The 57,671-nt window shown below is 61.1% G+C and carries 46 protein-coding genes and 1 CRISPR repeat array (2 of these 47 cut by a window edge); of the genes, 33 read left to right on the top strand and 13 right to left on the bottom strand.

What is annotated here, in order from left to right:
* From HPY64_08295 to HPY64_08250, 10 genes are all read left to right on the top strand, one after another.
* A protein-coding gene (locus HPY64_08295) for a carbohydrate ABC transporter permease (GenBank protein NPV67130.1) crosses the window boundary here: on the top strand, positions 1-651 show its 3' portion. 180 nt of this gene lie to the left of the window's left edge; the window shows 651 of its 831 coding nt (coding positions 181-831); its start codon lies beyond the left edge, outside the window; its stop codon occupies positions 649-651.
* A 185-nt stretch (positions 652-836) separates the two neighbouring features.
* On the top strand, positions 837-1,892 hold the full coding sequence (locus tag HPY64_08290) for a LacI family DNA-binding transcriptional regulator (GenBank protein NPV67129.1): 1,056 nt from the start codon (positions 837-839) through the stop codon (positions 1,890-1,892).
* 538 nt (positions 1,893-2,430) lie between these two features.
* Positions 2,431-4,752: a glycoside hydrolase family 65 protein gene (locus HPY64_08285; protein NPV67128.1), complete on the top strand. Its 2,322-nt coding sequence runs from the start codon at positions 2,431-2,433 to the stop codon at positions 4,750-4,752.
* 57 nt (positions 4,753-4,809) lie between these two features.
* A complete protein-coding gene (locus HPY64_08280) occupies positions 4,810-6,105 on the top strand; it encodes a sugar ABC transporter substrate-binding protein (GenBank protein ID NPV67127.1) in 1,296 nt (431 codons plus the stop codon).
* Between the two features lie 73 nt (positions 6,106-6,178).
* Positions 6,179-7,108 (top strand): sugar ABC transporter permease, encoded by a 930-nt coding sequence (locus HPY64_08275; GenBank protein ID NPV67126.1) that lies wholly within the window; start codon positions 6,179-6,181, stop codon positions 7,106-7,108.
* 12 nt (positions 7,109-7,120) lie between these two features.
* Positions 7,121-8,008: a carbohydrate ABC transporter permease gene (locus HPY64_08270; GenBank protein ID NPV67125.1), complete on the top strand. Its 888-nt coding sequence runs from the start codon at positions 7,121-7,123 to the stop codon at positions 8,006-8,008.
* A 6-nt stretch (positions 8,009-8,014) separates the two neighbouring features.
* Positions 8,015-10,099, top strand: a complete 2,085-nt coding sequence (locus tag HPY64_08265; GenBank protein ID NPV67124.1) for a hypothetical protein — start codon at positions 8,015-8,017, stop codon at positions 10,097-10,099.
* Positions 10,087-12,402, top strand: a complete 2,316-nt coding sequence (locus HPY64_08260; GenBank protein NPV67123.1) for a hypothetical protein — start codon at positions 10,087-10,089, stop codon at positions 12,400-12,402. The genes HPY64_08265 and HPY64_08260 overlap by 13 nt, the downstream gene beginning before the upstream one ends.
* Positions 12,402-13,586, top strand: a complete 1,185-nt coding sequence (locus HPY64_08255; GenBank protein NPV67122.1) for a hypothetical protein — start codon at positions 12,402-12,404, stop codon at positions 13,584-13,586. The genes HPY64_08260 and HPY64_08255 overlap by 1 nt, the downstream gene beginning before the upstream one ends.
* Before the next feature lie 2 nt (positions 13,587-13,588).
* Positions 13,589-14,215 (top strand): YesL family protein, encoded by a 627-nt coding sequence (locus HPY64_08250; protein NPV67121.1) that lies wholly within the window; start codon positions 13,589-13,591, stop codon positions 14,213-14,215.
* 18 nt (positions 14,216-14,233) lie between these two features.
* On the opposite strand, the gene HPY64_08245 is transcribed toward HPY64_08250, so the two are convergent.
* The 8 genes from HPY64_08245 to HPY64_08210 form a co-directional block, all read right to left on the bottom strand.
* Positions 14,234-15,208: an ROK family protein gene (locus HPY64_08245; GenBank protein NPV67120.1), complete on the bottom strand. Its 975-nt coding sequence runs from the start codon at positions 15,206-15,208 to the stop codon at positions 14,234-14,236.
* A gap of 9 nt (positions 15,209-15,217) precedes the next feature.
* On the bottom strand, positions 15,218-15,961 hold the full coding sequence (locus tag HPY64_08240; protein ID NPV67119.1) for an SIS domain-containing protein: 744 nt from the start codon (positions 15,959-15,961) through the stop codon (positions 15,218-15,220).
* Between the two features lie 23 nt (positions 15,962-15,984).
* Positions 15,985-17,157: an N-acetylglucosamine-6-phosphate deacetylase gene (gene nagA, locus HPY64_08235; GenBank protein ID NPV67118.1), complete on the bottom strand. Its 1,173-nt coding sequence runs from the start codon at positions 17,155-17,157 to the stop codon at positions 15,985-15,987.
* A 43-nt stretch (positions 17,158-17,200) separates the two neighbouring features.
* Positions 17,201-18,088 (bottom strand): carbohydrate ABC transporter permease, encoded by an 888-nt coding sequence (locus HPY64_08230; GenBank protein ID NPV67117.1) that lies wholly within the window; start codon positions 18,086-18,088, stop codon positions 17,201-17,203.
* Between the two features lie 23 nt (positions 18,089-18,111).
* Positions 18,112-18,999 carry a sugar ABC transporter permease gene (locus HPY64_08225; protein NPV67116.1) on the bottom strand — a complete coding sequence of 296 codons (888 nt, stop codon included), beginning with the start codon at positions 18,997-18,999 and terminating at the stop codon, positions 18,112-18,114.
* Positions 19,000-19,105: 106 nt separating this feature from the next.
* Entirely contained in the window at positions 19,106-20,404 is a 1,299-nt protein-coding gene (locus tag HPY64_08220) for a carbohydrate ABC transporter substrate-binding protein (GenBank protein ID NPV67115.1), read from the bottom strand.
* A gap of 149 nt (positions 20,405-20,553) precedes the next feature.
* Positions 20,554-21,612: an SIS domain-containing protein gene (locus HPY64_08215; protein NPV67114.1), complete on the bottom strand. Its 1,059-nt coding sequence runs from the start codon at positions 21,610-21,612 to the stop codon at positions 20,554-20,556.
* Between the two features lie 112 nt (positions 21,613-21,724).
* The gene (locus HPY64_08210; protein ID NPV67113.1) at positions 21,725-22,951 is read right to left on the bottom strand and encodes a hypothetical protein; all 1,227 of its coding nucleotides are present in this window, start codon (positions 22,949-22,951) and stop codon (positions 21,725-21,727) included.
* A 184-nt stretch (positions 22,952-23,135) separates the two neighbouring features.
* On the opposite strand from HPY64_08210, the gene HPY64_08205 reads away from it, so the two are divergent.
* The 12 genes from HPY64_08205 to HPY64_08150 all read left to right on the top strand — a co-directional run bounded on the left by HPY64_08205 (position 23,136) and on the right by HPY64_08150 (position 36,129).
* A complete protein-coding gene (locus tag HPY64_08205; GenBank protein NPV67112.1) occupies positions 23,136-24,101 on the top strand; it encodes a tagatose 1,6-diphosphate aldolase in 966 nt (321 codons plus the stop codon).
* 87 nt (positions 24,102-24,188) lie between these two features.
* A complete protein-coding gene (locus tag HPY64_08200) occupies positions 24,189-24,953 on the top strand; it encodes a DeoR/GlpR transcriptional regulator (GenBank protein NPV67111.1) in 765 nt (254 codons plus the stop codon).
* Between the two features lie 35 nt (positions 24,954-24,988).
* Positions 24,989-26,029, top strand: coding sequence for an SIS domain-containing protein (locus HPY64_08195; GenBank protein NPV67110.1), 1,041 nt, complete (start codon positions 24,989-24,991; stop codon positions 26,027-26,029).
* Between the two features lie 24 nt (positions 26,030-26,053).
* Entirely contained in the window at positions 26,054-27,013 is a 960-nt protein-coding gene (locus HPY64_08190) for an ROK family protein (GenBank protein NPV67109.1), read from the top strand.
* A gap of 329 nt (positions 27,014-27,342) precedes the next feature.
* A CRISPR array of direct repeats spans positions 27,343-30,292; the repeat unit is 38 nt; unit sequence GACGTACGTCCTTCAATTGCCCTTCGGGGCACTGAAAC.
* Positions 30,293-30,671: 379 nt separating this feature from the next.
* On the top strand, positions 30,672-30,962 hold the full coding sequence (locus HPY64_08185) for a zinc ribbon domain-containing protein (GenBank protein ID NPV67108.1): 291 nt from the start codon (positions 30,672-30,674) through the stop codon (positions 30,960-30,962).
* A gap of 339 nt (positions 30,963-31,301) precedes the next feature.
* Positions 31,302-31,706 carry a hypothetical protein gene (locus HPY64_08180; protein NPV67107.1) on the top strand — a complete coding sequence of 135 codons (405 nt, stop codon included), beginning with the start codon at positions 31,302-31,304 and terminating at the stop codon, positions 31,704-31,706.
* Between the two features lie 25 nt (positions 31,707-31,731).
* Complete coding sequence (locus HPY64_08175; protein ID NPV67106.1) at positions 31,732-31,956, top strand: hypothetical protein; 225 nt, start codon at positions 31,732-31,734, stop codon at positions 31,954-31,956.
* An 18-nt stretch (positions 31,957-31,974) separates the two neighbouring features.
* Positions 31,975-32,655 carry a hypothetical protein gene (locus HPY64_08170; GenBank protein ID NPV67105.1) on the top strand — a complete coding sequence of 227 codons (681 nt, stop codon included), beginning with the start codon at positions 31,975-31,977 and terminating at the stop codon, positions 32,653-32,655.
* Between the two features lie 357 nt (positions 32,656-33,012).
* Entirely contained in the window at positions 33,013-33,303 is a 291-nt protein-coding gene (locus HPY64_08165; GenBank protein ID NPV67104.1) for a zinc ribbon domain-containing protein, read from the top strand.
* Between the two features lie 408 nt (positions 33,304-33,711).
* Positions 33,712-34,527, top strand: a complete 816-nt coding sequence (locus tag HPY64_08160) for a hypothetical protein (protein ID NPV67103.1) — start codon at positions 33,712-33,714, stop codon at positions 34,525-34,527.
* A gap of 33 nt (positions 34,528-34,560) precedes the next feature.
* A complete protein-coding gene (locus HPY64_08155) occupies positions 34,561-35,745 on the top strand; it encodes a putative CRISPR-associated protein (GenBank protein ID NPV67102.1) in 1,185 nt (394 codons plus the stop codon).
* Positions 35,746-35,748: 3 nt separating this feature from the next.
* Complete coding sequence (locus tag HPY64_08150; protein NPV67101.1) at positions 35,749-36,129, top strand: hypothetical protein; 381 nt, start codon at positions 35,749-35,751, stop codon at positions 36,127-36,129.
* A 123-nt stretch (positions 36,130-36,252) separates the two neighbouring features.
* Here HPY64_08150 and HPY64_08145 read toward each other — a convergent pair whose 3' ends face one another.
* The 4 genes from HPY64_08145 to HPY64_08130 all read right to left on the bottom strand — a co-directional run bounded on the left by HPY64_08145 (position 36,253) and on the right by HPY64_08130 (position 40,556).
* Positions 36,253-37,119 carry a carbohydrate ABC transporter permease gene (locus tag HPY64_08145; protein ID NPV67100.1) on the bottom strand — a complete coding sequence of 289 codons (867 nt, stop codon included), beginning with the start codon at positions 37,117-37,119 and terminating at the stop codon, positions 36,253-36,255.
* A 13-nt stretch (positions 37,120-37,132) separates the two neighbouring features.
* A complete protein-coding gene (locus HPY64_08140) occupies positions 37,133-38,062 on the bottom strand; it encodes a sugar ABC transporter permease (protein ID NPV67099.1) in 930 nt (309 codons plus the stop codon).
* 123 nt (positions 38,063-38,185) lie between these two features.
* The gene (locus HPY64_08135) at positions 38,186-39,538 is read right to left on the bottom strand and encodes an extracellular solute-binding protein (GenBank protein NPV67098.1); all 1,353 of its coding nucleotides are present in this window, start codon (positions 39,536-39,538) and stop codon (positions 38,186-38,188) included.
* A gap of 76 nt (positions 39,539-39,614) precedes the next feature.
* A complete protein-coding gene (locus tag HPY64_08130; protein ID NPV67097.1) occupies positions 39,615-40,556 on the bottom strand; it encodes an ArsR family transcriptional regulator in 942 nt (313 codons plus the stop codon).
* A gap of 384 nt (positions 40,557-40,940) precedes the next feature.
* On the opposite strand from HPY64_08130, the gene HPY64_08125 reads away from it, so the two are divergent.
* Together HPY64_08125 and HPY64_08120 are read left to right on the top strand one after the other, a co-directional pair.
* Positions 40,941-42,746, top strand: coding sequence for a beta-galactosidase (locus HPY64_08125; protein ID NPV67096.1), 1,806 nt, complete (start codon positions 40,941-40,943; stop codon positions 42,744-42,746).
* A 147-nt stretch (positions 42,747-42,893) separates the two neighbouring features.
* On the top strand, positions 42,894-43,826 hold the full coding sequence (locus tag HPY64_08120) for a nucleoside hydrolase (GenBank protein NPV67095.1): 933 nt from the start codon (positions 42,894-42,896) through the stop codon (positions 43,824-43,826).
* Between the two features lie 50 nt (positions 43,827-43,876).
* On the opposite strand, the gene HPY64_08115 is transcribed toward HPY64_08120, so the two are convergent.
* The gene (locus HPY64_08115) at positions 43,877-45,121 is read right to left on the bottom strand and encodes an FAD-dependent oxidoreductase (protein ID NPV67094.1); all 1,245 of its coding nucleotides are present in this window, start codon (positions 45,119-45,121) and stop codon (positions 43,877-43,879) included.
* A 161-nt stretch (positions 45,122-45,282) separates the two neighbouring features.
* On the opposite strand from HPY64_08115, the gene HPY64_08110 reads away from it, so the two are divergent.
* The 9 genes from HPY64_08110 to HPY64_08070 form a co-directional block, all read left to right on the top strand.
* Entirely contained in the window at positions 45,283-46,305 is a 1,023-nt protein-coding gene (locus HPY64_08110) for a LacI family DNA-binding transcriptional regulator (protein NPV67093.1), read from the top strand.
* A gap of 149 nt (positions 46,306-46,454) precedes the next feature.
* Complete coding sequence (locus HPY64_08105) at positions 46,455-47,807, top strand: extracellular solute-binding protein (GenBank protein ID NPV67092.1); 1,353 nt, start codon at positions 46,455-46,457, stop codon at positions 47,805-47,807.
* A gap of 72 nt (positions 47,808-47,879) precedes the next feature.
* Positions 47,880-48,752, top strand: a complete 873-nt coding sequence (locus HPY64_08100) for a sugar ABC transporter permease (GenBank protein NPV67091.1) — start codon at positions 47,880-47,882, stop codon at positions 48,750-48,752.
* Between the two features lie 2 nt (positions 48,753-48,754).
* Positions 48,755-49,657, top strand: coding sequence for a carbohydrate ABC transporter permease (locus tag HPY64_08095; GenBank protein ID NPV67090.1), 903 nt, complete (start codon positions 48,755-48,757; stop codon positions 49,655-49,657).
* A gap of 183 nt (positions 49,658-49,840) precedes the next feature.
* The gene (locus HPY64_08090; protein ID NPV67089.1) at positions 49,841-51,562 is read left to right on the top strand and encodes a hypothetical protein; all 1,722 of its coding nucleotides are present in this window, start codon (positions 49,841-49,843) and stop codon (positions 51,560-51,562) included.
* Complete coding sequence (locus tag HPY64_08085; GenBank protein ID NPV67088.1) at positions 51,562-53,625, top strand: hypothetical protein; 2,064 nt, start codon at positions 51,562-51,564, stop codon at positions 53,623-53,625. The genes HPY64_08090 and HPY64_08085 overlap by 1 nt, the downstream gene beginning before the upstream one ends.
* Before the next feature lie 161 nt (positions 53,626-53,786).
* Positions 53,787-55,100, top strand: a complete 1,314-nt coding sequence (locus HPY64_08080) for a glycogen debranching protein (GenBank protein NPV67087.1) — start codon at positions 53,787-53,789, stop codon at positions 55,098-55,100.
* A gap of 5 nt (positions 55,101-55,105) precedes the next feature.
* The gene (locus tag HPY64_08075; GenBank protein NPV67086.1) at positions 55,106-56,239 is read left to right on the top strand and encodes a hypothetical protein; all 1,134 of its coding nucleotides are present in this window, start codon (positions 55,106-55,108) and stop codon (positions 56,237-56,239) included.
* A gap of 16 nt (positions 56,240-56,255) precedes the next feature.
* Positions 56,256-57,671: the 5' portion of an MBL fold metallo-hydrolase gene (locus HPY64_08070; GenBank protein NPV67085.1), read on the top strand. The gene runs 387 nt beyond the window's last position; only the first 1,416 of its 1,803 coding nucleotides appear in the window; it begins with the start codon at positions 56,256-56,258; its stop codon lies off the right edge, out of view.

Here is a 57,671-nt window from a genome sequence, read left to right as displayed (position 1 = left end):
TGGGTCAACGGCAACGTGCGCACCTACGCACTCAACTCCTTCCTGGTGACCATCCCGGCGACTGTGCTCTCCATCGCCCTCGGTGTGCTGCTGGGATATGTCTTCAGCCAGCTTCCCTTCCGCGGCAGCGAGGCGCTGTTCATCCTGATCGTCGCCGGGATGTTCTTCCCGCCCCAGATTGTCCTGGTGCCCCTGTTCCGGTTGTTCAACACCGTTGGCCTGTACAACACCCTGTGGCCGATGATCATCGTCCACGTGGCCTTCGGGCTGCCGATCTGCACCCTGATCACGCGCAACTTCTTCGCCACTGTGCCTTCTGCGCTGCGGGAAGCGGCGATCATCGATGGCGCTAACGAGGGCCAGATTCTGGTCAGGGTCATGTTGCCGATCAGCCTGCCTGCGCTGGCAGTGCTGGCCACCCTGCAATTCACCTGGATCTGGAACGACTTTCTGTGGCCGCTGATCTTCACCCAGTCGGATAGCAGCCGGACGATCATGGTGGGTCTGATCTCGCTCAAAGGGCAATACTCGGTGGCCTGGGGCGTCCAGGGGGCGATGTCCGTCATTGCCAGCATCCCTACCCTGTTCATCTTCATCTTCTTCCAGCGCTACTTCATCAGCGGCCTGACCCTCGGCGCGGTCAAAGGGTAAAGCGGCTACCCTGCACCAGTCCGGTGATCAGCCAAGCAGGCCGATCATGGCGGCTCCAGGCGGGCCGCGTTTCTGCTTTAGCTGCGCCATCGATTCCTTCCAACCTACTTGACAAGTGCACAGATTCAGTTATACGATGAATCCAGGCGAACGTTCGCCTGTGTGGCAAGTGGGGGGAAAGTCCGATGTCCAGCAAAGCTACCCTCAAAGACGTCGCCCGGCGCGCGGGGGTCAGCTACCAGACAGTCTCCAAAGTCCTCCGCAACCAGATGCGGGTCTCACCCGAAGTGCGTGAACGCATCTATGCAGCTGTTGAAGAGCTGGGCTATCGCCCCAACGTCATCGCCCGTAATCTTCGGGCCAAGTCTAGCCATCTGATCGGCTACTCCTGGCAACCAGATCGCCAGGGCTATTTCAACCCGATCCTGGAAGAATTCGAGCAGAGCATCGTCTGTGCAGCCGAAGAATACGGCTACCACATTTTGCTCTTTCCTCAGGGCGAAGGGGCCGAGCAGGAAGAAACTTACCGCGATCTGGTTATCACCGGCCGCGTCGATGGGTTCATTCTCTCCGGCATCGAATACAACGATCCCCGCATCCCTATCCTGCAGAAGCTTCAGGTGCCGCTCGTGGCTTTTGGCCGTACCCAGAGCGAACCTCCCAGTGCCTACGTCGATGTTGATGGCGGTATTGGCGTCCAACAGGCTGTCGAGCATCTGCTCGCCCAGGGCCACAGGCGCATCGCCGCCCTGGCCTGGCCAGAGTATTCCCGCGTCGGGAATGAGCGTCTGGCCGGGTACTTCCAGGCCATGGCAACCGCCGGCCTACCGGTTGACCCGGCGTGGATCGTGCGCGGTGAGAGCGATTACAACTTTGGCTACATGGCGATGCAGCAATTCCTGGCCCTGCCCCCCGCCCAGCGCCCTACCGCTGTCGTCACCATGCTGGACCTGATCGCCATCGGGGCCATGCGTGCCATCGAAGAACGCGGCATGACGGTTGGCCGGGATATCGCCGTGATCGGGTTTGATGACACGCCAGTGGCCCGTTACCTGAAGCCTGCCCTGACATCGATCAGCCAGCCGGCCTGGGAGGTCGGCCAGCATGTTGTGCGGCTGCTGGTCAGCCAGCTGAGCGGCGAAACGACCGGCTGCCAGCAACTTCTATTGCCCTCAAAACTCGTGATCCGGGAATCCAGCCTGGGCTACCAGCCCGCCGAGCAGGAAAGAGCGCATGTCTGAAGCGATCAAAGCCGTCATCTTTGACCTTGATGGCGTCATCACCGATACCGCCGAATACCACTTTCAGGCCTGGAAGCGTCTTGCTGAAGAGGAGGGTCTACCCTTCACCCGCCAGGACAATGAGGCGCTGCGCGGCGTCCCACGCCGGGAATCGTTGCTGCGCCTGCTGAAAGGCAAGCCCGTTACTGAGGAACAGATGCAGGCCATGATGGCCCGCAAGAACGCTTACTACCAGGACCTGCTGACCCGGATCACGCCAGATGATCTGCTGCCGGGCGTGCCGCAACTGCTGGATCAACTGGACGCCGCCGGTATCCCTTACGCCATCGCCTCCGCCAGCCGCAACGCCCGCACCGTGATTGAGCGGCTGGGTATTCTGGAGCGCCTGAGCGCCCTGGCTGACGGCAACAGCGTGACCCGCCAGAAGCCGCATCCTGACCTGTTCCGTTGCGCAGCGGCCATGCTCGACCGCCATCCCTCGCAGTGTCTGGTCGTCGAGGACGCTGCGGCGGGGGTCGAGGCGGCGCTGGTAGCCGGGATGCCCTGCCTGGCGCTCGGCCCTGAGGAACGTTTCGCCGAGTTGCAGCGCCGGTTCGGGCTGATCGCCCGGCGCGATGACCTGCGGGATGTTCGCCTTGCCGAACTGGAGGCCGCCGCCCGCCCGGACAGCACATGGGCCGTCGTCCAGGCGAGCTTTGAGCCGGAACGCCAGCACCACATGGAAACTGTCTTCACCAACGGCAACGGCTACTTTTGCAGTCGCGGCAGCTTCGAGGAGGGCTATCCGGGCGACCACCCGCTCACGCTGGCCCATGGCATCTTTGACGATATGCCGATCTCCTTCACTGAACTGGCCAGCCTGCCAAACTGGCTTGATCTCACGCTGATCGTCGATGGCGAACCGTTCCGCCTGGATCAGGGGCAGCTGCTGCACTTCCGGCGCCTGCTCGATCTGCGCAGGGGGATGCTGCGACGCGAGGTGCGCTGGCAGTCGCCGGGCGGTGTCGTGCTTGACCTGACTTTCGAGCGTTTTGCCAGTTACGCCCATGAGCACGTCGGCGCGTTGCGCGTGCTGGTCACTGCCGTCAACCGACCCTGCCAGATCGGAGTCCAGGCAGGCATCAACGGCCATGTCGCCAATGGCGACCTCTTGCACTGGCGGCATCTTGACCAGGGCCAGACAGCCGATGGCGCGGTCTGGATGCACAGTTGTACCCGGCACAGCGGTCTTCATCTGGGAACTGCAGCACTAATCACGGCGTCCGGAAATGGGACGCCGGAACCGCGCCAGTGCCCCGGCCACCCCGGCGTCGTCCTCGAAAGCCCGCTGGATAGGCATCAGACCCTGCAGATCGATAAGTTGGTGAGCTACACCGCCAGCTGCGATCCGGTTGAACAGGCTGCCGATGTGGTTGGCCGCGCTCTGGCGGCGCTGCAGGGCCTGGACTACGACATGCTGCGGGCGACACAGGTTGCCGCCTGGGACGCGCTGTGGACAGATTGCGATGTGATTATCGAAGGTGATGACCAGGCGCAACTGGCGATCCGCTTCTACCTGTACCAGTTACTCATCGCCGCCCCTCAGCATAATGACCGGGTCAGCATCGGCGCCAAGACGCTCAGCGGGTTGGGTTACCGGGGCCATGTCTTCTGGGATACTGAGATCTTTATCCTGCCATTTTTCATCCACACACGGCCCGCGCTGGCACGCAATATGCTGATGTACCGCTACCATACCCTGCCCGGCGCCCGGCGGAAGGCCGCCGCTAATGGATTCAGCGGGGCGCAATACGCCTGGGAGAGCGCGGCCACCGGCGACGAAGTCACCCCAACCTGGGTCCCCAGTTTTGACGGCAAGGAGCTGGTGCGCATCTGGACGGGCGATATTGAAATCCACATCACTGCTGATGTTGCTTACGCGATTCTGCAGTACTGGTCGGCCACCGGCGATGACGCCTTCATGCGCGACTATGGCGCGGAGATTGTGCTGGATACGGCGCGCTTCTGGGGCGACCGTGCCGAACCGGAGGAGGAAAATGGCCGCCGGCGCTATGCGCTCCGTAATGTCATCGGCCCCGACGAATACCACGACCACGTGGACAACAACGTCTACACCAACCGGATGGCCCAGTGGCATCTGCAAACGGCGCTGAAAGTACTGGCCTGGCTGGAGGCCCACTACCCTGACCGGGCGCGGGTACTGCGCGAGCAACTTGACCTGACCGAAACGCGTCTGGCGCACTGGCGGGACGTGATCGACCACATCATCATCAACTACGATCCTGAGACGGGCTTGATGGTACAGTTTGACGGTTTCTTCGAACGGCAATACATCGACCCGCAGGTGATCGCCAGCACCGATCGGTCAATGCAGGTGGTGCTGGGTATCGAAGGAGCTAATGCCAGCCAGGTGCTCAAGCAGGCCGACGTGATCATGCTGCTGTGCCTGTTCCGGGATGACTACGATCACAAGACCTGGCGTAAGAACTGGGACACCTACATGCCCATCACCGATCACCAGTACGGTTCCTCGCTGGGGCCGAGCTTCCATGCCTGGGCAGCCTGTGAGATAGGCGAACCGGAGGAAGCCTACAAGCATTTCATGCTGGCCGCTCAGGCGGATCTGTACGACGTCCGTGGCAACGCGGGTGATGGCATTCACGCCGCCTCTGCGGGCGGCCTCTGGCAGGCTGCTGTCTTCGGGTTTGCTGGCCTGCGATTCGGGCCGGCTGGCCCGTCGCTGAGGCCCCGCTTCCCCGGCCACTGGCGACGCATGGCCTTCCGCTACTACTACCGTGGAGAACGCCACTCTGTGGATATCTGTCGTGAAGGAGGCGCCTATAAGGTCATTTCGCAGTAAGTACAACCGTAATCCCAATACGCCGGCCATAGAGATTTCTCAAAGGAGATGTATAACATGGCCACTCAGAAGAAACTGCTGATCGCCCTGACCATCGTCCTCACGTTCATGAGCTTGATGGCAAACGGCGCGATTTTCCAGCTGCCCGTGGCGGACGCTCAGGGATCAGGCACGATCCGCGTGACCACCTGGGACAGCGGCAACGCGCTGGAACCGTTCACCAATGCCATCGCCGCGTTTGAGGCGGAGTATCCGGACATCAATGTTGAGCTGGAGCCGATTCCGCAGGAATATGGCACCAAGCTGTTGGCTCAGATCGCGGCGGGCACGGCCCCTGACATCTTCCAGGTCGGTGACGGCGATGTGGCCCGCTTCGCCCGCGAAGGCATGATGGAGCCGCTCGATTCCTGGATCGAGAACGATCCGGACTTCAGCATGGATGTGTTCTTCCCCGGCGTAGCCTCCTTTGGCCAGGTGGGCGGCGTGACCTACCTGCTGACCAAGGACTACAGCCCGCTGGTGCTCTACTACAACAAGGACCACTTCGATGCGGCAGGGCTGGAATACCCCAATCCGGACTGGACATGGGATGACCTGCTGAACGCGGCCAAGGCCCTCACCACGGCAGACCGCTGGGGCCTGATGATCCCGGCGCACTGGGGTGACTGGCTGTGGACGCGCGGTATCCTGCCGCTGCTGGCTCAGAACGGCACCCACCTGCTGAGCGAAGACGGCCTGACCGTTGAAGGCATCCTGAACAGTGAAGCTACTGTCGAAGCGATTCAGTGGTATGTGGACCTGTTCAAGGTGCACAAAGTTGCGCCCACCCGCCAGGATGTGGAATCCTTCGCTGGCGCTGACCTCTTTGCCAATGGCGTCGTCTCAATGGTGTGGACGGGCCGCTGGCCGCTGAAGGACTGGCGCGTCATTGACGGCTTCAACTTCGGCACGATGGGCCTGCCCGCCGGTCCTGCCGGCGAGGGCAACACCCTCTGCTGGGCTGGTTTCGCCATCAACGCCGCCAGCCAGAACAAGGAAGCCGCCTGGACCTTCCTGAAGTACATCGCCGCTGGCGATGGCGCCAAGGAGTTCGCCAACTACGCCTTCACGGCTGTCCAGCCGATCGCTGAAGCACAGGGCCTGACCGAAGACGAGTATGATGGCCCGATCATCGCCTACCTGGAGAACGTTGCCCCCATCCCCGAAGCGCTGTCGCCTTACGCCGGGGAGTGCGTGGTGACTCCTTTCCAGCAGCACCTTGAGAAGATCTTCCTCGAGGATATGCCAGTTCAGGAAGCCCTGGACGCCGCAGCCGCTGAAGCGCAAGCTTGCCTCGACGGCTACAACCAGTAACCTGACTAACCCATGAAGAGGATGAGGCGGGCCAAGCCGGTCCGCCTCATCTTGATACCGCTGGAGGGAATTCATGGCCGTTTCTTCTAGCATTCAATTAAGAAAACCCTTCTGGACGACGAAACGCCGGGAAGCTGCGATCTTTTACCTGATGGTAGCGCCCTGGGTCATTGGATTTCTGGTCTTCACCCTGGGGCCGATTCTGTTCTCCCTCTATGTGAGCTTCACCCAATGGAGTATGTTGAGCGAGCCAGCCTGGGTCGGACTGGAGAACTACCGGAATATCCTTCAGGACCCTGACATCGGCCATTCACTCGCAATCACGGCCAAATACTCTCTGGCCAGCGTGCCGTTGCGGCTGGTGGTCGCGCTGTTCCTGGCCATCTTGCTCAACGAAGCGACGATTGCGGTAGGTTTGTTCCGGACGGCCTTCTATCTGCCAGGGGTAGTTGCCAGCGTCAGTGTTGCTGTGCTGTGGCAATGGATCTTCAATCCGCGCTTTGGGCCGTTTAACGCTGCGCTGAAGCTCTTTGGCATTCAGGGACCCAGCTGGTTCAGCGACCCCAACTGGGCAATCTGGGGGCTGGTGATCATGAGCGCCTGGGGGGTCGGCGGCGAGATGTTGATCTTCCTGGCTGGCCTGAAGGGCATCCCGCAGACGCTGTACGAGGCCGCCGAGATCGATGGTGCGGGGCGGTTACAGCGCTTCCTGCGCATCACACTGCCCATCCTCAGCCCCACCATTTTCTTCAACCTGGTCATGTCCGTGATCGGTTCCTTCCAGACCTTCGACAGCGCCTTTGTCATCTCCACCGCCCGCGCCGGTGCGATCGGTTCGCCGCTTAAATCGACCCTGTTCTACATGCTGTATCTGTATCAAAATGCTTTCAGCTTCCTGAAGATGGGTTACGCGGCGGCGATGGCCTGGGTGCTCTTCATTGTGATTGTCTCCATCACCTACCTGATCAACCGCACCTCCAACCGCTGGGTGTTCTACGGGTAAAGGGAGCAAACCATGGCTATCCAGACGACCTCCCGGCCAGCGCCGGCTGCCAGGCGCCAAGACTACAACCTCGGGGATATCCTCCATAAGGGCGTTGTTTACGCCCTGCTGATTGGCCTTAGCCTGCTTTTCCTGTTTCCTTTCTTCTGGATGATCCTTTCCGCGCTGAAGCCTGAGCATCAGATTTACCGGTGGCCGCCTCAGTGGTTTCCTGACCCGATCCAGTGGTCGAACTTCGCGGATGTCTTCAGCAATCCCTACCTGCCCTTCCAGGTGTTCATCAAGAACACCCTTATCCTGGAAGTCGGGATGATCACCGGTCGACTGATCTCGTGCACGCTGGTCGCCTATGGCTTCGCCAGGCTGGAAGCGCCCGGTAGGGACCTGATCTTCGGCATCCTGCTGGCGACACTGATGCTGCCCGGCGCCGTGCTGCTCATCCCGCGCTTCATCCTGTTTAGCCAGATGGGCTGGATCAACACCTTCAATCCGCTGATCGTCCCGGCCTGGTTTGGCGAGGCGTATGCAATCTTTCTGATGCGCCAGTTCTTCCGCACCATCCCTAAAGAACTGGAAGAATCGGCCATCGTCGATGGCGCTAACCGCCTGCAGGTGATCTTCCGGATCATCGTCCCACTCAGCATTCCGGTGCTAACCGTGATCGGGATTTTGAGCTTCAAGGACATCTGGAACGACTTCATGGGGCCGTTGCTCTACCTCAATGAAATCAGCAAGTATACGGTGGCGGTGGGTCTGGCCTATCTCAACGGGCAATTCGACACCCAGATGAACCTGCTGATGGCCGCCTCCGTGACGCTGATGATGCCGACGCTCATCCTGTTTTTCATCGCGCAACGCGCGTTTGTCGAAGGCATTACCATGACCGGACTGAAGGGTTAGAGAATCGTGAAACTGCCTGCTGATTACTACCACTGCTTCCTCGGTAACGGTCTTGACGCCGTGCTCATCGGCCCGACCGGGTCGATGGTCGGGGATAAAGTCGGCGTAGACCGTTGTTACTGGTACAAAGCCGACCGCTATTACCCCGAAGACAAACTGGTGCTGCCTGCGGGGCGCTGGCCGGTGGACAGGCCCCTGGAACACGCCGCTGGGTCTGGCTGGTATGATGTTGCGCCGCTGGGCCATACCTGGTATGAGGTGCTGGTCGACGGGCAGCCGCTTGAGTTGCAGGCCAGCCAGCAGCGCTTTGTCCCCCAGGAGGGCACGCTCTATACGCGGGTGGACTACGGCCCTGTCACCGGCGAGGTCGTCACCTGGCTTCACCCAACGCAATCTCTGCTGGTCGAACACTATACCTTCAGCCAGGAGGTGGAGTTCCGCGCCTGGATGGGACCCGGCGTGTGGATCGAGGAAGGGTGGGACAGCGATCCGTTCTACGCGGTTGAGGCTCTTGAGCACGCCCCTCAAATCCGCTACGACCTCGGCGAAACGCAGGGGATCATGCTGTTGCGGCTGGCGGACGACACTGCCCGGCTGGGCGAAGAAGGGCTTAACCGTTCGCTGACGGTGCGCGCCACTGAGGTGACCAAGTACTTTGCCATCATCGATAACCGGCAAGGCGCACTGGATCCGGCGATTATCGACCGGCAGATCGCGCGGGGCTATGATGCATTGCGTGAGGAGCATCTGGCCTTCTGGCGCGCATACTTCGCTGTGTCGAATATCACGATCCCCGATCCGCAATTCCAGTACTTCTACAACGCCAGCATGTACCACTTCAAGGCGATGCAAAACCGCGAGTCTGGTGGTCTGCCGGTTAACAACCTGCGTCGCACCTGGTCGTCGCATATCTTCTGGGACTCGTACTTCCTCCAGCGCGCCCTGCTGGAAGCGAACCACCGCCATGAGGCGCTGGAAGGCTGCCGCTTCTTCCAGCGCACGATTGACCATGCCCGCCGCCATGCACGGGAAGAATTCGGCTGCGATGGCCTCAAGTGGGACTGGGAGATCACCCATGACGGGCGCAAGGCGTATGGCGCGCTCTTGCACATGAAGTACCAGATTCACAATAATGGCTCCTATGCCAACGAAATCTGGGGTTACTATGACTACACGCAAGATCACGCCATGCTGCAGGAGTTCTACCCCATCCTGGAAGGGCTGGCCCGCTTCTACCTGAACTGCATTGTCACCACCACCGAGCAGGGGTACGAAGTCGGCTATCAGGTCGGCGTACACGAAAGTCCGGAAAAGGTGCGCAACGACGGCATGAACCTGGCGGCAACGATCGCCATCCTGCGCCACTGCGCCGAAGCGGCGCGCTTACTCGGCCTGGAATCGGAATTCACCCGGCGCTGCGCGACCGTGGCCGAGGGTCTGAAAAAGACCCAGGATCAGCTTTATAATGGCCGCTACTTCCAGGCCTCAGCTGACCAGGACATCCTCAACATGAGTTCGCTTGGCCCGATCTATCCAATGGGCGTCATCGAACCGACCGATCCGCGGGCCATTCAGACCGCCCGTGCGTTCGTTGAGAAATATCATGGCCGGCTGATGGGCGATGGCAGCCACGAGTACGGGTTCCCCTGGCTGGCCGGTGTGCTGGCGACGGTGGTCGCCCGGCAGAACGACGGCGACGCGGCCTGGGCGGTCCTGGAAGGGGCGCGCCCGACAATCTGCTGCTTCGGCGGGATGACTGAAGTAATGGAAGCGGGCGAATGGAACATGCAATACTTCGGCACGGCGCAGGCGGCCGTCTGCACGGCGCTGCACCAGTTGCTGCTACAGGTCGCCCCACCGGATACCATCCGCCTCTTCCCGGCCCTGCCTTCCGCCTGGCCGGAAGCGGCTTTTGAGAACCTGCTGGCAGCAGGGCTGACGGTATCAGCGCGATACAACGGCTCGCAGGTCAGCTGTACCCTGCGCAACGAGGCGACGGCGACCCTCACGCGACGTATCCAGTATCGAGACCACGTGGTGGGAGTCATGCTGGCGCCCGGCGACTCTACGGATCTGCAATGGCCGCAATAGCCCGCGCCCGCAGCGCCGGGACGCCGCGGCGTCCTGCCACCTTCCTGGCCGTCTTTGCGGTATCCGCAGCGGGCCTGGCCTTTGAGATCGCGCTGACACGCGTGTTCTCGCTGTACTTCCAGTACCATTTCGCCTTTCTGGCGGTCTCGCTGGCAGTACTGGGCCTGAGCCTGGGAGCCAGCGCCGGGTACTTCATCCGGCGGCCAGCGCCGGGCCTGCCAGTTACCGTGCTGACGGCACTGGGCGCTGCCTACCCGCTGGTCACGCTGGCCCTGTCCTGGTATCCCTCAGCAGCCTCGGTGGTGCCATACGCCGTCCTGGCTCTGATTCCGTTTCTGCTGGCAGGCCTCTTTATGGCGCTGATCTTCGAGCGCCATGCAGACACTGGCGGGCTGCTCTACGCCGCCGATCTAATCGGTGCTGCGGTGGGCGTGATCGCCGTCTTACTGCTCCTGAACCTGTGGAGCGCCTTCAGCATGACACTGCTGCTGGGCGTGCTGGTCAGCTTTACCGCGCTCGCCATCAGCCTGAGCGATCCAGGCTTGCGCCGGGGACGGCTGCCGGTCGCCGCCGCGTTGAGCAGTAGCGTCAGCATGCTGCTGCTGCTCGCCAACGTCGCAACCGGCGTGACTGATTTTCACCCGCAGAACCTGGCCGACGCACCGCGTGACAAAACGATGCTAATGATCCTGGCCGATCCGGCCCGGCAGGCCCGGATCGCCCGCACGGTCTGGAGTCCCTTCGCCCGCGTGGATGTGGTCGAAACCGCCGATCCGGCGGCCAGGTTCATCTTCACCGATGGCGGCGCAGGCAGCTACATGCTGCGCTTTGATGGCTCGCTAGATGCCCTGCAAAGCTGGCGCGAGGGCATTGAATACCTGCCTTTCACCACTGGCCAGGCCGACCGTCTGCTCGTCATTGGCGCTGGCGGCGGCAAGGACATCCTGCTGGGGTTGCTGGCCGGGGCACACAACATCACTGCGGTGGAGGTCAACCCCGCCGTCATTGAAGCCACACGCGCCTTCGCCGACTACAACGGCAACATCCTCGATCTCCCGCAGGTCAACCTGGTAACAGGGGACGCCCGCACCTTTGCCGAGCGTGACACCAGTACATACGACCTGATCTACCTGAATGTCGTCTATACCCAGGCCGCGGAACCGGGCAGCCAGGTGCTGGTCGAAAACTACATCTTCACCTGGCAGGCCTTCCAGACCTACCTGAACCGCCTGAGTCCCGGCGGGCGGCTGGCCATCATCTCGCACAACGCGCTGGAAGCCAGCCGAGCTGCTGTGACCGCCCTGCAGGCGCTCCAGGCAATGGGAGTGCCCCCTGCGCAGGCGCTCGATCATCTGATGCTGTGGATGCTCCCTGCTGCTGACGCCACCGTGCGCACGTCAGTGCTGCTGGTCGGACGGGAGGCGTTCACTGCTGAAGTGATCGACACGTTCACGGCCAACGCCCGGCGCCTGGGGATGCAGGAGTTGTTCGTGCCCGGCGCGTATGAGGTCCTCTTCGCACCACTGCGGGATGGGATGAGCCTGGACACCTTCGCCGCTGACGACGCAGACTACAATCTGGCGCCGACCAGTGATGACAGCCCCTTCTTCTTCCATCTCGACTTTGGTCTGCCCCGCCCGGTGCAATCGGCGCTGGTCACTGCCGGGCTGCTGGCGATCGGTCTGGCCGCCCTGGCCTTCCTGATGGGCGGCAGCGCCAGCCGGTCTGCCAGCAGCACAGGTATCTGGGCCAGCAGGATGCTTTACGCTATGATCATCGGCGCCGCTTTCATGCTGGTGGAAATCCCGCTGATCCAGCGCTTCCAGTTGCTGCTGGGATATCCGGTGCTCTCGCTGGCGGTTGTGTTGAGCGCCCTGCTGCTGGGCGGGGGAGCAGGCAGCCTGCTCAGCCAGCGTCTGGCCGCTTCCCGGCTAGTCGGGCCGGTTATGGCAGCCGGGCTGTGGATCGCTGCCGTCAGCCTGATCTACCACTTTGCCCTGCCCGCCGTGGTGGAAGCCGCGCTGGCGGCGTCCCTGCCGTTACGCATCGCGGTCACCGTGGCGCTGACGGCGTTGCTGGGCGTGCCGATGGGCATCCCCTTCCCCAGCCTGATCCGGCGGGTCGGCCAGCAACAGCGCCAGGTTGCGCTGATCTGGGCTTTGAACGGCGTCTTTTCGGTGCTGGGGTCTACCCTTGCACTGGCCATCTCGATGACATGGGGTTTTGGCGCTGCGTTGTTGATGGGCGCTGCGCTTTATGCAACGCTGGCCCTGCTTTCTCGATGGGCTTTGGGAGGTGACTGATGCGAATCGGCGTCATTTCTCCGCAGGACTGGGGTCTACCCGTAGCCAGGTGGGACGGCAACGCCCGGTTGGACAGGCTGGGAATCACAGTCGCGGAGCTGGAGCAGCGCGTTCAGCACTGCCTGTACCACTGGCTGCCGCGCCACTTCAATGCCGCCGAAGGGGCGTTCCACGGCTTCTACAGCGCCCCCCGCCAACATCTTGAACCACCGCAGACGGTCAACCTGATCGCGCCCTGGCTGCTGCTGGCCGCCTACGATCGCTTTCAGGATGACTCCCTGTTGCAGATGGCGCAGCGAGCAGCCACCTGGTTCTATGATCGCTTTGTCATCACCCACCCGATGAGCGTGGCCATCGGCGGCGTGCGCGAAAGCCTGCCGGATGGTGCGCTGTGGACTAAATTCGCGGCAGAGTACGTGCTGCTGGTGGCCGGCCTGTATCGCCGCACTGGCGACCAGACCGCTTTGCAGCGTGCCCTGCAGAGCGCCGGCTTTCTGATCCAGTCGAGCCGTCACCACTTCGCCCCCCGCTACGATGTCCGCAGCGGTGCATGGTTGCCGCTAGGCTGGCAGTCATTTGGAAGAGTCGTGGAAGCGTTCCTGGAACTGGCCGATCTCACCGGTGACACCCGCTGGCAGGAACGTGCCCTGGCGTGGGGTGAGTTCGGCCTGGGCCTGCAGGCGGAAAACGGCAGTTTTTACCTGATCGATGATGACTACTTCAACACGGACATCGCCGCCGATGAGTTGCGAGCCTTGACCTTCCTGTACGAGCAAACCGGTCAGGAGCGCTTCCTGGCCGCCGCCGTGCGCTTTGCCGGCTGGCTGCTGGCCCGCCAGCGCGCAGATGGCGCCTGGCCGCTGACTATCGACCGTGACGGTAATGTGGTTGTCCCCACTGTCGGCCCCGGCGACATACCCAACATCGCCATTGCCCTGCTCCGGTTGCATGCTGTCACCGGCCAGGCCGCCTACCTGGACGCTGCACAGCTGGCCCTGCGTTATAGCTTGAGTATGCAGATCGTGCCGGGCGGGCCGCATCCCTATGCGGATGATCCCGGCGTCGCGTGGGGATTCTGGTCGTGGGACCCGTACTACGATTACACAGTGTCCGGCGACCAGGCCACCCACCACATCCGTGGATTCCTGTTCCTGCTGGATTACCTGGGGGCGAAGGGGAGCTGACCGTGTCCCGTCGGATGAGCGATCGCGTGCTTCAGGACCAGTTCTGGAATGCCTACTACGACACCATCGATCTGATCCTGATCAACCTGACCTGGTTCCTGTGCTCTGTGCCGCTGATCACAGCCATCCCCGCCCTGGGCGGCCTGTTCCACGCGACCAACCGGCTGGCGCACGGCAGCGGCGGCAACTGGCGCGTCTTCTGGGAAGGCTTCCGCCAGCACTTCTGGCTCAGCTGGCGCTGGGGCCTGATCAATGCTGCGGTCTTCATCGTCCTGGGCGTGAGTTATGAGTTCTACAGCCAGCTTGAAATCCCGGCCTTGAGCTGGATACGCTGGCCAATCCTGATCGCCGGGGCTATCTGGGCCGAACTCCAGCTATTCACCTTTCCTTTGTTGCTGGAACAGACTGACCGGCGCTTCCTGATCGCCACCCGTAACAGCGCCGTGCTGTTTCTGCGCTGCCCCGGCCTCGCCCTGAGCGCGCTCGTGCCGGTGCTGATCATCGGCGCGGTCAGCCTGCTGGTATTCCTGCCCGCCTGGGTCGTGATCTCGGCCAGCCTGTGCGCCTACCTGGCTAACCGCGCCGTGGTCAAGACCATTGAAAGGCTCAAACCGCCGGCGGCAGCCTGAGCGAATCATCCCGCGCTGTCATGGCGACTGCGGATCAGGCGGTTGGCCCGCCGGGGGCAGCAATTCGACCACCGCTCCCAGGATGCCTGTTTCGCCGCCCCTCCCCAGCACAATTTCCACCGGGCGAATGGCCCCGCCGGTCAATTCGGAGACGATGCGGTAGTAGTCACCCAGCAACTCGTAGAAGCGCTTGCGGACGGCCTCCAGCAGCACCTCCCCGGCCTCAGCGGTGCCACCGGTCAGAGCCACCTTATCCGGATAGAAGATCATGCTCAGGTTAGCCAGGGTAAAGCCCAGGTAAGCGCCGATCTGCTGGATGATGGCGACCGCCCGTTCGTCGCTGCGTTCGCGTGCAGCGGTGATCACATCCCGCGCCGGGACATCGCGTCCGTAGTGCATCCGGGCCAGCCGTTCAATGCCCGGCACGCCGCACAGGATTTCCGCCGAACCACGCACCCCGTACACGTCAACCGGGCCATCCGGGTCAAGGATCAGCCGTCCGGTATCCCCTGCCGTGCCATACCCGAAGCGCAGTGGCTCGCCATCAAGGATGATGCTGGCTCCTAATCCTGTGCCAATCGCCAGGGCCATGAACCGGCGCGATCCGCGCCCGGTGCCAAAGCGGTATTCGCCCAGTGAGTGCGCGGTGAGATCGTTATTCACCACCACCGGCAGGCCATAGCGTTCCTCCAGCAGTCCGCGCATGTTCAGGCCACGCAGCGCCGGCGTATTGTTGCAAGCGATCGGCCCGCGCCGTTCCTCATCAATCGCGCCGTGCATGGAAACGCCAATGCCGATAAGCCGCCCCTCGCCCGCTGCAAACACCTCATCCACCAGCGGCAGGAAGCGACTGAGGAACGGCCCCGGATCGCTGCCCCGTGCCTCGGTTGGCATGCGACGCACATCGGTCAGGACGCCCTCCGGACTGACCAGCCCCATCTTGGTATTGGAGCCGCCAATATCAATCCCCAGCGCCAGGGAATCAGAACTCACCATTGCCCCTCACAGGTAGAAAATGCGGTCCTTATACTGCGCCAGCAGGGCGGCATTGTACTCATCCCCGCCCTCGACATTGGCCGCCAGGAATACCGGCGGCGTGACGCCCCGCGCCAGCAGTTCCTCCACGGTAGCCGCCACCAGCATTTGCAGCAGGGCTGGGCCGGTCACCCCGGAAACCGGGCAGATGCGCTGTGGAACCCCCGCCACCGACAGAATGGCATCCCCCTTGGGAGCCTTGTTGTCCAGCACCACATCAGCGAATTCGTACATCTTCCTGCCGGAAGAATGGCGCGACTCAACGGACTGCGTGTAGGTCATGGAGGTCATGGCAATCACCTTGATCCCGCGCGCCTTTGCCTCCATCGCCATCTCTACCGGAACCGCGTTGCGCCCGGAGACTGAAACCAGAATCAACACATCCCCGGCCCGGATCGGCGTATTGTCCAGGATACCGGCGGCGTACCCTTCCAGCCGCTCGATGGCTGAGGAAAGCGTCACGGGGTGGGTATCAATCGCCTCCAGACCCGGCGCAAAGATCGGATTGATCAGCATCAGTCCGCCGGCCCGCACCAGGATATCCTGCAGCACGGTGGAGGAATGCGTACAACCGAAAGCGAAAATCCGCCCATCCCCGGCGATAGCATCCGCCAGAATCTGCGCCGCCTTCCGGATGTTTTCCGCTTCCTCATCCACAAGGCGGTGGAGCAACGCGGTAACCTGTTCAGCATAATCGTGCAACAGAGCCATAGCAATTCTCTCTCCAACAAAGCTTAACCGACGCTCGCGGCTTCCTGACCGGCCCGGTAAACAACTTCCCCGGCGACCAGCGTCATCCGGACACACAGATCGGGATCAAGCAGCACCAGATCGGCATCAGCCCCCACCGCCAGCACGCCCTTCTTGCCAGCCAGGCCCATCGCTTCCGCGGGAACCGATGTCGCCATCGGCAGCATTTCCTGCAGCGACATGCCGGTGAAGGCGATCGCGTTCCGCACGGCAGCATCCATGGTCAACGTGCTCCCGGCCAGGCTGCCGCTGGGCACGCGCACGATGCCATTCCGCACGGTAGCGATCTGGCCGTCGCCGATGTCGTATTCGCCATCCGGCAGGCCAGCAGCGCGGATAGAATCGGTGATCAGGATTGTGCGCGCGGCGCCCTTAGCGCGGATCAGGAGCTTAACCATAGCCGGGTGAACATGGATGCCGTCGCAGATCAACTGGCCGTAGATGCGGTCATCGGTCATGATAGCGCCAAGTGTGCCCGGCTCGCGGTGATGTAGCCCCAGCATACCGTTGTAGGTATGGGTCGCCTGTCGCAGCCCGTGATTGGCCGCTTCCAGCATCTGCTCGTAACTGGCGCCGCTATGCCCGACGGCGAACTCCACCCCTTCTCTGGCACCTTCCCTGATAAACTCCATCACACCGGGTCGTTCCGGGGCCACGGTCACCAGCTTGACCACGCCGCTCTCCAGCCAGTTGCCGTATTCCTCCGGGTCAGGATCGCGCATGTCGCTGACCTGCTGCGCGCCGCAATGGGCCGGATTCAGGTAGGGGCCTTCCACGTGCACGCCCAGGTGCCGGGCGCCATCGCGAGGCTGCGGCGTGGTCATCACCGTTTCGATCGCGGCCAGAATGGAATCAGCGGGAGCGCTGGTTGTGGTAGCATAGTAGGCCGTCACGCCATGCCGGGCAAAGAAACGCCCCATGCCCAGCAGCGCCTCCGGCGTGGCATCCATGGCATCAAACCCATCCCCGCCATGCACATGCACATCGATAAAGCCGGGAACCACCCACATACCGGAGGCATCAATTACCCGGTCAAAGGAACCTTCTGGCCGGCCTCTGGTAATCGAGACGATCCGGCCGTCTTCCATCACAACAGCGTGGTCGGGCAGCAGCGCAGCAGGCGTCAGCACCCTGCCACCTGCAACAAGCGTGCGCATGGTCAGATTCTCCCCCTTCAATCGGATGGACAGGGCTAGCGCTTCACTTCACCGACCCCATCGTGATCCCGGAGATCATCCGCTCAGAGAGAATGATGAACAACAGGATCGTGGGAGCCATCACCAGCACCACCCCGGCAAACAGCCCTACCCAGTCGCCGGTGTAAGTCATCGAGTTCTTCAGCGAGTACAACCCCAGCGACAGGGGCCGCTGGGCCGGATCCTGGATGAAGATCAGGGCAAGCTGGAATTCGTTCCACAGGCCAATGAAGTTGAAGATCGCCGCCGTCAGGATTCCGGGAGAGGCCAGGGGGAGCATCACATGGCGGAACACCTGGAAATCGCTCGCCCCGTCAATGACCGCCGCTTCCTCCAGGTCAACCGGCAGGGTGGAGAAGAAGCCTGTCAGGATATAAACCGTAAATGGTATCGACAGGCTGACATAAACCAGGATCAACCCCTCTTTGGAATTGGTCATCCCCATCGCGGCCAGCATGGCGAACAGGGGGATGAACAGCAGCGGATAGGGGATGCCAATCCCGGCGATGTAGATCATGGTGATCAGCTCCCTGCCCCGGAATTTGACCCGGCTCAGAATATAAGAAGCCGGGGCGCTGACCAGCAGGATGACCAGCACCGAGACGCCGACAATCAGCACGCTGTTGAAGAAGTTTTCCCCCAGCTTGGCGCTATTCCAGGCGCGTTCGTAGTTGACGAACTGCAGACTGGTCGGCAGCTTCCACGGCTCGCGGAAGACTTCCCGGTTGGACTTCAGGGAGGCCAGCGCGATCCAGCCAATCGTAAAAATAGTGAACAGCGACCAGCCACCCAGCACCAGATAGGCGGGGATATGCCGAATCCATCGGCGGTCCGAAAGCGCGGTGCGGGCGGGTTGTGGCGATAGTCCAGTGCTCACGGCTTGCTCAACCATGGACGCCTCCTGCGATGTTCCACCTAATACTGTAGCTGTTCACGGCGCATAAGCCGGCGCAGCACCATCACCACCAGGATCACCACCAGCAACAGCATGACCCCGACAGCAGTCGCGTAGCCCAGGCGGTAGATGGGCTGGCGCTGGCCGAAGCCCAGAATATACATGTACACGGCTACCGTGTACGAATTCACGTTCGGCTCCAGGCCGGTGAACGAGAACGGGAATTCGAAGATCTTGACGGCATAGATGCTCCATAGCACCATGCCTACGGTGATCACATCCCAGAGCAGCGGGACGGTGATCAGCCGGAACATCTGGAACTGGTTGGCGCCATCCAGGCGGGCAGCTTCGTAGAAATCTTCGGGAATCTTATCCACCCCGGCCAGGAACAGCACCAGGTAGAACCCGACTTCAATCCAGATGATCGCCACCAGCATCGCCCAGAAGATCGTATCCGGCCCCAGCCAGGGGAATTCCGCCAGCTGATCCAGCCCGATCAGATCGAAAAAAGCGCCCAGCAACCCGAACTTGGGCGTGTAGAGGTAGCCCCATAGCGTTGTCAGGGCGATGACCGCAATCACGTTCGGCAAAAAGATGATGGCCCGGAAGAGCTTGCGACCCTTGATGCCGGAGGTGACCAGCATGGTCATCACAAACGCCAGGCCGAAGGTGATCAGCCCGCCCAGCAACAGAATCAGAATTGTATTGGACATGCTGCGCCAGAACAGCCGGTCGTTAAACAACTCCGAATAGTTGCTCAGGCCAACAAAGGTCTGGTTGGTGCCAAACCCGCGCCAGTCGTACAGGCTGTAGCCCAGAGCGGACAAGGTCGGCACCAGGAAAAACCAGAAATAGAGGGCACTGGCGGGCAGCAAGAAAAGGATGATGAGGCGCTTGGAAATTCTCATCTACCCTCCCCCCTTTATACGCTCAACGCGCAATCAAAACGGGAATAATCGATGGTGGGGACGGGGTGTTCCCGTCCCCACCGGACGTGCTATTGGCAACAGGCGACTAGTGCGTGGCCCAGTATTCCGCCGACTGGGTTGCCATCTTGTCGACGAATTCCTGAGGCGTGATCTTGCCCTGCCACAGTTCAGAGTAGTTGACCCCCAGAATCGTGTTCAGGTATTCCGCATGTTTGGCGTAGACACCATCCACATCCGGGAAGATCCTCTCGGCGTTCATGGCTGCGGCCTGAGCATCGGCGATCGCCGGCGCCCACTCGATACCCTGGCGAGTCACACCCACCAGCGATTCATCGGCCATTAGTTGCTGGTTTTCCTTGGTCATGATGAAGCGCAGGAATTCCGCCGCCTCATCCGGATGCTGTGTATCCTTGATGATCATGAACGCCAGCAGCAGGGCTTGGGTATCGTTCACTGACCCCTCACCACCTTCCACCGCCGGGAAGTTGAAGCCACCCCACTCAAAGCCGGGGTCGACCATGTTCGCCAGCTCAATCGGCAGCCAGGAGCCAACCAGCGACTGCGCCGCCTCGCCAAAGGCCAGGGTGTTCTGGCCCTGCGGCCACACATAGCCCAGGGTCACAGCGGGGATGTCGCCGCGGTCCCACAGCAGGCGCAGCATCTCAGAGGTCTGCAGGTAAACCGGGTCGCGCCACATCTCGCCGGTGCGATCCTCAGCCGTCTGCAGCAGGAAGCCAGGGCCTTTGATGCGGGCCACCATGTTGGCCAGGTAGAAGGTGGAGTAGAACGGCTCGTTGCCTTCAGCAGCGATGGGGGCATAGCCCGCTTCCCGCAGTTTGTCGTTATTCGCCAGGAACTGCTCCCAGGTCAGCGGCACTTCGATGCCGACTTCCCGGAAGACCCGCTTGTCATACCAGAACTGCACCGTGTTGTAGATGTACGGCAGCAGGTAGATGTCCCCGTCCATGGCGAATAGATCGAGCGTGCCGGGCAGGAAGACATCCTTCAGCGGCACATCCTCATCCAGCGCCGGCATCTCCAGGTAGTCATTCAGCCGCAGGCCGAAGCCCTCCTGCATCAGGCCGCCGGCGATCTGGTCAGCATCCTGATCGACGATATCGATCACTGTCCCACCGGCCAGCGCCGTCCGCACCAGCGTCTGGTTCTGGCGCCCGTTCCACACGGCGTTGATCTTGATGTTGGGATGTTCAGCCTCAAACGCCGCGATCCACTTCTGGATGACCAACGCCTGGCCTTCGGTCTCATTCCACATCGACCAGTATACCAGCTCGATCTGCTCTTCCTGAGCAGCCACGCTCCCCAAGGCGATTACGACCATCGCCAGGAGAACAACCAGACTGACAATTCCTTTGGCTCTTAACATGCTTCTTCTCCTACTCTTGGGACCAAAGAACGTTCGTTAGATGAGACGGTTAGGCTTACCAGACGCTTTTATTGGATACGCGCTGCCCTCCTTTTCCGAACTATTCCGGGAACCCGCCGGTCGCGGCTCGGTTCAGTGCCACCTGCGCGTTATACCAGTGGCTCCAGGACGATCACCGCGTGCAGGTTGGCCGGCTGATCAGGATTCTGTTGATTGAAGATCGCGCGGTAATAGGCCAGCAATTGCAGCACCAGGAGGTAGGCAATGGCCCGCGCCGCCAGCGGCAGCCCGGTCTGCAGCGCCACCACCTGCCCCAGGCTGGCGACATCCTCGCCCGGCGCCTCGCCGATGGCCAGGATACATGCGCCGCGCGCGCGCATATCACGCAGAACGGCCGTCTCCTGGGCGCTGGCCTGATCCGAAAGCAGACCGACCACCAGGGCATGCTCGTTGACCATCGACATCGGGCCATGCCGGAATTCCAGCATGTGATACGCCTCGCTGTAGGACAGCGACATTTCCTTCATCTTCAGCATGGCCTCGCAGGCCAACCCGTACAGCACGTTCGACCCCAGGAAGAAGAACCGTTCGATCTGGCCGTTTTCCCCCAGTTCGCGGGCAAGACTGCCGTAGTCAGTCAGCAGCCGCCGGGCCACTGCTGGCAATGGCGAGAGATCGAGCGCCTGCCCGGCGAATATCCCGGCAATCGCCTGGCTGACCAGCGCCATGCTGCTGAAAGAGCGTGTCTGGGCGACACTTTGCTCGCGGGCCGCATCAATGGCGACCAGCAGGTTGGCTTCGGCTGCCAGGGCGCTCTCACTGTAGCAGGTCACCACCAGCACCTGGCCACGGTAACGTGCCCGGAACAGTCGGACGGCCGCCAGCGTTTCAGTCGTCTCTCCGGAACGGGAGATGGCGACCAGCAGGGTGTTGCTCTGGGGGTCAAAACAGGAGTCGGGGAAAAGCGCGAGTTCGGAGGCCGGGTAAGCGCGGGCGGGAATATGCGACTGGCTTCGCAGCAGCGCCGCCGCAAATTGCGCCAGATAGTAGGTGGATCCGCAGCCGGTAAACAGAACTTGCTCGAAGTGGTTCTGCCCCCAGAAGTCGCCCAGCGCCTGCGCCTGAGCGTTGATCACCTGGAGGGCGTTTGACCAGATCTCTGGCTGGCTCAGGATTTCGGCCAGCGTGTGTTTGCCACGCTCGTCCATGGACCCCGCCTTCCGTACGCAAATGAACGTATATGATTGTTTGTGATTGTATACGAATATATCCTAGTACGATTCCCGATGCCCGTCAACCGGTTCAGCGCCGAAATACCCTCTATTCGCAGAAGAAAACCCGCGCGTTAAACAGATGAAAAGCCACGATATAGCGTTCAATACTCCCTACAATCCAGTCTACCACATACCCGTGCGGGTCTGGAAAGACCGGACTCAGGTTGTCATACAGGCGCTGCCGGGCGGCGACCACAGCGCTATCCGTCCATACATAGCGGGCGCACGTCTTGAGCATCCACTCCTGCCGGGCAGGCGAGAGTTCCCGCAACGCCTTGCCCTGTTCCTCCGGCTGGAGCCACTTCTTCCAGCGATTGGAACGATCCACAGCTTCTGTCAGGTGATCGAAGAATCCGGCGGGAACAAGCCGGGGATCGGTGCGCGCCAGGTCGGCCTCGCGGGCGGCCAGCGCCTGCAACGCTTCGAATTCGGCGGCGGTGAATTCCGGCCCGACATTCGCCCCGCCCATGCCCACCTCGCTGTACGCCGCCGGATTCTCCACCCAGTCGGTGTAATGCCCCTTGATGAGCGCCCCATACGGTGCGACAATCTCCCGTAGCCGCTGTGCCGCCTGGCGGTCAAAAGCAGTGGTGTGCAGATCAGTGCCTACCTGGGCCACCACAAAGGCCGGGGCGGCATGGCTGAGCTGGCGCGCCTCCAGCCCGGCGTACAACAGGCGCAGAAATTGCGTGAAGTTGTCCAGGTTGACCAGCCCACCATGCACCTCCTCCGTGCCGACTTCGTATGACACCGGCGGCAGCTTCAGGCGTTCGCGCTCAGCCTCGGCGTAGGCGATCAGGTCCAGGCTGCGCTCCACCACCAGCTCCACCGGTAGCGGCCCGGCGATGGTGCGGTCTACCGTCGGATCGATGTGCAGCAGCCGGTACCCGGCCTGCAGCACCGCCGTGATCGAGGCTTTGACCGCTTCCCAGGTCTCCTCGAAACTGAGCCAGTTGATCGTGTGCAGGTCTTTCAGCCAGGGGCCGCCGTGATCCAGGCAGGGCAGCAGCGTCTCCGGGTCGACGCCATAGACGGCGGCATAGTGGTTCAGCCGCTCGACAAACTGAGCGGGAGTCCAGCCGGTATAGCCACCATCGCGGTCAACCTGGTTCAGGGTGGCAGCGAAGAGCATGGGTGTGCGGTTGCGCCCGGCGGCCTTCACCGCCGCCTCCAGCACAGCCTCTGAGTTGGGGCAAACCGCCAGCAGGCACAGAGTGATCCCCTGCGTTTCCCGCAGGGCAATGATACGCTCGATCATCGTCTTGATGTGCATGGCCAGACACCTTTCCAGGGCCAACAGGCCGATCGCCCTGGTGGAAGAACAGCGGGGAAAACGGGATGAATTGGCGTGTTCGAATGGTTGTTTTCATTCTAACAAGAAGTCATAAACAGTCAAATAATTGCACAAACAATCATTTTCGCCTATAATCACCTCAAAGGATCGGGGGGAATCCACCATGAAAATCGCTCTTGAACCCGGTAGACTGCGCGGCATCAAAGCGACCAGCACGTCCCACCATACCTTCGCCATCCTTGCCTTTGACCAGCGCAACAACTACCGCCAGTTACTGCCGCCCTCGGCTACCTTTGAGGACGCCGCCGCCATCAAGCGCGATACAGCGGTGGCGCTCTCAGAGATCGCCAGCGCGGTACTGCTCGATCCCACCTATGGGCTGGAAGCAGCCCTGCACATGTCCGGCCATTGTGGCCTGTTGATGGCCCTGGAAGAAAGCGGCTATTCCGGCGATGCCACCTACCGCCGCACCGAATTTGACCCGGACTGGTCGGTCGCCAAGATCAAGCGTATGGGCGCGTCGGCGGTCAAGCTGCTCATCTACTACCACCCCGATTCCGGCCCTCTGGCCGACGAACTGGATGCCCTGGTTGTCCGGGTCCGGGAGCAGTGCCGGGCGGAAGACATCCCTTTCTACCTGGAACCGCTGACCTACAGCCTGGATGCCACCGTCCCCAGGTCCAGCGAGGCCTTCGCCCGGCAGCGGCCCCGCCTGGTGCGCGAAACAGCCGCCCGTCTGAGCCGCCTGGGGCCGGACATCCTCAAGCTGGAGTTCCCGGTCGATGTCGCCTTTGACCGCGACCCGCGCTCCTGGGCCGAGGCCTGCGCCGCGGTCAGCGAGGCCAGCCGGGTGCCGTGGGCGCTGCTCAGCGCGGGGGTGGATTTCGACGTGTTCGAGCAGCAGGTGCGTGTGGCCTGCCAGAACGGCGCCAGCGGATTCATCGGCGGGCGGGCGATCTGGAAAGAGTGCATCACTATGCCCCCGGCGGAACGGCAGCGCTTCCTGGCGGAGGTAGCCACCGAGCGCATGCGCCGGCTGGTGGCCATTGCCAATGCAGAAGCCCGCCCCTGGACGGATTTCTACCAACCGATGGCGGTCAGCGAGGGGTGGTACCGCCACTATCGCTGAGCCGTAAGCGCGCCAGCTTCGGGCATTGCCGCCGGGCCGACACCGGGATACCCGCCCATACGGCCAGGCAGGGTAAGGGATAAAGCTATGTTGCTCAAAGAGGAACGACTGCGATTGACGCTGGAGGCGCTCCGCGAGCAGGGCAAAGTGACCGTCCCTGAACTGAGCAGCATCTTCGGGGTCAGCGAGATCACCATCCGCCGTGATCTCAATGAACTGGCCCGCCAGGGTCTGGTCCGCCGCGCTCATGGCGGGGCTGTCTACCCCATCGAAACGCCCCCGGAACCGCCGGTGATCCAGCGCATGCAGGAAAACCGCGACCTCAAGATCCGCATCGCCAGGGCAGCCGCCAGACTCGTCGCTCCCGGTGACACCATCTTCCTCAGCTCCGGCTCCACCGCTACCTACGTCGCCCGGCAACTGGCCGATCGCAAAAACCTTACCGTGGTCACCAACTCGATCAGCGTGGCCACCGAACTGGCCACCGCCGAGGGGATCACCGTGGTGGTGCTGGGCGGGATGCTACGCGCCTCGGAGCTGTCGATGGTCGGCCATATCACCGAGCAGGCCCTTCGCGAAGTGCGCATCGACAAGGTCATCATCGGCATGCGCGCCGTCAGCCCAGAAGCCGGACTGACCAACGACTACCTCCCGGAAATCATGACCGACCGGGCCATCCTGCAGGTCGCCCCGGAAAACATCCTCGTCGTCGATCACACCAAGCTGGGCAAGACGGCCTCCGCCTACGTCGCCCCGATCGACCGCATCACCCGCCTGGTCACCAACCGGGAAGCCGACCCCGCCCTGCTGGCCCAGATCCGTCAGATGGGCATCGAAGTCATTGAAGCCTGATCCACCCGCCGGGCAGCCCGCCTTCAGGAGGCAGTATGACGGCAACCACCCACACCCTGACCGAAATCCTCAGCCAGCCGGCCATCTGGCGCGACGCGCTGGATGTGATCGCCCGGCGCAGCCCGGAAATCCGGGCCATGTGGGCGCAGCACCGCTTTGAGCAGCTCATCCTCACCGGCTGCGGCTCCACCTGTTACGCCGCCCTGGTCGGCGCGGCGCTGATCCAGCAGATCACCGGTCTCCCCTGCCGGGCGCTGTCCGCCTCGGAGTTGATGCTCTTTCCCCGCCGCGAATTTTCGCCGCAGCGTCCCACCCTGCTGATCACTGTCTCTCGCGAGGGCAAGACCCGCGAGACCATCGAAGCCGCCCGCCTGTTCCGCGCCTGTGGCCGGGGAATGACGCTGGCCGTGACCTGCACCAGCGAAAGCGTCCTGGCCCAGGAAGCCGACTTTGTGCTGGCCATCGACACCGCGCGGGAAGTCAGCCGCGCCCAGACGCGCTCCTTCAGCAGCATGACCCTCGTCCTGCAGGCGCTGGCGCTGCTCTTTGCCGGTCAGGACGCGCTCGAACCGCTGGCCGCGCTGCCCGCTCACCTGGAACGCCTGGCTGCCCGTTATGCGCCCCTGGTCGCCGACCTGGGCGCCGACCTGCGCCTGGAGCGTTTCCTGTTCCTGGGGTCTGGCCCGCTGTACGGCCTGGCCTGCGAAGCCGCGCTCAAAGCCCTGGAGACCACCCTGTTGCCCGCCCTGGCCTTCCACACCCTGGAATACCTGCACGGGCCAAAGTACATCGTCACGGAGCGCACGCTGGTGGTCGGGCTGCTGACAGACGACCTGTTGCCGGAAGAACGCCGGGCGATGGACGATGCCCACCAGCGGGGCGCAACCTGTCTGTGGATCAGTGACCGGCAGGACGGCCTGCCCGCCGCCGGTGAACGCCTCTTCCCGATCAGCCTGGAGACCGGCCTGCCCCTCGAAGCGCGGGCCATCCTCTACCTGCCGCTGCTCCAGCAGATCATCTGCCGCCAATCCATGGCCCGCGGCCTGAACCCCGACCTGCCCGGCCAGCGCGCGTGAGGTTACCCTTCAGGAGCGATGCCCATGAGTGCTTCCCACACCGTCGCCATCGGCATTGACATCGGCGGCACCCATACCAAGCTGGGGCTGGTAGACAGCGCGGGGAACATCTCGGCCTTCCGGCGCATCCCGACCGAGGCGCAGGGAACCGACCCGCTGCCTTTCGTCACCCGCCTGCTGGCACAGATCGATGAGCTGCTGGCCGCGGCGAAAGGGCCGGTAGCTGGCCTCGGCGTCTCCATGCACGGCGAGCTGGACGACGACCGCCGTGGCCCGATCATCGCCGGCAACACCCCCGCCCTGCGCAACTTCGACATGCGCGGTACGCTGGAGCGCCACTACCGGCTGCCCGTCGACGTGTACAACGACCTCACCGCCCACTCCCTTGGGGAGTACTACTTCGGCACTGGCCGGGGAGTGGAGCGCTTCATGTGCCTGGCCATCGGCACCGGCCTGGGGGCCGGGGTTATCGTCAAAGGCAAGCCCCTGATCATCGACGGCGGCAATTCCGGCAACACTGGCCTGATCATCCTCGACCCGCAGGGGCCGGTCGATCACAACGGCATCCGTGGCTCGGCGGAAGGTCTGTGCGGCGTACGGGGAATCGAACGGCTGGCCCGCGAACGATATGGCCGTGACGTGCCCGCCTACAATGTCATCGCCGCGGCGCGGGAAGGCAATGACCCCATCGCCAGCGGGATCATCCGGCAGATCGGCGCGTACCTGGGGCAGACGCTAGCCTCGCTCAGCGTGATCTTCTACCCCCACCGCATCGCCCTGACCGGCGGGACCGCCGCCGCCGGGCCGGTGCTGCTGGCCGCCTGCCAGGAGAGCTTTGAGGCGCTGGTCGGCCCGTTCTTCCGGGATATTGCCGCCAATACACGCGGGCACTTCCGGGAAGTGGAGATCGTGCTTGGCGAGCAGGGCAACGAGACCGGTCTGCTGGGTGCGGTCATTGCCCTGCTGGGCCTCAGCGCCCCCTGACCTCCCGGCCTCCTCTGGCCACCTGCCTCTTGCGAGGATCGGTCGCCATTTTCGGGGGGTGAAGTGCAGCACCGTCAGATTGTCCGCCTGTTGTCCAGCTTCACCCCGTCGCAAAGCCCGGAATTCCGGGCAACACCTGGACAAATGAGGCTATTAGTCTGCGAGGATCCCCCCCGTTTTTCAGCAGAATCCGATCCTCGCAAAAATAGAAAGGTATGCTATAATGCTAACTGTCAGCGCCAAAAGCCGACCGCGTAGAAGGGCCGTAGAAGCCCCGCAACGTGTCCTGCAGGTCATTTTTGACCTGTGGGCGGCCAGCGGCGCGGCGGGACGTACGTCCTTCAATTGCCCTTCGGGGCACTGAAACCTACCTGATTACAGACGATGGGCGACACTTCCCGCTGACGTACGTCCTTCAATTGCCCTTCGGGGCACTGAAACCCGGGCGACTGGTGCCTGGTGCTATGCGGTGAGCATGGACGTACGTCCTTCAATTGCCCTTCGGGGCACTGAAACGGCACAACAGGGCACGTTACTGGTCGCTCCGAGAGCAGACGTACGTCCTTCAATTGCCCTTCGGGGCACTGAAACCGGCACAAGTTTTGTCCGGGCATTGCGCTCAGCACTGACGTACGTCCTTCAATTGCCCTTCGGGGCACTGAAACTCCACATCTCCGCTGAGAACGACGTCCCCTTTTCAGAGACGTACGTCCTTCAATTGCCCTTCGGGGCACTGAAACGTCACGAAATCAAGGCTGGAGTGCTGGAAGCACTCCGAGACGTACGTCCTTCAATTGCCCTTCGGGGCACTGAAACTGAAGGGGAAAAGGATGACAAGGATAATAAAATGCACGACGTACGTCCTTCAATTGCCCTTCGGGGCACTGAAACGCCTTTGCATCCGGCTGGTGGCTATCGATCGTGAAGGACGTACGTCCTTCAATTGCCCTTCGGGGCACTGAAACGTGAGCGCGTCCAGGGCTTCCTGGCCGTAAAGGGCGGGACGTACGTCCTTCAATTGCCCTTCGGGGCACTGAAACCTGAAACCCACCACTCCCCGGCGAAGATCTCGGCCTGAGACGTACGTCCTTCAATTGCCCTTCGGGGCACTGAAACCAGGGCGGCGGCTTCTGCCCTGCGCAGACCGGCCAGGACGTACGTCCTTCAATTGCCCTTCGGGGCACTGAAACTATTTTCGAGGCCGCGCCAAGACGCGGTCGCTTTTTTGGACGTACGTCCTTCAATTGCCCTTCGGGGCACTGAAACTACTTGCAAATTCCCAGTTTCCTAATTCATCACTACAGACGTACGTCCTTCAATTGCCCTTCGGGGCACTGAAACCTTATTAGCATTCCGGTCGCCCGGATAATACAGCCGACGTACGTCCTTCAATTGCCCTTCGGGGCACTGAAACTCGAACTGGCCGGGAGAGCGGCGCGATGTGTGGCTAGACGTACGTCCTTCAATTGCCCTTCGGGGCACTGAAACTAGGTCAACTGCCACCCTCTAGTTCTACCGGACATAAGAGACGTACGTCCTTCAATTGCCCTTCGGGGCACTGAAACCGCTGCAGGGCGCTTTCAGCCTCAGCCCGGTTCTTGACGTACGTCCTTCAATTGCCCTTCGGGGCACTGAAACAGGAACATCATGGTGCACAGTACGATGATGATGCGGACGTACGTCCTTCAATTGCCCTTCGGGGCACTGAAACCGGGGGCCGGGAATAACCTGATACTCCAAGCCCAGAGACGTACGTCCTTCAATTGCCCTTCGGGGCACTGAAACTGGCCACAGGAGCGCGTATCGTTCGGGCGGGAGCGGACGTACGTCCTTCAATTGCCCTTCGGGGCACTGAAACGGCCAATAGCGCCTGCAAAGACTTGTCGTACCCCCGACGTACGTCCTTCAATTGCCCTTCGGGGCACTGAAACCACGATCTGCGCGGTACACTGGCGACCGAGTTACTCAGGACGTACGTCCTTCAATTGCCCTTCGGGGCACTGAAACCCGAAGGAGCAGTACAATGGCTGTAGATTCGCTTATGACGTACGTCCTTCAATTGCCCTTCGGGGCACTGAAACTCAAATTGTTCCGGATGCCCCGTACTCAGACCATTGAGACGTACGTCCTTCAATTGCCCTTCGGGGCACTGAAACTGTCCCAACCCTCTTTAGCCAGGCGGCTGATCAGCCCGACGTACGTCCTTCAATTGCCCTTCGGGGCACTGAAACCCCCATAGAGCGCCATCAGCATCTTGCCGTAGCTCGTGACGTACGTCCTTCAATTGCCCTTCGGGGCACTGAAACCTCAGAAACACCGTAGCCAGCTCCTCGCCCTGCCGTTGACGTACGTCCTTCAATTGCCCTTCGGGGCACTGAAACCCTACGGCAACTGCGCTCCCGCCCAGTGCCGCCACGACGTACGTCCTTCAATTGCCCTTCGGGGCACTGAAACTTTTCAGGTATTTCACCAGTCCGCCCCGCGCTGGTGGACGTACGTCCTTCAATTGCCCTTCGGGGCACTGAAACACCGCCGCCACAAAACCGGCCTGATCGTAGATACCGGACGTACGTCCTTCAATTGCCCTTCGGGGCACTGAAACGCCTGAAACACTACATCAGCCAGCTGTTGCTTGACATTGACGTACGTCCTTCAATTGCCCTTCGGGGCACTGAAACCGCTGTAGCTGTAAGGCAGGGGGGTGAAAGATGGCAGGACGTACGTCCTTCAATTGCCCTTCGGGGCACTGAAACCCGGTGGCGCTCACCAGCGAGCTACCTGAGATGGTGAGACGTACGTCCTTCAATTGCCCTTCGGGGCACTGAAACCCAGCCGCCAGTCCGACCGCGCCGAGCCTGACCCAAAAGACGTACGTCCTTCAATTGCCCTTCGGGGCACTGAAACTCCAGAGACGTTGAACGATACGGCATGATCTCCATGACGTACGTCCTTCAATTGCCCTTCGGGGCACTGAAACCACAGCAGAAAGCTGACAGACATTTCTTTCTCTCCTGCGACGTACGTCCTTCAATTGCCCTTCGGGGCACTGAAACCTTGCCAAATGTTCAACTTCCTCAAACTCTGCGCGGACGTACGTCCTTCAATTGCCCTTCGGGGCACTGAAACTAGCCCATTATCTCTTTGACTATCTGGTCGGCTAGATAGACGTACGTCCTTCAATTGCCCTTCGGGGCACTGAAACTGAAGGGGTGAGTGCGTTTCCCGCCGCTCGGCGCAGCGGGACGTACGTCCTTCAATTGCCCTTCGGGGCACTGATGTCGTCCCCCCCCCGGAATTGAGTACACCTACTCATGCCTCTCCCCAAAGCCAGTGCTAAGCTGAGGGTACTTCTCCGCTGCCGCAGCGATTGCGATCATCCTGTTCCCGCACCTGCATCTTGGGGCGGCTATCGGCGGCGGTATCGCTATTCCGGTGTTCGTTTACAGTGTTTGGCGGGCAGTGTGGGATACCTACCTCGAACGGCACTCCTGATCACACAGGCGCCTCCACCCTTTCCTGGCGTTCACCCCCGCCTGGTGAAGCCCCGGATCATCGCCGTGACGCGGCCCCAGCCCGGGGCATTGAGCGGCGACTGGCGCGCGGCTCAGCCGGTCGGCGAACCAGTCAAAAATTGCACGGTCGACGGAAGGTGATAAACATGGATTCAGTTTTTAATCCTCTTACCATCATCATCTGGTTGCTGTTCGGGCTGATTGCCGGCTACATCAACCACAACAAGGGCAACCCTTTTGCGATGGGTTGTCTGCTCGGCGTCCTGCTCGGCCCCATCGGCCTGCTGATCGCCCTGATCTCGGGCAGGAATGAGGAGGAACTGGAAAGACGCGGGGTTGTCGTCGGCCAAACAAGACATTGCCCCTACTGCGCGGAACTGGTTAAGGCGGAAGCAAAGGTCTGTAAGCACTGCGGCAAGGATATTTCCAAGGGGTAGGGATGGCTGTCGTCAGGGTCGGCTGGCAAACTATCGCTCCGGGGTAAGGGTCCAGACCCTGCCGGAGCCGAAACCGAGGACACCCGGGACGCCGACCTGCCCGACCGGGATGGCGAGGAAGACCGGGCCACCGAGGATGTTGTACCCGAACCAGAACCCGTCTTTGCCGAAGAACCGGAACCCGTTTTCGCCCGGAAGCCGGAACCGCTGTGGACGGGAGTGCCGGTGCAACTGAGCCTGTTCTAAACAGGCTCCCTAAAAGGGGCAGGGATGACAGAGATTTCCGCCCCCCTGCCCCATTTTTCAGAACGGTTCTGACAGACTACACGGAGGTGAACGATGATAACCGATATACGCAACCTTGAGCTTTACTGCGTCGATCTGCCCCTCTTCCTGGCCTTTTTTGCCTTCTTGGGTTGGGTTGTCTACAGGTATACGGGTCTGGGCAAACACATCCGCGACTGGCTGGAATACCGCTACTACCGTTCGCAGAAACCTTCATCGGACAGCCCCTCGCCGGAAGAACTGCCGGGATGGTATTACAATCCAGAGCCGCGCCCTACCCCCAAGCCCTTTGAATACCACCGCCCCAACTTCAGCGACAGTAGCGACGATCAGCGCCGGTACAGCAGCACTGACAACGGCTATCTGAAGCACGTTTACACCGAATACCTGCTGAACGAACTGACAGAACACGGTTTCTTTGGCGACGGCGATGATGATAACCTTCTGCCGCCCCTCTAACCGCCATCATAACCAGGAAGGAGCAATGCTACGACGTGCGGTCCTTCAATTGCCCTTCGGGGCACTGATGTCGCCCCCCCCCCGCCTGGTGAAGCCCCGGATCATCGCCGTGACGCGGACCCAGCCCGGGGCATCGAGCGGCGACTGGCGCGCGGCTCAGCCGGTCTGCGAACCAACCATCATTATCTGGCTGCTGTTCGGGCTGATTGTCCATCGGCCTGCTGATCGCCCTGATCTCGGGCAGGAATGAGGAGGAACTGGAAAGAGGGTGACCATCGGTATCAGCGGCTCGTCAACACACGAAAGGGACTGGCGGATAGTTTCTCCCGCCCTGCACTATCTGGCCGAGAAATATCCTTACGTTCGCTTTGAAGTTTCCGGTTTCCTGCCGGATTACCTGAGCGATCTGCCACTCATCTTCGTCAAGGACGATCCGGAGGAGTGGATCAGGGCGCTGGAAGACCTGGTTCGCAAGCGCAAACGGTTGCGTTTTTACGGGGCGGTAGCCGAAAAGGTGGCCAGAGAGCATTATTCGCTGGAAGCGCAGTGGAAATCCTGGGCGCGGGCTTACGAGGGATTTCTGGCTGACTACGCGAAAGGAGGGAATACCATGGAGAAGAATATTGTGAGGGAGCGGCTTCTGGAGTGGTCTAACAGCGGTGACGGGTGGCTCAGACTTCTGGTGAGGGGCCTTATCAGCGAAGAAGGCGAAAGCCGGTTTGGGGCGGTTATTGATTATGCCAATGCCACGTTCCTCACTTTCGTCACTCCGGTCTGTGCGATAGCGTTCATATTGACGTTTTTCTACCCTGAGACGCGGGATTTCTCTCGCGCGCTCATCATCGATGTCATCTACCTGTGGATCATTGCCATTGACGTGAGCTTCATAAGGTATCTCTTCTGGCTCCGGGGATGGATAAAGAATCACAAGGGAAGCAGGAAAATTTGACACTGCACAAGGACAGGCGTTATAAGACGTGCGTCCTTCTGCAACATACCTTGCCCCCACCCCTTCCATGTACCCTGCCAGGACGACCTCCGCCACTGATCGCCACAACGATCCGGCACATTATGAGTACGCCCACTCATGAATGCACGGGTCGTTCCTGGTATGCTGAGGCTACTTTGCCCACAGCAAGGCGAGGAGCGCCGGTGGAGCCTGCGCTTACTCGTCGGGGCACCAGTCCATGACAGAATCGTGGCTGGAGTGAAGGAAGGGACAGGTTCAGCATGAACGCTTCTTTCAGTCGGCCCGCGCATCGGTCATGGCTGCACTGTAACGGAACTGCCACTGAAGGAGGCAAGTATGGAATCAGGCATCGACGGGGGAGCAATAGTCGTCTGGCTGCTGTTCGGGCTGATTGCCGGCTACATCAACCAGAGCAAGGGCAACCCTTTTGCGACGGGTTGTCTGCTCGGCGTCCTGCTCGGCCCCATCGGCCTGCTGATCGCCCTGATCTCGGGCAGGAATGAGGAGGAACTGGAAAGACGCGGGGTTGTCGTCGGTCAAACAAGACATTGCCCCTACTGCGCGGAACTGGTTAAGGCGGAAGCGAAGGTCTGTAAGCACTGCGGCAGGGATATTTCCAAGGGGTAGGGATGGCTGTCGTCAGGGTCGGTTGGCAAACCATCGCTCCGGGGTAAGGCTCCAGACCCTGCCGCTGGCTCCAACAGGTGTGTGGGGGGGGCAGCAACCGCCCCCCCACCCTGAAAAACATACTTCGGGGTTTCGCATCGGTATAAGGGTGCTGATGCTGGGCACCATCATCTTCAGCGTCTGGCCGGGCAATAAAATCTGGCCGATCTGGAAGCGCTTCATCTGGGATGACAATCGGGGCGATCCGCGCCAGGCATGGGTACCCTGGGACATCTGCTGATTGCGAGAAATCCTCGACGACATGAATCATGACGATCATGATTGGCCAGATGAGTACAACTACTCATGCGCCCGCCAGCAGCCTGTGCTATGCTGGAAACACTTCGCCGATCAGGAGGTAGGGAACCCATGCCCGATCTGTTCGTCGCCACGCTTGGCCAGCGCCCGGAGGCGATCACCGTCGCGCTGGATTTGCTCAAGGACCGCTACCACTTCGCCAGGGTGGTCATCCTGCACACTGAACCGCATCTATCCGGCATTGCCGAGGCACGGGAACGACTGGCGGCTGTCTTCACCGCCGATTACCCCGCTCTGGCTGTGGACTGGCACGAAATCCATGGCGCGGATGGCGGCCCGCTACTGGACATCACCAGCCAGGACACGGCCAACGCCTACTTTCAGGATGTGCTGATCACCCTGCGCAACTATCGGGCCGAGGGGTATACCATCCATCTGCTGGTTGCTGGCGGGCGTAAGGCGATGAGCGTCTACGCCACACTGGCTGCGGCGCTGATCTTTGGCCCCCGCGATCGGGTGTGGACGGTGCTCTCGCCGGAGGAGATGCTGCGCTCTGGCGGGTTCCACATCCCGCCGGGGCTACGTGATCAGGTGACGCTGGTCGACCTGCCGGTGCTGCCGCCGCGCCTGAATGCGGCGGAGATCGCTGTGCTGGACAGGCCGCTGGAACTGATCGCTCGCCGTCGTGATCCTCGCCAGGTGCTGCTGAGCCGCCTGACCCCCAGCGAACGGCAACTGGCCGAGTTGTTCGAGCTACATCCGTACGCCAGCGATGGCCAGCTGGCCCAGATACTGGGCAAAGATCGGCGCACGGTGGAGAATCAGATGCGTGCTATCTACCAGAAGATGTTCGATCTCTGCGAGGAAGCAGAGACGGCAACTCGCAAGCGCCAGGTCCTGCTGGACATCCTGACCGGGCGGGTGTGAGAAAACGACTGGTCAGCATCTGGAGGGTACGAAATGCCTTACTGCATCATTTCAACAGTTGGTCAAACCGTTATCACCAACTCGGATACGCAGGCCCGCGACTTCTTGCGAGAGTTTGGGCGGCAACGGGATGTTGACCTGAAGGCAATTGCCGGTAATAAGCTCAATTTCCCGGGTGAGCAGTGGTACAGCATTGTGATGGCCAGCCTCCGCGCCAAAGCGAATGACGTAGCTTTGCTCAGAAGGGCCAGTGCGGAGCTAAATCACCTTGTCCCCACACTCCAGGATCAGCCACCGAATCGAAACGATTGTCTCCACTTCCTTGCTTCTGAAACTCCCGACGGCGTGTTAGCTGCTCGCATCCTGGCTGATTTTTGCAAGGAATACTTTCAACGAGAAACGCAAGTCGAGATTATTGAAGGTTTGCAGGTTGAAAATGGTGACAGGTTCCGCCGTAAGGGTCTCAATAACCTGATTAGCAAAGTCTTCAGCATTCTTCGTAGAGCACCCGCGGGAACCTATCAACGGATCATCAACCCCACCGGTGGCTTCAAAGGCGTCGTGCCGTATCTTACACTTATCGGGATGCTTGAGAATGTAGAACTCAGCTATATCTATGAGTCCTCGTCTGAAATGATCCGGCTTGCTCCTGTGCCCCTCCGCCTTGATTTCGAACAGATGGAAGCAGCATATGAGGCGCTCGTGAAGTGTAGCAATCCCGAGACACCCCTCACCGAAGCTGAGCTCCGAAAAGCACTGGGCAACGAAGACCAACCCGTTGCGACTCATCCGCTGTGGTCACTCTTTGACTTTATTGATGACAACGGCGAGACCTACTACGAACCCAGTGGTCTAGGGCACATCGTTATCGAGCATTTTCGTGACAAACAAAAATCCAAGCTCTATCTGTCGAAACAAGCCCAGGATGCTATTCGCGCTCTTGATAGCACTCAAAGAGATATATGGCGGAAACTTCTCAACCGCATGCGTGATCCGGAGTGGCGTAGCTTGCAGGAACATGCAACGCTCGGCGGCAAGGTGAAGATCGCAAAACCAGCCAGCGATGAGCGTATCTTCTACTTTGAGGAAGATGACGGCTCCATCCTTATTGCCGAAATTGCACGTCACAGTGATGACTCCTACGAACGTTTAGCATCGAGGGGATTGCGTCGTGCAGACTACGGCCCTGTAATGATCTGGGAAGGTGATCTAAGCTAACCCATGAACCTCCTCAACCTCTCACACCCTCTAACGGCGCGACAGATCGAACAAATCGAGGCGCTGGTCGGGCAACCGGCCAGCGCCATCATCGAGGCGCGTGTCCAGTTCGATCTCGAAGAGTCCTTCGTCGCCCAGGTTATCAGGCTCCTGGACGATCTCAATATCGCTCCGGAGCGCTGGCAGGGCGAGCCATGGATGCTTATCCTGCCCTCGCTTAACTATATCGCGGCGATCCTGCTAGCGGAATTGCACGGGCGCATGGGTCACTTTCCGGCCATTGTGCGCCTGCGGCCCGTGCCGAACGCCCTGGTAACCGAGTATGAGGTTGCCGAAATCGTCAACCTGGAACAGGTCCGCCAGGCGGCGCGCGCCCGCCGGTGATCATCAGCCGTCCACGTGCAGACGCCCGGGGCGGATCGCTCCGGGCGTCTTTTTGCGCGGCGCTTCCGTTGGCCGTCGGATATCCCTGGCAACAAGCCAGTCCTTATAGTTCCCGATTCAGGGTTATATCCCGGCCATGCCAGTGAAGGTGATCCCCTTGAGAATCTGGCGCTGGAAGAAGGCATAGAAGATGAGCACCGGCACACTGGCAATCACCGCTCCGGCCTGCACCAGTGACTGCTCACGGGTGTAATAAGCACTGGAAAGCACAGTCAACCCGACCGGTAGCGTGCGCATTTCCAGCCGGTTCAACACAATCAGCGGCCAGAACAGGTCATTCCAGCTCCCCAAGAAGACAAAGATCGCCAGGGCAGTCAGAGCCGAGGAAGACATCGGCAGGATGATACGCCAGTAGATGCCAAAGCGGGTAGCACCATCAAGAATGGCGGCTTCTTCCAGTTCGCGCGGGATGCCCAGGAAGAACTGGCGCAGCATGAATACCGCGAAAACATTAGCCATCGCCGGCCAGATCAGGGCATGGTAGGTATCCAGCCACTTCAAATCACGCATCAACAGGAAGATGGGGATCAGCGTTACCTGCGCCGGGATCACCAACGCGGAGAGCAGGATGAAGAAGATGACATCGCGCCCCGGAAAACGCAACCGGGCAAAGGAATAGGCGGCCAGGCTGGTGATGAATAGAGTCAGGATCGTGGTGATCGTACTAACAAAGAGGCTGTTCATGAACCAGTGGCCGATAGCAAGGTCCTGCCGTGTGAAGAGAGTCTGGTAATTTTCCAGCGTTGGATTCTGGGGGATGAATTGTGGCGGCCAGTCCCAGACCTCGCTGTTGGGCGTCAACGACTGCGAGATCATCCACATGATCGGGAAGAACACGACAAACGCGATGAACAGCAGCACAATCTGAACCAGCGTCTTCTTTAGCAGCTGGATTCTTTTGTAGTGAATATCACTGTAAGTAGCAGCCATGGCCGTTCTCCTGCTATTCTTCTTCCCGCCGACCAAAGAAGCGGAACTGAATCAGGGTCAGGATAATCATGATGATCCCCAGTGCTACCGCCATCGCAGCGCCATAGCCCATGCGATAGAAACGCCAGGCGGTGTAGTACAGGTGCATGATCACGGTGTATGAGCTGCGCCCAGGGCCACCGCCGGTGATGATGAAGGACTGGCCGAACACCTGCAAATGTGCGATGAACTGGGTCACCGTCACAAACAGAATCGTCGGGCGGAGCAACGGCAACGTCACAAAACGGAAACGCTGCCAGGCGTTAGCGCCATCGATCTTGGCCGCTTCATAGAGATGCTCCGGGATGGCCTGCAGCCCGGCCATAAACACCAGCATGGGGAAGCCAAAGCCCCACCAGATGGTCACCAGACTCAGCGACGGAATCACGATGTTCGGATCCGCCGTCCAGGGCACCGGCGCAATTCCAAACTTGGATAAGAAATAGTTCAATACCCCAAATTGATTATTCAAAATCCAGTTCCAGATCACGCAGACGCTGGAAACCGATAGCAATACCGGCGCGTAGAACACAACCCGGTAAAGCGTCTGGAACCGGATCGGCTGGATCACCACCAGCGCCGCCGCCAGCGAGATGACGGTATTGCCGATAACCGTCAGGACGGCAAACAGACTCGTATTCCTGAGCGAGAGCCACCACAGGTCATCGTTCATCAGCTCCCGGAAGTTGTTGAGACCAATATAGGGATGTTCCGGCATCAGGATTTCCCATTGCCGGAAGCTCATCAGGATCGCCTGGATGGCCGGCCAGACACGAAAGACTACAAAGAAAACCACAAACGGCAGAATGAACAGTAAACCCGTGACGGCTTCTTGCCTGCGCAACGTGAACTGAAACCGCCCGATCCGACCCTGTAGCGTTGGACCTGTGGCCACCTTCTGCATGACAGAATCCTCCTTAACCTGTTGGCGCCGCCAGCGTAATTCGATTGTAACTTTTGCAGGGTTTCGGGCAAAAGTGGAGGAGCCTGCCAGGCAAGCTCCTCCACAGGATTCACGCCTGATTGGCTAGCCGCCGCGGTCCAGGATGGCCTGGATACGGTTATTGGCGTCGTCGAGCGCCTGATCGATCGTCTTCAGGTTGTTCAGCGCAGCATCGATCTCCGGCTCGAAGGCCGCCACCAGTTCGGTGCTATAGGGGCTGGCCAGCTCAGGAACACCGTATTCCTCGAAAGCACGGCCAATGGCGATGTTGGAGGGGAAGACTTCCGGATCAAGCTCCGCACGCTGGGACAGACGACCAGGCACCTGGCCGGAGGTCGCCCAGTAGAGGCCTTGCTCTGACAGGTAGATCGCCAGCTTGCGCGCCCACTCCAGCTTCTCGCCGGTCAGGCTGGCTGGCCAGTACAGCACATGCGAGCTAACCCAGGTCGCCGGGCGGACATCGCCCCACTGTGGCAGGCCATGGGCCGTCCAGTTGAGATCCGGGTTGTCCAGGGTCACAAAGTTGCGGAACCACGTCCCCTCAGGGATCATGGCCAGTTTATTCGCAGCAAAGGTCTGCCAGGAGTCAAAACCAGCAGGCGCGGGCGCCACATGGTGGACATAGATCAGGTCATATAGGAACTGCAACGCCTTGTGGCCCGCTTCACTGTTAATGGTGGCTGTCTTGCCGTCTTCGCTGACAATATCACCGCCAAACTGCCAGAGCGTCGAGAGGAATGTCGGCTTAAGCCAGCTAATGCAGGCGCCCCACTGCACGACATTTTCGGGGTCAAAGCCTTCCTCGTTGGGGTGCTTGCCGTTGGCGTCCAGCGTCAGCAAAGTGGCATACCGGATGTATTCCTCGGCATTGGCCGGGCGTACAGAGGGATCCAGGCCGGCAGCCTCAAACAGGTCATTGTTGACCCACAGGCCCCAGCCATGGTTGTCGATCACGACACCATAGCGCACGCCGTTATACACTGTGGCGCTGAAGATTGGCTCGGCGAAGTCAGCAGCGGGCAGCGGGCCACCAGCATAGTCAAACATGTCATCCGTCGCGCCCAGCACACCCAGACGGGCAAACTGCGGAATCTCCTGATGGTGCAGCAGGAACAGCTCTGGCGGATCGCCGGCCACCAGGGAGGTCAGCAGTTTGTCAAAGTAGGTGGCCCAGACCATGCTTTCTACGCGGATGGAAACTTCCGGATTCTCCTCCGCGAACTTGGCGACCATTTCGTTCATCGTGACGCCGTCGCTACCGGTCAGGCCGTTCCAGTAACGGAGCTGGATGGCGCCGGTACCGGCCTCAGCAACGATGGGGGTCGGGGTAGGATTTTCCTGAGCCAAGGCGGGGGCCGACATGAAGATCATCATGGCGACCATCAGGAGCAGCACGCTTACCGCCGCAAACGTCAGGGGAACAGAACTTCTCCTCATCTCTTCTACCTCCAGCTTTCTTTCTATGGGATCACTGACCTGAGCAAAAACAATCATCCAGCTGAACCGCCAGTTTTCACCTCCTTTCATTTCCCGTGTTGGTCGCGTAGGTGAACTGTATCAGGATATCCTGCGGGTAATTGCCAAACTTCCTGCCAAACAGGTTCATACCACCAACATTCAGCGCATCGTTCTTGATGCCCAACCGCATGGAAACGAAACTGTTCTGCCCAAGATTCAGGTGCTTGAGCGTCACATCGGAAACCTGGATGCCATCTACATACGTCCCATGGTCGGTGACTTTCCACACCTTCAGAATGCCATACTGCGTGCTCCAGTCCTCCCACCAGGCCGGAGTCAAATTGCCCCGCAATCCGCCAAAATCACCGGGACTGGTCCACGTGCCGATCTCCACACCATTAATCCACATGGTGATATCAGAAGGCCAGTTGTCGTTATACAGCGGCGCCTCTGAACACAGCTCCAGACTGATCTGCAGGAACTCAAGCACTGCGCCTTTCGGCGGTCGATTGGGAAAGCGATACTCCACGTAGCCCTGTTTGAACCAGAGCAACTGAGCATAGATGTGGTCCGGATCATAGAAGCTGGACGGATCATCGAACTGACCGATCACGCCGGATTCGCTGGCCAGGCCGCACGGGTGCTGTACCTGACAATCGCTATAGGCGCCAATAGGCATCTCAAGTTCGATCGTGTCCTGCGTGTGCTCTCTGGCCTTGGGCAGGGTCACCACAAGTTGATCACAAATGCGGTAACATACCTTCTGCACCCCCCGGCTGACCGGGGTCAATTCGGTCTGGATCAAGCCAGCCCGTTCCAGCACATTAATGTGCATCGCAACAGTTGAGGTAGGCATATCCAGCGCCTCAGCGATCTCGTTGACACTGCGGTTACAATTGGCCAGAAGACGCAGGATCTGCAGCCGGGGTTCGGAACCTAAAGCCTTGAAGAGCAAAGCGCCACTGGTAGCATCCTGATCCAGTTGTACAACATGCACACTGCCGATGGACTTGAGGTGTTTCCTGGCGGTCACGGTGTTCTTTCCGTGCTATCCCTGCTTACACGAAACGCTTCTACACCAGTGCTTACCACTGAAACAATTAATCCTGCTTCATTTTGAGGAAGTTCGACAAAGTAGTGGTAAAATAGCCGGCAATTGCTACAACTGAAACAGGAAAACATATTTTACAACTTCAAAGTATGGCCAATCCGTGAATTTGTCAAGCGCTTCGCAACGGGTTGGGTTGCTTCATTCAATATTGGGCAAATTGGCAAAATTACTGTTAACAGCCCGGATCCTGCTTGTTAGGCATCCTACACAATACCCCCCCATCGCTTAACCTGCCGCCCTGCGCTGGCGGCTAGAAGGAGCTTGAGCATGATGAAACGCCTCGCCACTGTCCTCACCTGTCTGACCGCCCTGGCGGGACTTTCCGCCCTGATGCCTGCTCAGGCCCAGGGTGACGGATTGACCTCCCGCTGGGCACGGGATGTTTCCCCGGACAACGTTCACCCCGAATACCCCCGGCCGCAACTCGTGCGGGAAGCCTGGCTGAACCTGAACGGCCTGTGGGATTATGCTCTGACTGCCCGTATCGCCGAACCGCCGCAGGAATTCCGCGGTCAGATTCTGGTGCCTTTCCCCGTGGAATCGGCGCTATCTGGCGTTGGGATGACATTGAGCGTCAACGACCGGCTGTGGTATCGGCGCACCTTCGATGTGCCCGCCACCTGGGCCGGGCAGCGTGTCCTGCTACACTTTGGCGCGGTGGACTGGGAGACGGTAGTCTGGGTCAATGGCGTTGAGGTCGGTACACACCAGGGCGGCTACGACTCGTTCACGTTTGATATCACCGATGCCCTCAGGCCAGAAGGCCCCCAGGAGATTCTGGTTGCCGTCTGGGACCCCACCGACATCGGCCTGCAACCGCGTGGCAAGCAGGTCGCCCGCCCTCAGGGCATCTGGTACACGCCCACCACCGGCATCTGGCAAACGGTCTGGCTGGAACCCGTTCCGGCTATGTACATTGCCAGCCTGAAGATGACGCCCGATATTGACCAGGGTGTGCTGGCCTTACAGACAACGCTTTCCGGCGCCACCGGGACACTGGCGATCGAAGCCATCGCCCGCGACGGAGATGCCGTTGTTGCTGAGGCTAAGGGCACGGCAGACAACACCCTTGAACTGACCATCCCTAATCCCCGACTCTGGTCGCCGGAATCGCCGCACCTCTACGATCTGGAAGTCACCCTACTGGAAAATGGGCAGGTTGTGGATCGGGTCACCAGCTATTTCGGCATGCGCAAGATCGCGCTGGGCACGGACGATAGGGGTGTAGTACGCCTGTACCTGAATAACGCGCCTCTGTTCCACTTTGGCCTGCTGGATCAGGGCTTCTGGCCGGACGGCCTCTATACCGCCCCCACCGATGAAGCCCTGCGCTATGACATCGAGATCACCCGCCAGCTTGGCTTCAACACCATCCGCAAGCATGTCAAGGTTGAGCCTGAACGCTGGTACTACTGGGCGGATAAGCTGGGTGTGCTGGTCTGGCAGGATATGCCCAGCGGCGACGCCTTCGTCCTGCCCAACAACGGTGAGATCACCCGTCTGCCAGTTTCTGCCCAGCAGTTCGAAGCGGAACTCGCCCGGCTGGTGGAGACGCACTACAACCACCCGTCGATCGTCATGTGGGTGCTGTTCAACGAGGGCTGGGGACAGTACGACACCGTGCGCCTGACCGAATGGCTTGAGAACGCTGATCCGACCCGGCTGGTCAACAGCGCCAGTGGCTGGAACGACTTCGGCGTCGGCGATGTCTATGACATTCACAGCTATCCCGGGCCGGATATGCCGCCCCTTTCCGCCGATCGGGCCGCAGTACTGGGCGAATTCGGCGGCCTGGGGTTGCCCGTCGCGGGGCATCTCTGGCAGGAATATGGCGCCTGGGGATACCGTGCCTTTGAGAATAGCGCGGCTCTGCAGGAAGCCTACAGCAGCCTGCTGACCCGCCTGGCCGAGCTTCAGGAGCGCGGCCTGGCGGCGGCCATCTACACCCAGACTACCGACGTGGAAATCGAGGTCAATGGCATCATGACCTATGACCGCGCGGTGATCAAAATGGACGCGGACTGGCTGAGGGAAGTCAATCAGCGTATCATCCCACCGGTAGCAGACGCGCCCTGATCAACGCCATCCAGGCATCGGCAAGGCTCCCGGATCGTTCGCCTCAGGTGATGCGCGCCGGGAGCCTTCCCGACCACCAGAACCTGTAAGCGTTTCGCCCCCTGTGACTGCTGCCCCGGAGAACCAGGAATATCGTGGATGAACCCTATGCCCCGGTTTCCCACACTCAGTATGTCCCACCGGCTGGCCCGCCTGGAACCACCCGCAGGCCGGGTGCGGGCCGTGCTGGATACCGATACTTTCAACGAGATCGATGACCAGTTTGCTCTGGTTTATGCCCTGCTCTCCCCGGAGCGGATCGCCCTCGAGGCGATCTACGCCGCGCCATTCCACAACGACCGGTCAACTGGCCCCACTGACGGCATGGAAAAGAGCTACCGGGAGATCCTCCGTCTGCTGAGCAAACTGGGCAGATCTGCTGAGGGTTTTGTTTACAAGGGATCACCGGGCTTCCTTGATAGCTCGCTGACACCGTTTCCCAGCGCAGCAGCTCTGGACCTTATAGCGCGGGCACAGCGGAGCGCGCCCGACGACCCGCTGTTTGTCATAGCCATCGGCGCGATCACCAATGTCGCCTCGGCGCTCCTGATCGCCCCGGAGATCATCGACCGGATCGTGGTGGTGTGGCTGGGCGGGCACGCCTTGCACTGGCCACACACCCGCGAGTTCAATCTCGCTCAGGATGTCCATGCCGCCCGCCTGGTCTTCAATAGCGGCGTGCCGCTGGTGCAACTCCCCTGCCTGGGGGTGACTTCCCACCTGCTGACAACTGTCGCCGAGATCGAGCAATATGTCCGCGGCCAGGGAGCCATCGGCGAATACCTGGCGGATATCTTCGCTGCGTACGAAAGCGATCATTTCGGCTGGTCAAAAGTCCTGTGGGATATCGCCGCAGTGGCCTATCTGGTCAACCCCACATGGCTGGAATCGCACCTGGTTCCCAGCCCGCTGCCAACCGATCAACAGACATGGTCACACGATCCGACGCGGCACTTCATCCGCTACGTTAGCTACATCCACCGCGATCCGATCTACCGCGATCTGTTCACCAGACTGCGCCGCGCGGCCAGCAGAACGTGATCGGGGGCTAGCGCTGCGCTGCAACATCATCCGGCCAGGCTCGCAGAAGCTTAGGGTGCAAACGCCTGGTGCCTGGTCGGGTCAAGCTCCATGCCTGCCGCTGTCAGTTCCCCGCGCAGGCGCACGATGTCCACCGCCCGGATGTCGTCCGCAGCGTCCTCCAGCGCCAGGGCTACCGCTGTCCCTGCCGCCTGCCCCATAGCGCAGCAGGTCGGCGTCATCCGGAAGCTGCTCTGGGCCACCTGATCGCCACTGGCACATTTGCCCGCCATCAACAGGTTGGCGAATCCCCTGGCGACCAGGCAACGCAACGGGATCGCGTACGGCTCGACGCGCTGCCGTCGTCCGGCGTCGCCCGCCTGAGTCAGGCTGTGGAAATCGATCTGGCAGGTGGCCACCGCCACGCCATCAGCCTGATCGCAAGGCCCTGCGCCGGTAATATCGGCCTCAGTGAGCACATAATCGCCGACAATCCGCCGCCCTTCGCGGATGCCGATCCTGGCCCCAGACGCGCAGAGCATGTACGTGGGGTAGTGAAAACGCTGCAGATAGTGCACGGTCCGGATGAGCTGGCGACGCGCTTCACGCTCGGCGGCACTCAGGTCAAAAGGATCGGTAGGATCGTAAGCCATCACCTTGGTCATGTTGCAATACACCCGCCCATCCGGCAGCCGGTGGTACGTTCGCAGACCAGGCAGATCCTCGACCCGGTCAATGGGGGGCAAACCGGGCGGCAGGTAAGGCATCACCGGCTGGCCGGTATCATGGAGCAGGCAGGTCAGGCTCATATGCAGCGTATGCCCCCTGGCCGGGTCGCCCAGCATGAACTGCGCCCCGGCCAGGGCGGCCAGATCGCCCTCGCCAGTCGCATCGATGAAATAGCGCGCCGTGACCTCAATCGCCCGGCTGCACGACACCAGCCGGACACGGTGTACCCGCCCATCCCCGGCCATGGCGTCAATCACACTGGCGTGAAACAGCACCTCGACGCCAGCCTCCTCAACCATCAGTTGCCAGATGATCTTGAGATATTCCGGGTTATAAAAGCGTCCAAAGCGTGCCCCAAAAGCGTCCAGTTCGCGGATCACCCTGGCAAAGATATCCCCCAGCCCATCCAGGGAGGCAAACCACTCGTTAACCCCGCCAGTGGTAGAGACACCCCCCAGACTGTTACTTTCCTCCACCAGCAGGACGCGATGCCCGCGCCGTGCAGCGGCGACGGCAGCGGCGCAGCCGGCCGTCCCCCCGCCCGCCACGACAACGTCAACGTCCATAGTGCGATCGAAGAACACCATCGTCTCCCCCGTGCCTGGGCCAGCACCACCGGGATAAGCCTGTGAAACTTACCCCGGAAAAACTCACCCAAACTACTTGACACGCGCCCAAATGTCATCATAGAATTACTGTAAGAGCTTACACGAAAGCACTTACAAAGGCAACACTGGCGTTTGTTGCTATGCCCGACAAAAAAGGCAATCCTGCCACAATTTATGATGTCGCCCGCCAGGCTGGCGTGAGTATCGCCACTGTCTCGCGGGTGCTGAACTCGCCGGAACGGGTGAGCGAAGGCACCCGCCAGAAAGTGATGAGGGCCATCGATGCGCTGGGGTTTGTCCCCAAAGCAGAAGCCAGAGCACGCGCTATGCAGAGTACCGGGCGGATCGGCGTGATCACACCGTTCTTCACCTCTCCGTCGTTCGTCGACCGCCTGCGTGGAATCGCCTCTGCCCTGGCTAATTCACGCTATGAGCTGGTCATCTATACGGTCGACTCCATGGCCCGTCTGCAGGGTTATCTCTCCACCCTGCCGATCACGGGCAATGTGGACGGGTTGATCCTGCTATCCCTGCCCCTTTCGGAAGATGCTGCCCAGCGCCTGCTGAGCAGCCAGATTCAAACAGTGCTGGTTGAGCAGATTCATCCCAGGTTCAGCTCGATCGTGGTGCAGGATCGGATCGGCGGTCGGCTGGCGGCCCAGCACCTGGTCAGCCTGGGTCACCGCCGCTGCGCTTATGTCTACTTCGGACAGCACCCGGAATACGCCATCCACCCGGAAGTGGACCGCCTGGCAGGCTTCCGGGAAGTGCTGGCGGAGCATGGGCTGTCATTGCCTGATGCGTACATCAAGTATCTGCCTGTCTCGCGGGTCGGCATTAAGGAGAAGCTTTGCGAGCTATTCGAATTGCCGGAACCGCCCACTGCGATCTTTGCCCCGGCGGACGACCTGGCGATCCGGGTGATTCACCGGGCGCGGGAACTGGGCGTCCACACCCCCCGCGACATCTCCGTGATCGGGTTTGACGGCATCGACATCGCCGAACATGTCGACCTGACAACGGTCGATCAGTCCCTGGTCAGGTCAGGCGAACTGGCCGTCGAACTACTGCTAGCCCGGCTGGCCGAACCATCGCGCCCTCCCCAGCAGATTCGCATCCAGCTTCACCTTGTCGAACGCGGCACAACACGCCGGGTCGAATAGCTTTCCCAGGCGAGCAAGTAAGAAAGGAGGCTAGCCTCAGCAGTCAGCACAGGGTCACTTTCCAACCGTTGTCGTGAGCGTTTTGCGCGGTAGCATTCCGCCAAGAGGCGTAACAAAGCGTTCTTCTCCCAAATAAGGAGGCCTTCTCAATGTTCGGCTCCAAATCAAGAACCGTTCTGGCCGTACTGGCGATCATCCTGGTCGCTGTGGCATTCCCGATTCAGCGGACTTCCCAGGCGCAGGGCGAAGTCACCGGCACACTGAATGTGATGGGCTTCAGCCTGCCCGATGAGATCGCCACTGTGCGCGTCGATCAGTTCAAGGCAGCTTATCCTGATGTGACGGTGAACATCACCGAAGGTGCCCTGGATGAACAGCAGTTCCTGACGGCTATCGCCAGCGGCAACGCCCCGGATGTGGTCTACATGGGCCGTGATGTCCTTAGTTCTTACGCTGTCCGTGGCGCGATTGTCCCGCTGACCGACTGCATCGATAGCATGGGCATTGACATGAGCCAGTACCGCCAGGCGGCGGTTGCTCAGGTCACCGTTAACGGCGAAGTCTACGGCATCCCGGAGTTCTTCAACAGCATCATGCTCTTCATCAACAACAAGGCGCTGGCGGATTCTGGCTTGACACCGGATGATGTTGATGTCTCCGATTGGGACAAGGTCGCGGAGATCAATCAGGCCCTGACCCGCATTGAGGATGGCACGCTGACCCGCATCGGCTTTGACCCCAAGCTGCCTGAGTTCCTGCCGCTATGGGCGATGGCTAATGGTGTTTCCCTGCTCTCGGAAGACGGCCGCACGGCTCAACTGAATGACCCGCGTGTGCTGGAAGCCCTGCAATTCACCGTCGGCCTGCATGAACCAGCTGGCGGCCGCCAGGCCTTCATGGCCTTCCGCGACACCTGGGACTTCTTTGGCGCCCAGAACCAGATGGTGTCCGACCAGCTCGGCGTCTTCCCGATGGAACAGTGGTACATGAACGTCCTGGCTAATGTCTCACCGGATGCGGACATCACCTTCAAGGCCTTCACCGGCCGCGAGGGCAACCCGCTGACCTACGCCACCGGCAATACCTGGGCTATTCCGCGCGGCTCCGCCAACCCTGAGGCAGCCTGCGCCTGGATGAAGACCATGACCTCGGTCGACACCTGGGTCGCCGCGGCCACCGCTCGCGCTGAACTGCGCGCCGAAGCTGGTACGATCAACACCGGCGTCTACACCGCTAACCGCGCCGCCGACGAGGTGATTTTCTCCGAGATCGTCCTGCCCGCGCTCACCAACGAAACCTTCAAGACCGGCGTGGAAGTCATCCTGTCCGTCCAGGACAGCGCCTACGCCATCCCCGCCAATCCCGCTGCCGCTGAGTTCAAGCAGGCCTGGCAGGATGCCGTCAACCGTGTCCTGAACGGTGAACAATCGGCGGAAGAAGCGCTGGCCCAGGCGCAGGAAGAGGCTCAGGCCGCGCTGGACGAGGCATGGAGCCAGCAGTAAAGCCCAATGACGCAGCAAACAGCAGTGGTGGTCCGCCCGAAGAGGCGGACCACCCCCCTCCAACGCAACGAGATGCTGGCCGGGCTGGCATTCATCTCGCCCTGGTTCATCGGTTTTCTGGTTTTCACTGCCGGGCCGATGATCGCCAGCCTGGGGTTGGCTTTCACCGAATATGATGTACTCAACCCGCCCAAGTTTGTCGGCCTGCAAAACTTCCAGCGGTTGCTGACCGATCCCCGGCTGGGATTGAGCCTGGGCAACTCGATCTTCTACACCGTGCTGCATGTCCCGCTGGTGATGATGGTCGCCCTGGGGCTGGCCCTGCTGCTAAACCGCGTGGGCAAAGCCGCTGGTTTCTTCCGCACGGCGTTTTACCTGCCATCGATCACGCCAGCGGTAGCCGTCGGGGCGCTGTGGCTGTGGATCCTCAACCCGCGCATCGGCCTGATCAATCGCAGTCTGGCGCTGCTAGGCATCGTCGGGCCGGGCTGGACAACCGATCCGAACTGGATCAAGCCGGGCATCGTCCTGATGAGCCTGTGGAGCGTTGGCAGCACGGTGATCCTGTACCTGGCCGCGCTGCGCAATGTACCGCCTGAGCTGTATGAAGCCGCCCGTATCGACGGCGCGAACGGCTGGCAGCAGTTCCGCCATATCACCGCCCCCATGATCAGCGGCACGATCTTCTTCACGCTGGTAGTCAACACCATTGCTTCCCTGCAGATCTTCACCGAAGTCTATACCATGTACTTCGGCAACATGAACTCTGGCGCGGCAGCTTCTGCGGGCCTGTTCTACAACATCTACCTGTTTCGCCAGGCATTCGAGTTTCTGCGCATGGGGTATGCCTCGGCTATGGCCTGGCTGCTGTTCGTCATCATCATGATCCTGACCGTGATTCAGCTCCGGACAAGTAACCGCTGGGTGTATTACGAAGGAGCGTAACCATGGCTGCAAGCACTCCTGAAGCCCTCGCCGACATCCGGCGGCAGCAGGCACAGCGCCTGCGCCAGGCGGCGATTCGCCGCCTGCTGGCACGCATTATCTTCATCGCCCTGTTGATCGGCTGCACGATTATGTTCATGGCGCCGTTTGTCTGGCTGATCAGCGCCTCACTGAAGGTCCGCGCCGAAGTCTTCAACAATGAACTGATCCCCGACCCCATCGCCTGGGAGAACTATGTCAACGTCTGGCAGGCCGCGCCGGTGCTGAGCTGGCTCAAGAACAGTGTGGTTGTCGGCTTCCTGGCTGCTGCCACGGTGACGGTAAGCTGCGCGGCAATCGCGTTTGGCTTCTCGTACTTCCGTTTTCCGGGGCGGGATACGCTGTTCGGGCTTGTGCTGGCGACAATGATGTTGCCCGGCGCGGTGACGATGGTGCCGGTATTCCTAGTCTGGAATGGCCTGGGCCTGGTTAACACTCAGGTTCCCCTGTGGGCAGGTAACCTGTTCGGCTCGGCTTTTTACATCTTCATGATCCGGCAGTTCTACCTGTCGCTACCCAGAGAGCTATTCGAAGCGGCGCGTGTTGATGGCGCGAATTACCTGCAAATCTGGCGCCATATCGCCCTGCCATTGACGCGCACGGCGCTGATCGTGGTCTTCATCTTTGAGTTCAAAGCAAGCTGGACAGACCTGATCAAGCCGCTGATCTACCTGTACAACACCGCCCTCTTCACCCTGCCGCGCGGCTTGAAAGCCATCCTGGATCAGTTCGGTCAGGGCGGCGAAATGCAATGGGAGATCGTCCTGGCGGCCAGCGTGATCGTCACGATCCCCATGATCTTGATCTTCTTCCTGGGGCAGCGCTACTTCATGGAGGGCATCGCCACCAGCGGCCTCAAGGGCTAACCGGCTGGCCCAGGGATCACACGCTCCGGCTATTCCGGCATCTCCGCCGACACAGATGGCGCGCAGATGGTGGTATCCTCTGGCTGCGCCGCTCCGGCGCATACCCGTCACCGGGATCGGAAATCGTGCTCTTGTGCTCTGTCCGCGCCGGATAGCCGTCCGGCGCTTGTGAGGGTGATTGACGTGGAAGTTCTGAACCAGAACAACGAGAAGCTCCTCCAGGCAGAACGTTACTGCCTGCGTCTGCCCGCTGATCGGCTGTTTGTGGTGCTGGAAAGCCCGCAGGGCGAACGCCTGGCTGAGCTATTCCCCTTTTCAAGCGTCCACCCACTCAACGAACGCGACAACACTTACCAGACCACCCCCTGGGAGTTCCAGCCGACAGCGGACGGTTACACGCTCTTCTGTACCGCCCGGAGCACCGCCTGGGCCGCTAAGACTTACCGGTTCCGCTGCACGCCGCAACGCCTGACCTACGAGATTGAAATCGAAGGCGATGGTGCGCTGGCGGAAGTCCTCTACTTCGGAGGGTACTACGCGGAGAGTCTGCGCTGGGGAAGTGGCTTCTTCTGGTCAGGGCAGCGCTTCAGCCAGGTGTTCAACCCTGAGCCGAATATCTCGGAAATCTTCCACCATCCTCCCTCCAGCCACTCCCGTATCGACATGACAGGCGTTCCGATCCCGGCCAGAGGCGACTGGTTCTTCACCCCGCCACCCTTCTGCTTCGCCGCGCAGGTCACCGACGGCTGGCTGGCACTGGGCGTAGAAGCCGCGCCAGGGAACAACAGCTTCACGGAATACCACTACCATGGCAGTCCGGGGGCCTTTTATCTGGCGCTTTCCTATGAAGGGCATACAGCCGTGCGCGGGCGGATGACCCTGCCAGCCATTGGCTTTGACTTCGCCCCGGATGAATACGCTGCGCTGGGCGCGCATGTCACCGCACTGCGGACTGCCAACCTGGTGCCTGTTCCCCGCCGGGAAACAACGCCGGACTGGTGGCAGGCGCCGATCTTCTGTGGCTGGGGGGCGCAGTGCCACAACGCCAGCCGGGAAGGTGGCCGCGCGCCGGACTACGCCCGCCAGAGCCTGTACGAGGGCTTCCTTGCCGCGCTGGAAGCGCACGATCTCCAGCCAGGCATTATTGTCCTGGACGACAAATGGCAGGCCGTCTACGGCGATAGCCGGGCGGACATCGCCAAATGGCCCGACCTGCCAGGATTCATCGCCAGGCAGCACGATCGCGGTCGGCGGGTGTTGCTGTGGTTCAAAGCCTGGGACCCAGAAGGCGTGCCAGTTGACGAATGCATCACCCATCCGGGCGGTTTGCCGATAGCGGTCGACCCCACCCACCCGGCTTATGAGCGCCGCCTGCGTGCCGCCATCCGCCAGATGCTTTCTCCGGCAGGCTACGATGCCGATGGCTTCAAGATCGATTTCACAGCACGCATCCCCAGCGGCCCAGGGCTGCGCAGTCACCAGCCGATCTGGGGTCTGGAACTGATGCGCCATTACCTGAGCATCATCTATGATGAAGCGAAGCAGGTCAAACCTGATGCTCTGATCATGACCCACACTGCCCACCCTTACCTGGCTGATATGCTGGACATGATCCGCCTCAACGACATCAACATCGGACAGGATGTCCTGCAGGCCATGACGCACCGGGCCAGGGTCGCCCGCCTGGCCTGCCCCGAAGCGATCATCGACACCGACAACTGGCCGATTACCGACAAAGCCACCTGGCGGGCATATGTGGCGCTTCAACCAGAGCTGGGCGTGCCTTCGCTGTACTACGCCACCCACATTGACACCACCGGCGAGCCACTGACCGAGGCCGATTACAGCCTGATTCGTGAAAGCTGGATGCGGTGGCGTGCCCAAACTACAGGGAGAGACTCCTGATGGCCAATGTCACCATCTCCGCAGGCAGGGTCCGGGTGGATGACCAGCCCATCGCCCTGCTGAGCGGCGAAGTTCACTACTGGCGGCTGGACCCGGCCAACTGGCGGCCTATCCTGCAGCGGGTCAGAGAGCTTGGCCTGCAGGTGGTCGCTACATATGTTTGCTGGGACTTTCATGAGGTCGCGCCCGGCCTCTACGACTTCACCGGGCGGACGGACCCGCGACGCGATCTGGTTGGCTTTCTGCAGCTACTGGCCGCGGAAGACTTCTGGATTATCCTGCGACCGGGACCGTACATCTACAGCGAATGGTCGAACAACGGCGTGCCCGATCACGCGGCCCGCTATCACCGCCTGCACCCGGCCTACCTGGCCCTGGCGGAGCACTACATGGCTGCCGTCACCGAGACTGCCCGCCCTTACCTGGCCACCCAGGGCGGCCGGATCATCCTGTGGCAGGCTGACAACGAAATCGACCCCTGGCCGCAGTTCTACGCCGAACCGCTTGGTCTCGGCCAGGGAAGCGGCCTTTTTCAGGAATATCTGCAGGAACGCTATGGAGACATCGCGGCGCTCAACGCCGCCTGGAACACCGCCTATCGTTCCTTTAATGAGGCCCGCGCCGTGACAACTGACGCCTGCGCTGATGATCCCGCTCTGCAGGCCCGCTATCACGACTACCGTGCCTTCCTGCATTGGTACACCAGCCGGGCCGCCCGCTGGGCAGTAGATACCTACCGTCGGCTGGGTGTTGATGTGCCGATGCTGCTCAACGCCTATAGCGGCACGGGTGTGCAGCGCTGGGCTGACTTTGAGGCGCTTGCCGGGTTGGCCGGGCCGGATATCTATCCCTCGCGGGAATTCGCCCTGCGGCACCAGGAACACCGCCACCTGCTGGAAGCCGTCCGCTACACCCGCACCTATTCAAAGCTGCCCTACATCCCGGAATTCGAAGCGGGCATCTGGCACGACTGGCTGGCTGATGTGGGCACGCTGCCGCCCAATCACTACCGCCTGATGGCCCTTTCCGCCCTGCTGGCGGGGGTCGCTGGCTGGAACTGGTACATGCTGGTCAACCGCGATAACTGGACGCAGAGTCCGATCAACGAATGGGGCCGCACCCGCCCCGATCTCTTTGCCGCCTTCCGCCAGATCACCGACCTTTACCGGGCTATCGATCCGCCCGCCCTGCTCAAGCAGGTTCGCACCGCGGTCACCTTTGACCCGCTCCAGCGCGGTACAGAGCGACCGGGCCGCCTCCTGTTGCACAGCCTCTATGAAGCGGATATCGACTATGAATTCTGGGATGTCAGCCGCAGTTCAACAGACGCCCCGCTGGCCCTGTACGCGGGCGGCCCCTGGCTTGACGAAGCCGGGCAACGGCGATTGGTCGAGTACGTTGAGGGCGGCGGCCACCTGATCTGCCTGGGCGCCTACCCGCACTATGACGAGCATCTGCGCCACCTGAATCTGCTGGAGATTCCCGCACCGGACGGCTTCCTGACCGGCGTGGCGGCCACGCTGCGCCTGTCCCTGTTTGATGGCCAGATTATCGAAAGTCCCTGGCTGGGCCATTATGCGACCGTCCCCGGCCAGCCTGTTGTGGCCGAGCGCCTGCCACTGGTCAGTCTGTCCTCGGAAGAACTGGCTCTGCAGTTCAACCTGCAGGCTGGAACACGCTACACCATCGGCTTCACGCAGGTGCGCGGTCAGGGCCGCCTGACCGTCCTCCATCTGCAACCCACGCCGGAGGCGCTGCTGGCGCTGCACCGCTGGGCCGATGTGCCGCTCGTCTGCCGGTCGCGGACGCCCGGCGTGAACACGGCTTTCTTCCGCCGCGGGGAAGAGGCAATCCTGATTGCCGTCAACCCCGGCGATGAAGCCAAAGCAGCAGAAATCGAGCTTGAGCCGGGTCTGCTGGCGGAAGGCCGCTGGCTGATCCAGAATCTGACCGGCGGCCAACCAACCATGGTGGCGTTCCCGGCAGCCAGTATGCTGACCGTACAACTGCCACGCAAGGATGGCGTCGCCCTGCTGATGCGCCGGCCAACTGAGCATTCGTAAGCTGGTGAATAAAAGGCATAGGCGACAGGCAGGCGGCTTAAGCCCCTTGCCTGACAAAGAACGGCCAAAAGCAATAGGTCACTAACGGGGTACAGCACAGTACAATCGAGCGCGTTCAGATGATAGCGGCACGGCGCGCACCTCTTTGAAAACAGGATGATATGGACACCGACCTGATTCAACACGGCAAAGATATCGCCGAACGTATTCTGATCGGCAATGGCGACGAACTGGGCATCCTTGGCTCCAGCCAGGCGTACCGGCAGGTCTGGGCGCGGGATAGCATGATCGCCGGTCTGGGGCTGGAGCTGTGCCCCGACGACGAAGGCCGGGCGATTCACCGGCGCTCGCTGGACACGCTGCGCCAGTTCCAGAGTGCGCTTGGCAAAATCCCGCACAATGTTGGTTATACGAACATCAACGATCCGGCGCTGGTCGCCCTGGGCGGCCATCTGGGCACAGACGCCAATGGCAGGCGCATCGTCACCGATACCACCCACGCCGGCTGTGTGGACAGCAACCTGTGGTACATCCTGGGCCATTACTATCACTTCATCCTGGGGCGCGATGTTGCCTATCTGCGGCACGCCTGGCCCAGCCTGGAAAAGACTCTGCTGTGGTTGCGTTACCAGGATTCCAACGAATGCGGCCTGCTGGAAGTCCACGAAGCGATGGACTGGGCCGATCTCTTTTCCAATCACTACAACGTCCTGTACGACAACGTGCTGTACTTCGCCGTCTGGAAGGCGATGGGGCACCTGGCCGCCGCCCTGGGCCTGCCCGCCGATGAATACGCCCGTACTGCGGAAGACATCCGGCGCAAGATCAACATCCTGTTGTGGGTCGGGCCGGAGGAGCCAAAAGACTGGGACTGGGTGCGTCGCGAGCGGCAAGAATGGCTGTATCCCCTGCACCGCGTGGAAACCGAACTGGTTGTGCGACCCTTCTACCTGCCATACATGGGCTTCCGCGAGTATGCCGATCGCTTCGACACGCTTGGCAACCTGCTGGCCATCCTGTTCGGCGTGGCCGACTCCCGCAAGGCCAACCTGATCCTGGATTACATCCATAACACTGGCCTGAATGAGCCACACCCGGTGCGTGCGCTCTACCCTGTCATCAACCCCGGCGATCGGGACTGGCGCGATTACTTCCGCGTCCGCAACCTCAACCTGCCACACCATTACCATAATGGCGGAGCCTGGCCGTTCATCGGCGGATTCTATGTGGCGGCGCTGGTGCGGGCCGGACGGCTGGAGGAAGCCCGCTGCCAGCTTAGCCGCCTGGCCAGGATGAACCAGCAGGGCATCCGCCAGGAGTGGGAATTCAACGAATGGTTCCACGGCCAGTCAGGCCGCCCGATGGGCTTTGCCGGACAGTCCTGGTCAGCGGCCATGTACCTCTACGCGGTTGACGCCGTCGAGCGCGGCCAGGTCAGGGCCTTTGCCACGGAGGATGGATGGGAACTGGTATAAGCACCATGACCTCCCGCGAGCGGATGATCGCGGCCATGACCAACCGGCAACCTGATCGGGTGCCGGTGGCGCCGGATATTTCCAACATGATTCCCTGCCGGTTGACCGGCAAGCCATTCTGGGAGATCTACTACTTTGCCGACCCGCCCCTCTGGCGGGCGTACATTGAAGCCGTCAAATACTTTGGGTTCGACGGCTGGTTTACCGAAGGCGCGATGCAGTACCAGTGGCCGGGGGAACGCTCCAGTGCGGTCGAGGACATGCGCAAGACGGAGACAATGTGGGTTGTACGTACCCGCAGCCAGAAGGACGGTCACCGCTACTATACCGAGACGACATATTACATCGCCGATCCGCCCACCCGCACCGGCAGGCCTGTCCGCGATATTGATACGATGTGGCCGCTGCTGGAGGCGTGGTTCGCGCCGCCGGTTGGCTACAATCCGGATCTCCTGCGGCGGCAGCGCCAGGAGCTGGGTGAACTGGGCGCTTTCGGCGTAAGCATTGGCTATCCGGGTTTTCAGGCCTGGCTGGATCTCTTTGAAGGTGGCCTGACTGACCTCAGCCTGTGGTACTACTACAACCACGAGGCCATCGAACGCCTGCGTGAGCTTCACGAGCGCCAGGTTCTGAAGCAGATGGAAATGATCCTGGACGAGCGGCCAGACTTCGTCCTGCTCGGCGCATCCGGCACGCTGACCCTGCAATCGCCCCGGATCGCCCGTGAACTTTCCTTCCCCACCATCCAGAAGCTGACGCGCATGGCCCGCGAGGCTGGGGTACCAACTATGCTCCACTCCTGTGGCAAGGAACGCGAGCTGGTCCGCTGGTGCGCGGAAGAGAGTGACCTCAACTGCATCAACCCACTGGAAGTCCCACCGATGGGAGATTGCGACCTGGCCGAGATCAAACAGGCCCACGGCCACCAGATCGCCCTGATGGGCAACCTGCATACCACTGATGTGATGCTGCTTGGGACGCCAGAGGATGTAGCCCGCGCGGCGCGGGCGGCCATCGACGCGGCGGGCGCGGGCGGCGGATTCATCCTGTCCACTGGCGACCAATGCGGCCGCGATACCCCGGACGAAAACATCTTCGCCCTGATTGAAGTTGCCCGAACGTACGGACGCTACGACTGACACAGGAGCGCCGGTCATGCAAGCCATCCTGGAAAACCTGTTCCGTTTTGAAGACACCTGTCACGTCTACGTGATCCGTAGTGGAGAAACGGCCGTGCTGGTGGATTTTGGGAACGGCGATGTTCTTGATCACCTATCCACACTCGGTGTTAACCAGGTAGCCGCCGTGCTGATGACCCACCACCACCGCGACCAGGGGCAGGGCCTGGCGCGGGCGGTTGCGGCGGGCATCCCGATCTGGGTTCCCCACACAGAGCAGGACCTCTTCCGGGCGGTAGATGCCCACTGGCAGGCCCGCCCGATCTTCAACAACTACAACATGCGCCAGGATCGTTTCTCGCTGCTGGAATCTGTCCCCATCGCTGGGACGCTCCAGGACTACGCGGAGTACGAATTCGGCGGTCTGCGCTTCACCATCCTGCCCACGCCGGGGCATACCACCGGCTCAATCACCCTGCTGGCTGAGATCAACGGGCGGCGTGTCGCCTTCACCGGCGATCTGATCGCCGCGCCCGGCCAGGTCTGGAGCATGGCCGCTACTCAGTGGTCATACAACGGTGCGGAGGGCGTCGCCGCCAGCATCCCAGCGCTGCTTGACCTGAAAGCGCAGGCGCCGGCTACGCTCCTACCCTCCCACGGCGACCCGATTACCACGCCGGGCCCGGCTATTGACCTGCTGATCGAGCGCTTCTGGCGGCTGTTGCGCCTGCGCGGCCAGAACCCGCGCCTGTTCGAGCTACACGAGCACCCCTACGGGACGATCACCCCCCACCTGCTACAACACCGGGCTTCGGTCGCCAACACCTACGTACTGCTCTCCGAACGGCGCACGGCGCTGCTGATCGATTTCGGCTATGACTTCGTAACCGGCGAAGCCTCCGGCAGCGATCGCGCCTCGCGCCGTCCCTGGCTGCATACCCTGCCGGCGCTCAAGGCGCAGTTCGGTGTGGATCGGATCGCCGTGGTCATGCCGACCCACTACCACGATGATCACGTAGCCGGGATCAACCTGCTGCGGCAGGTGGAAAAGACCGAACACTGGGCGGCGGAATCCTTCGCTGACGTGCTGGAAAACCCAACTCGCTACGATCTGCCCTGCCTGTGGTACGACCCCATCCCGGTCGACCGCCACCTGCCGCTGGAGACGCCGATCCAGTGGGAGGAATACACACTGACTCTGCACCCTCTGCCCGGCCATACCCTGTATGCGGTCGCCATCGAGTTCGAGGTGGATGGCCACCGTGTCCTGGCCACCGGCGACCAGTATCAGGGCGACGACGGACTGGAACTGAACTACGTGTATCCGAACCGCTTCCGCCTTGGCGATTACGCGCAGAGCGCGGCGCTTTACCGGCGCATCAGACCGGATATCATCCTCTCCGGCCACTGGAATCCCTTGTGGGTGACGCCGGATTACTTCGACCAGCTGGAA

Source organism: Anaerolineae bacterium, assembly GCA_013178165.1.
In the GTDB taxonomy this organism is placed as follows: Bacteria; Chloroflexota; Anaerolineae; order Aggregatilineales; family Ch27; genus Ch27.
Note: the sequence above shows the minus strand (reverse complement) of the source record. Positions and strands in the feature narration are given on the sequence as shown.

Excerpts from the sequence above, each read along its gene's own strand:
- HPY64_08290 (NPV67129.1), top strand. The coding sequence starts at position 837 with ATGTCCAGCAAAGCTACCCTCAAAGACGTCGCCCGGCGCGCGGGGGTC.
- HPY64_08285 (NPV67128.1), top strand. The coding sequence starts at position 2,431 with ATGCCCTGCCTGGCGCTCGGCCCTGAGGAACGTTTCGCCGAGTTGCAG.
- HPY64_08280 (NPV67127.1), top strand. The coding sequence starts at position 4,810 with ATGGCCACTCAGAAGAAACTGCTGATCGCCCTGACCATCGTCCTCACG.
- HPY64_08275 (NPV67126.1), top strand. The coding sequence starts at position 6,179 with ATGGCCGTTTCTTCTAGCATTCAATTAAGAAAACCCTTCTGGACGACG.
- HPY64_08270 (NPV67125.1), top strand. The coding sequence starts at position 7,121 with ATGGCTATCCAGACGACCTCCCGGCCAGCGCCGGCTGCCAGGCGCCAA.
- HPY64_08260 (NPV67123.1), top strand. The coding sequence starts at position 10,087 with ATGGCCGCAATAGCCCGCGCCCGCAGCGCCGGGACGCCGCGGCGTCCT.
- HPY64_08255 (NPV67122.1), top strand. The coding sequence starts at position 12,402 with ATGCGAATCGGCGTCATTTCTCCGCAGGACTGGGGTCTACCCGTAGCC.
- HPY64_08240 (NPV67119.1), bottom strand. The coding sequence starts at position 15,961 with ATGGCTCTGTTGCACGATTATGCTGAACAGGTTACCGCGTTGCTCCAC.
- nagA (NPV67118.1), bottom strand. The coding sequence starts at position 17,157 with ATGCGCACGCTTGTTGCAGGTGGCAGGGTGCTGACGCCTGCTGCGCTG.
- HPY64_08230 (NPV67117.1), bottom strand. The coding sequence starts at position 18,088 with ATGGTTGAGCAAGCCGTGAGCACTGGACTATCGCCACAACCCGCCCGC.
- HPY64_08225 (NPV67116.1), bottom strand. The coding sequence starts at position 18,999 with ATGAGAATTTCCAAGCGCCTCATCATCCTTTTCTTGCTGCCCGCCAGT.
- HPY64_08220 (NPV67115.1), bottom strand. The coding sequence starts at position 20,404 with ATGTTAAGAGCCAAAGGAATTGTCAGTCTGGTTGTTCTCCTGGCGATG.
- HPY64_08215 (NPV67114.1), bottom strand. The coding sequence starts at position 21,612 with ATGGACGAGCGTGGCAAACACACGCTGGCCGAAATCCTGAGCCAGCCA.
- HPY64_08210 (NPV67113.1), bottom strand. The coding sequence starts at position 22,951 with ATGCACATCAAGACGATGATCGAGCGTATCATTGCCCTGCGGGAAACG.
- HPY64_08205 (NPV67112.1), top strand. The coding sequence starts at position 23,136 with ATGAAAATCGCTCTTGAACCCGGTAGACTGCGCGGCATCAAAGCGACC.
- HPY64_08200 (NPV67111.1), top strand. The coding sequence starts at position 24,189 with ATGTTGCTCAAAGAGGAACGACTGCGATTGACGCTGGAGGCGCTCCGC.
- HPY64_08195 (NPV67110.1), top strand. The coding sequence starts at position 24,989 with ATGACGGCAACCACCCACACCCTGACCGAAATCCTCAGCCAGCCGGCC.
- HPY64_08190 (NPV67109.1), top strand. The coding sequence starts at position 26,054 with ATGAGTGCTTCCCACACCGTCGCCATCGGCATTGACATCGGCGGCACC.
- HPY64_08185 (NPV67108.1), top strand. The coding sequence starts at position 30,672 with ATGGATTCAGTTTTTAATCCTCTTACCATCATCATCTGGTTGCTGTTC.
- HPY64_08180 (NPV67107.1), top strand. The coding sequence starts at position 31,302 with ATGATAACCGATATACGCAACCTTGAGCTTTACTGCGTCGATCTGCCC.
- HPY64_08175 (NPV67106.1), top strand. The coding sequence starts at position 31,732 with ATGCTACGACGTGCGGTCCTTCAATTGCCCTTCGGGGCACTGATGTCG.
- HPY64_08165 (NPV67104.1), top strand. The coding sequence starts at position 33,013 with ATGGAATCAGGCATCGACGGGGGAGCAATAGTCGTCTGGCTGCTGTTC.
- HPY64_08160 (NPV67103.1), top strand. The coding sequence starts at position 33,712 with ATGCCCGATCTGTTCGTCGCCACGCTTGGCCAGCGCCCGGAGGCGATC.
- HPY64_08155 (NPV67102.1), top strand. The coding sequence starts at position 34,561 with ATGCCTTACTGCATCATTTCAACAGTTGGTCAAACCGTTATCACCAAC.
- HPY64_08150 (NPV67101.1), top strand. The coding sequence starts at position 35,749 with ATGAACCTCCTCAACCTCTCACACCCTCTAACGGCGCGACAGATCGAA.
- HPY64_08145 (NPV67100.1), bottom strand. The coding sequence starts at position 37,119 with ATGGCTGCTACTTACAGTGATATTCACTACAAAAGAATCCAGCTGCTA.
- HPY64_08140 (NPV67099.1), bottom strand. The coding sequence starts at position 38,062 with ATGCAGAAGGTGGCCACAGGTCCAACGCTACAGGGTCGGATCGGGCGG.
- HPY64_08135 (NPV67098.1), bottom strand. The coding sequence starts at position 39,538 with ATGAGGAGAAGTTCTGTTCCCCTGACGTTTGCGGCGGTAAGCGTGCTG.
- HPY64_08125 (NPV67096.1), top strand. The coding sequence starts at position 40,941 with ATGAAACGCCTCGCCACTGTCCTCACCTGTCTGACCGCCCTGGCGGGA.
- HPY64_08120 (NPV67095.1), top strand. The coding sequence starts at position 42,894 with ATGCCCCGGTTTCCCACACTCAGTATGTCCCACCGGCTGGCCCGCCTG.
- HPY64_08115 (NPV67094.1), bottom strand. The coding sequence starts at position 45,121 with ATGGTGTTCTTCGATCGCACTATGGACGTTGACGTTGTCGTGGCGGGC.
- HPY64_08110 (NPV67093.1), top strand. The coding sequence starts at position 45,283 with ATGCCCGACAAAAAAGGCAATCCTGCCACAATTTATGATGTCGCCCGC.
- HPY64_08105 (NPV67092.1), top strand. The coding sequence starts at position 46,455 with ATGTTCGGCTCCAAATCAAGAACCGTTCTGGCCGTACTGGCGATCATC.
- HPY64_08100 (NPV67091.1), top strand. The coding sequence starts at position 47,880 with ATGCTGGCCGGGCTGGCATTCATCTCGCCCTGGTTCATCGGTTTTCTG.
- HPY64_08095 (NPV67090.1), top strand. The coding sequence starts at position 48,755 with ATGGCTGCAAGCACTCCTGAAGCCCTCGCCGACATCCGGCGGCAGCAG.
- HPY64_08085 (NPV67088.1), top strand. The coding sequence starts at position 51,562 with ATGGCCAATGTCACCATCTCCGCAGGCAGGGTCCGGGTGGATGACCAG.
- HPY64_08080 (NPV67087.1), top strand. The coding sequence starts at position 53,787 with ATGGACACCGACCTGATTCAACACGGCAAAGATATCGCCGAACGTATT.
- HPY64_08075 (NPV67086.1), top strand. The coding sequence starts at position 55,106 with ATGACCTCCCGCGAGCGGATGATCGCGGCCATGACCAACCGGCAACCT.